Origin of the sequence: Thalassovita autumnalis (assembly GCF_001458255.1) — a bacterium.
In the GTDB taxonomy this organism is placed as follows: domain Bacteria; phylum Pseudomonadota; class Alphaproteobacteria; order Rhodobacterales; family Rhodobacteraceae; genus Thalassobius; species Thalassobius autumnalis.
Window position 1 is genome coordinate 1 of sequence record NZ_CYSB01000047.1, and the last position, 57671, is coordinate 57671.

Genomic DNA, 57671 nt, shown 5'->3' on the forward strand with positions numbered 1-57671 from the left:
GTTTTTCGAACTGTGAATCACGCCCCTACGCGGAAATCAATGGGTCCTGACCCTAATGATTTAGGAGCGTATTGGTTCTCCCTTGTGATTGCCGGGAGAGCGGTCATGGGGTTTCGGACAACATGTAAGCAATGGTCCCAAAACAAATTGCTGCGCCTTTCGGCAATAGGATGACCTGCCCAAGGATTCTTAGGATCGTCTACCGACATCATCCAAGAAGCAACTCCATCAACGCCATCCGTCTCATGGCCAATGTCAAAACCCATCTGCCGCAACAAGCTGGCTGCAAACCCTGTTCCTGTACGAGGATGCCCCACAATGAGAAACTTCCGGTGATAGATGTGGTTTCTATGGTGTCGAATTGACTCCTGGTAATCGTCAGCCTCCTGCCTCAGACCTTGCTCAATAAGGTAATCGACCCGCTTCGCTTTCGGATGAATCAATGATGGCAAGCTGCCAACGGACCAAGACAATTCAGAGGCTATAGGTGGAAAAATTGTCACCGCCTGATGATCCTCGGCTACGTCACGATGCAGGAAAACATCCGCGGTATGAGAAACATCTTCAAACTTCTCTATTACAATGCGAGCAAAGGCAGAGGTCATTGCATGACAGGGGTTCGCCATCCGAATCTCTTGCGAAACTCGCACGTCTTTACTGGCAGCTTCGTGATCAGAACCATAGGCCCAACCGAGACGCAGCAATTTCGGCGTCTTTGCCTCAAATTCCAGCTCTCCCGTATCAACCCAATGCTTCAACTTCGATAGGACAGGTGCAAACTGTTCGTGGATCCTGACGTCATCTTCCAAAATCAGCGCGGTTTCATTTGACGAAGCTATTTGTCGCCACAAACGTAAATACGTCGCAAAAACAGCCACTTGCTGAGGAATCAATATGTTATTACACTCATCGCTACCGCAAGAAAGCTTGCCACAGCGGAAACACGGCGGAAACTGCCGCACTTTCTGTTGCTCAAAAAGTGATTTAACATCAGGATGATCGGGCCCACAGGCATCAAACCACTCAAACTGCCTTATCCCCACACCTTTTAGGTGTTCGGCAACATACGATCGCCGATCTTTGGATTCCGGCAAGCTTACAACATAGATTTTGTCAAATAAGTCGGACCAGAAGTAGTCATTAATGCCCATCATTTTTCCATTCCTATTCAACCTTCATCAGCCGGCTTTTAGGTCTTGCACTACAATGACACCTACGATTTCTTCTTTCGAAAACGCAATGTGAAAAGCCGCCAACCCTTTAACTATGCCCCTCATCGCCCCCACTCACCGTACCCGGTTTTTTCTGTCTCTGCTGATCCTTGTGGTGCTGGCGGGGTTGTTCTGGACCGGCTCGCGCTATCCGTCGCTGAATGAAAAGGCGATGATGTCGGGCGCTTTGCAGCTGGAGGACGCGCTGTCGTTTGAGGCCCGGTTTGAGATCACGGGGGATATGGGGCTGGCGGAGCGGCTGTTTTTCTCCACCCTCAACTGGATCGACACCAATAAGAAAGGCATGACCTTCGGCATCCTCTTTGCCGCCGCCTTTCTGACTGCTGCGGCCAATCTGACCAGCCGCAGTTTTCGCGGCGGCTTCAGCAATGCGCTGCTGGGTCTGGGGCTGGGGGCGCCTTTAGGGGTGTGCGTCAACTGCGCCGCGCCAATTGCCAAGGGGATGTATGCGGCCGGGATGCGGGCTGAGACGACGATGGCGGCGATGATCGCCTCACCCACCCTGAATGTGGTGGTGCTGACCATGGCGTTTTCGCTGCTGCCTACCTATATGGCGCTGACCAAAATTGCCCTGTCGCTGGGGCTGATCCTGATTGTGGTCCCGCTCGTGGCGCGGCTGCTGCCGCAAAAGGAACTGCCGCCAGAGGCACAGCTGAGTGCCGCACCGGTCCCGCAGGCCTGGAGCGCGGCTGAATTAGGCTCTATCCCAGCCGAAACCGAAGCTTTTCTGCCGGCACTAATCGCGGTGGCGCGCGACTATGTCAAAAACCTCTGGTATATCATCAAACTGACCGTGCCGCTGATGTTGCTGGCGGGGTTCCTTGGCACCTTGGTAGCTGTGCTGCTGCCGGGGGAGCTGATCCTGGGGCTGGAGTTTTCCGCCTTGGTTTTGGCGCTGGTGGTGCTGGTTGGGGTCTTCCTGCCGGTGCCGATCGGCTTTGATGTGGTGATGGCGGGCGGGCTGCTGGCGACCGGGCTCAGCCAGGGTTATGTCATGGCGCTATTGTTCACTTTGGGCAGCTTTAGTGTCTATTCCTACTTCATTATGGCCACGTCTCTGGGCCAACGCGCGGCGCTCAGCCTGACCTTTGCGGTGGCTCTGGCAGGCTTTGGTGCCGGGCTGGGCACCGATGCCTATCACCGCTGGCAGAGCGAGAAAGCGCTGGAGCTGCTGTTGCAGGGCGATGCCGGTGACCATGTCCCCGCGCTTTGGGGCGCAGCGATGGCCGACACCCCATCTGTCACCGTGACCGCCACACCACTGAACCCGCCTCAAGGCCACAGCGACGGGCAAAGCACCTTCATCCGCCAGGAGGCGCGGGAGATCGGAATCGACAAGCCGGTTGAATTCACCATGCGTGACATGTGGCCCCCATTCTGGGAAGGCCGCAGCCTGGCCTCGGGCGATATCGACAATGACGGCGATCTGGATCTGGTTGTCGCCTCCACTGAGGTTGGCCTCTACCTCTATGCCAATGACGGCAGCGGCCAGTTCAGCCGGATCAGTGTCGATTTGGGCCCGCTGGCCGAGCGCAAGATCTTCAACGCCGTTCTGGTCGACCTCAACAATGACGGCTGGCGCGACCTGTTTCTGACCAGCTATCTGGAGGGCAATTTCCTCTGGCTCAATCAGGGCGGCCAGTTCACCGGCCCGCCGCAGCCGGTGCAGAACCGTGCCGACACGCCGCTGACGCTCGCGCTCAGCTTTGCCGATGTGGACCGCGATGGTGACCTGGATGTGGCTTTGGGCAACTGGGCCGCAGGTTGGTACCGCCGCATTCCGGGTGAGGAAAGCCGCAACCGGCTGCTGTGGAACCCCGGTGCGGGCCAGGCCTTCACCGGTGCGCAGTACACCGATCTGCCCGGCCTGCCCGGGGAAACCCTCAGCATCCTGTTTTCTGATCTTGATCGCGACGGGGCGGCGGATCTGCTGGTCGGCAATGACTTCGACATCCCCGACTATTTCTACCGCGGCGATGGCGCTGGTGGCTTTGCCATGATCGACCATGCCAGCGGGATGATCCCCTATACCACCACCACCACCATGGCGCTGAAAGTGGCCGATCTAATGAATGACGGCCAGCCCGAGGTCTACATGGCCCAGATCGCCGGTCGCGCCTCGGGCGTGTCGGAACGGCTGAAGATGCAGCCGTTGGAGCAGTATTGCGACGCCATCAAAGACCCCGCGGCCAAGGCCATCTGCGCCAAGAACATGGCGATCAAGGACTGGTATAAATCCGGCAACAACTTTGACCCCACCTATGCGGCACGCTGCCAGCAGCTGACCGGACGATATGCCGAAGAATGCCGCGCCATGCTGGTCAAGGATCTGGCGATCCAGAAACGCGACGCCAAGGTCTGCGCGCTGATCCCGGCCTCACAAGTGATCCCACGCGCCTATTGCGACCTGCATTTCAAACCCACCCGGCAGCCTACCGCCGACGAAATTGCCCTGACCCACCCGCAGCGGCTGCGCGCCAATGTGCTGCTGGAACAGCCGGACGCAGGCGCGCCCTACGCCGACACTGCCGTGGCCCGCGGGCTGGAGGTGGGCGGCTGGAGCTGGGATACCAAAGTGTTTGACGCCGACCTTGATGGCCATCTTGACGTCTATATCGTCAATGGCACTTGGGTCCCGAATGAGGTCTCGCCCTCAAACCTTTTTTTCCACAATCAGGGCGATGGTGGCTTTGCCGAGGCCTCAGGCCCCTTCGGGTTGGAGGATTACCTGATGACCGCCGCCGCCACCCAGGTGGACATCGATGGCGATGGCGATCTGGATCTGGTGGCCCACCCGGTGAACGGACCGTTGGTGGTGTTTCGCAACACCATGGCGGGGCGCGACGGCGCCCATGCGCTGGTGCTGCGGCTGAGCGATCAGCGCGGCAACCGCGACGGCATTGGCGCGGTGGTCACGGCGGTGCTGCCGGATGGCCAGCGCCTCAGCCGCGAAATCCAGCTGGGCGGCGGCTTCATGAGCTTTGACGCCCCCGAGGTGCACTTTGGTCTTGGCCCTGCCGCGGAGGTGAGCGCGTTAGAAATCCATTGGCCCGATGGCAATACAGATCAGCTGCCAGGTCCCTTCCCCGCCGGCCAGCGTTATCTGGTGGAACGCCGCTAACCCGGCGACAGGTCACGGCGACAAGGGCGCGCCGCTAAGGGCCTAAAAAATCCAAGTGTTTTCATTTTTTGCTAACCAGCGTTACAGTAAGACTACGGTAGTGATCTTACTTTGGCCCTGCCTAACACTCAAACCCGCTCGCCCCCACTTGCAATGAAAACCGCCCAACCCAAATCGGAGCGCAATGACCAAAACGCTTTACCTCCATATCGGCGCCCATAAAACGGGCTCAAGCGCGATCCAAATCGCCTGCCACAACAACCTGGACGCCCTGCGCGCACAGGGATGGGATTTTGCTTTTGAACCAGGGCAGCCGTTGAATTGGGGGCAGTGTTTTCAGTACGGACCACAGGGGCCGGACGTACGGTTCAAATTTGATCCAAAATGGATGAAGCAGCTGCGCAACAGGTTAAGCCCCCCTGACGCCCATACAGTTATCCTTTCTATGGAAGACCTGTTCTTCCTTGATGGCGTCGACATTGAAAACTTCTGCGCGATGATTGGGGATCTGTTCGATGAGGTTCATGTGGTCGCCTATCTCAGACGGCAGGATGAGCTGGCCAATTCGCAAAAAGCACAATCAGCAAAAACGGTGCAATCTGCACGTCTGTTTGGGCTTGAAGCTGACCCATTACCTGCGCTCACCCCAGCCGTGCGCCGTTATTTAAGCTTCGCCAGCAAGCTGGCACAGTGGCAACAGGCGCTGCCTGACTCCCAGATTCAACTAAGGCACTACCACCGGCCTGCCCTCCATCAAGGCGATGCCGCCGCTGATTTTTTTGACCTGTTGGGCCTGGATTTGCCCTGGCAGGTTGGTCGGATCAACGAAAGCTTGGGCGCGATGCCCATCCGTCTGCTGCTGAACATCAGGCAAATGGGCGTCAAAAACGTGCGCCTGGCAGATCTGGTCGATAACGGCTGGCCCTCAGACGACCCAACACCGTTTCTACCAACAAGGTCGCAGGCCGCAGCTTTCCTGACCACATTTTCCGCAGAAAATGACAAGCTGGTTGAACTATTTCCAAATTTTGAAGGCTTTCATCAAGGCTTTGACCGCTATCCTCGCAGCGGCAAGGACACTGAAATCAAAGAAGGCACATTCCGCCACTATGTTGAAACAAACCTAACCCCCCTGACGGAGAGCCCGGCAGCGCCCCCTTTGTCACCGGAGGTGCAAAAGGAATTGCGCCCGGCGCTGGATGCTATTCTGGCAGATCTGCCAAAACATGAAAAATCCGTTGCGCATCTACTGCGCGACTGGTTGCCTAACCGTAGAAAACAAACGCTCATCGGACCGATGCGAAGCAATTCGCAGCCGCACAAAGATTGCAAGACCTCCTAGTCTTGTGCCAACAGAAGGCCGATCAATTGCGAAAGAAGGCAAGTTGAATGCTCAAAACCCTGTATATGCATATCGGGAACCAGCGAACCGCCACAACTTCGATTCAGTCGTTTCTGCAGAAGAACGCCGGCCCTTTGGCAAAACAAGGTTATTTTTCAGCCAATGGTCGCCGCCGTCATGATACCTTAATGCATAGGTTGTTCAGCGGCAATTTGTCAATGGGCAAGTTTGTCCAAGATCTGCAGACTCAAGCGACCCAACACAAAGCAAAACATGGCGTCGAACAGCATAGTGTTTTCATCACAGACGAAGCGATCTGCCAACGCAAAGACTTGACCCAGATCGACGCCTTGAAAGAGCACTTTGATGTTAAAATCATCTTTGCATTGCGACGACAGGATCTTTGGCTGGAAAGCTGGTATTTTCAAAACATCAAATGGCAATGGGACCCTAAACTCGCCCATTTGACCTTCGACGAATTCCTGGAGCGCCGCGGCGATTTCCATTGGGCGCATTACGATCAGCATCTCCGGATGATTGAAGGGCATTTTGGCCAGGAAAACATCAGCCTGCTCCCCTTTGAAACCGGTCAGCTACCCGATGGTCCAGTAAATGCGTTCTGTCGCTTGATGGGTCTGAAGGACCTCAGCGCGTTCAGTCAGCCGCAGCACCTCAACGGCTCCCTTTCTGCCACGATGGTTGAGTTTATCCGCAACCTACCGATGGATGCGATCCCTGAACAGCAGCGTGAGTTGGTGCGTTACTGCCTCCAGCGGGTAGATAAAGAAGTGTTTGGCCATTGCGGTCGCCAGAGTGAACGCTTGCTGAAACCGGACCACCGGCGGCAGATCCTTTCGGAATATGCAGAAGGCAACGCAGCCGTTGCACAGCGATATTTCGGTCGGGACGATCTGTTCAGGGATCCACTGCCCGCCGATGACACCCCGCTGGCGGAACTGAAAATCCCGTCAGACAGCAGCGAACTTATGGAACAATTCGTCGTGCCTTTCATCACCCAGCTTGTTTTGGACGATATGTTGAAAGCCCCCGGAGAACCGAAACCAACAGCGCCACCTCAAACGGCCCGTAAGGTCAGCTGATGCATGATGCGCCGCTCCAATCCCTGATCTGGCCGGACCCAACGCTTTGCCCGGACCCGGATCTTTGGTTGCGGCTGCACGGCGATGTGGCGCTGGACGCGGACGGTCGCGGATTGCAGTTTGGTGCGGCGGGGGGCTGGGCAGGTTTTGACACCTACGGCAACCTGTTCAATCTGGCCCGTTGGCGGGAACATTGTGATCTGACCGCTTTGCAGCTTCGTTTGCAGGGATCAGGGCAGCTCACCCTGGAAATCTTTGAAATGGGGCACCCGCCTGAGGTGCCGCCGATTCTAGAACGTCAGATCACGCTTGAACCCGGCCAGCCCCTGACGCTGGACCTGCCGCTTGATCAGCTTGACCCAGATGCGGAGGAGGCCAGCGGTCTTTTGGCCTTTGTGCTGCGCGCCACGGCGCCGGCGCAACTGACCGCCGCCGATTGGATCAGCCCCGATGCCACCCAGCGACAGCCAGACATGCTGCTGGTCATCACCAGTTTCCGACGTCCTGAGGCGCTGCAGGCCAGCCTGTCGCGCTTTGCCACCTATTTGCAGGGCAGCCAGATCGGCGGTCACCTGCAGCTGGCTGTGATCGACAATGATCAAAGCCTGCGCGCCTCGGGGGCACTGCCGCCGGACCTGTTGCAGCACCCGCAGATCAGCGTGATTGAAAACGAAAATCTGGGCGGCGCCGGGGGCTTTGCCCGTGGCGCGATGGAGGCGCAGGCGCGCGGGGTCAGCCATTGCCTCTTCATGGATGACGACGCCGCAATTCCCATGGCCGCGCTGGACCGCACATGGAGTTTTCTGGCCCATGCCCGTGATCCTGCCACCGCTGTCGCCGGGGCCTTGGCCGAATCCAAACGCCCCTGGTGCCTGTGGGAAAACGGCGCGCTGTTTGACCGGATCTGTCGCCCGCAACAAGGTGGCATCGACCTGCGTGATCCTGGCGAATTAACCATGCTTGAACAGATCAGCGCCCAGCCACGGCCTGATAATTTCTACGGCGGCTGGTGGTATTTTGCCTTCCCCATCGCGGAAATGCGGCACCTGCCTTTTCCGTTTTTTGTGCGTGGTGATGATGTCAGTTTCAGCCTGGTGCATGACTTCAACATCGTGACCCTGAACGGCGTCATGGCCCATCAGGATGAGGATTTCACCCGCAAGGAAAGCCCGCTGACCGTCTATCTGGATCTGCGCAGCCATCTGGCCCATCACCTGGCCCTGCCAAACATGCGGCTGCCCGCGTGGAAACTGGGCCAGATCATGCTGCGGTTTCATCTCCGCTCTTTCCTCAATTTCCATTACGAAAGCCTCGAAGCGATTGCGATCGCCCTCGAAGATGTGCTGCGCGGGCCTGAATTTTTTGCCGCCGAGGCGGATCTGCGCCATCGCCGTGCCGATTTCGCCCGCCTGACCGAGGTGGAGCGGTGGCAACCTGCCGCGCCCGGCGTAACCGCTGAGGAGGCACCGAAACCGCCGCCCCGCTGGATGGTTTTGGCGATGAAGCTTACCTTGAACGGCTATTTCCTGCCGGGGTTTGACCGGTTTGGCGCAACCCGGGTGTTGCCCGCCCGGCTGCGGGGAAATCGGCGGCTGGTCTGGGGGTCGGCGCATCTCACCTATGTCACGCAGGACGGTCAGTGTTATCACCTGCACCATGACAAACGCCGCGGCTTTGCCCTGACCCGCCGGATTGCGGCGGCAACCTGGCAATTGCTGCGCCACAAGGCCCGGCATGAGGCCGAATGGCAGTCAGGTTACAAAAAATTCACCACTGGGGAATTTTGGCGCGCCCGATTGGGCCTGGCCCCGGACGCACAGTCGGAGCAGCCGGAACCGGCCAGCAAATCCGCCTAAACTTACCTCGCTCACACCGGCGGCGTCAGAAAGGCCGGGCAGGTGCCGTGCTCCAGGAAATGCGCGGCGGCATCCAGCGCCTCGCGAATGGTCACATCCATATCCAGATAACGATAGGTGCCCAGACGCCCGACAAATGTGACCCCCGCACAGCCCTGCGCCAGTTCCACATAGTCCGACAACAGCGCTTTTTCCTCCAACAGGCGGATCGGATAATAGGGAATGTCGTCCGGGCCGGCCGCCCGGGCGGTTTCACGGTAGAGGACGGATCCCTCATGCTCTTCCCAGGGGGAGAAGTGTTTGTGTTCGGTGATCCGGGTGTGCGGCACATCCTCATCACCGTAGTTCATCACGGCGCAGCCTTGATAATCACCGTCATGGCGGAACTCTTCGAAATCCAGCGTCCGGTAGCCCAGGCGCCCCAGCTGATTGTCAAAGAACCCATCCAGCGGCCCGGCGTAGAACAGGTGGTCAAAGCCCGCCGCCATCCCGCGTTTGAACGGCGTGTTCAGATGCAGGGTGATTCCCTCATGCGCCAGCATCGCCGCGACCATGGCGCTGTAGCCCTCCTCGGGCATGCCTTGAAAGCGATGCGCGAAGTAATTGTCGTCATAGTTGAACCGCAGCGGCAGCCGTTTCAGGATCGAGGCCGGCAATTGCGACGGCTCCATGCCCCATTGTTTGCGCGTGTAGCCGCGGAAAAACGCCTCATAGAGGTCGCGCCCAACAAAGCGCAGCGCCTGATCCTCAAAGCTTTGCGGATCGGTGATTGAGGTGTCGGCTTTTTCATCCTCAATAAAGCGGCGCGCCTCCTCCGGGCGCATCGCCGTGCCGAAGAACTGATTGATGGTGTGCAGGTTGATCGGCAGGCTGTAGACCTGTCCCGCCACCGTGGTTTTCACCCGGTTGCGATAGGGCAGAAAGCGAGCGAATTTGCCCACATAGCCCCAAACCTCGGCATCGTCGGTGTGAAAGATATGCGGTCCGTAACGGTGCACCATCACCCCGGTGTCCGCGTCCCGTTCGGTGTGGCAGTTGCCTGCAATATGATCGCGCGCTTCAAAAATGGTGACCTGGTGCCCGGCCTCTGCCAGCTGCCGCCCGATCACCGCACCTGACAGCCCGGCCCCAACCAAGAGAATGTTCATCGCTGTCCGCCCTGCCCTGTCCTTAGGCCACCCGACCCCTTTGGCCTGACTGTCCCACAGTGAGCCGCCGCCGTCCAGACCACAGCCGCGCCAGCCACATCCCGTATAAGTCGCATCGCTTAACAGGATCTTAAGTTTATCGACGCATTCAAAAGACTGGCCTCTTCATCGCCATAATCCCGTCTTCGTCACGGCCGCGAAATCCAGTAAAATAAGGCCCAAGGACAGAAACAAGGATCCCCCCGCCATGTGCCTGATGTGTTCCGTCACCCAGACTTTTGACCCCGCCCGCCACGTCGACGGCGGCCAAAGTGACAGCCCCTTTGACCCCGCGCTCTGGGGCACAGATGCGGGTGATCTGGCAACAGATGGAACGATTGTCAGCCGCGCCACGATCAGCGAAGGCGATGACGCAAGCGCCAGCACAGCCACCAATTACAGCATGTCGGTTGATGATACCTTCAACGGCAGCATCGACAGCGCCGGGGACCGCGATTGGGTCGCCATCACGCTGGAGGCGGGCGAAACCTACAGTTTCTACCAGACCGGGCTCAGCGGCGGGCTGTCTGATCCCTACCTGCGGCTCTACGATGCCACTGGCAGCCAGCTGGCCTATGATGATGACAGCGGCGGCGGGCTGAACGCGCGGCTGGTCTATACGGCGGAAACCAGCGGCACCTATTACATCGCGGCTGGCAGTTTTGATGACGGCAGCACCGGGGCCTATCAGTTGAAGGTGACCACCTCGCGCGGGGCCGAGCTGGACACGCTGGCGGGCTACCTCACCGATGGCTATTGGCAGGATCAGGGCTATGGTCGCCACGCCTTCAACACCTCGGGCAGCAATGAAATCACCGTCAACCTGACCGGTCTGACCGCCGAAGGGCAGCAATTTGCCCGCTGGGCGCTGGAAGCCTGGGAAATGGTGGCTGACCTCGACTTCCGTGAAGTCTCTAGCGGCGGCCAGATCACCTTTGATGACGAACAAAGCGGCGCCTATGCCTCCTCCTCGACCTCGGGCGGCAACACCATCAGCGCCAATATCAATGTCAGCCGCAACTGGATCGCTGGCGACGGCACCCGCACTGACAGCTATTCCTTTGCCACCTATATCCACGAGATCGGCCATGCGCTGGGTCTGGGCCATCAGGGCAACTACAATGGCAGCGCCAGTTTTGCCAGCGATGCGCTTTTTGCCAATGACAGCTGGCAGCTTTCGGTGATGTCCTACTTCGATCAGACGGAAAACCCGAACACCAACGCCAGCCGCGCCGCTGTCGTATCGGCGATGATGGCGGATATCATCGCGGTGCAGGATCTTTACGGGGCAGCCGGTGCCAGCAGCATCACCGCCGGCAACACCACCTGGGGCGCCAACAGCAATTTGGGCGGCTACTGGGGACAGATGTTCTCGGCCTGGTCCAGCGGCAGCACAAATGCGGCCTATGGCGGCGGCGCGATCACCTTCACCATCTTTGATCAGGGTGGCACCGACCGGCTGGATCTGAACTTCTCCACCACCAACAACGCGATCGACATGCGGGATCAGCATTTCTCGGATGTGGGTGGGCTGACCGGCAACATCGGCATCGCCCGTGGCACCGTGTTGGAGGAGCTGATCAACGGGTCCGGCCATGACACGGTTCTGGGCAACAGCGCTGACAACCGCGTCTGGGGCCGCGCCGGCAATGACCAGATCGATGGCGCTGCGGGCAGTGACGTCCTTTATGGTGAGGCCGGAAATGACACGCTGATCGGCGGGGATGGCAACGATAGCCTCTATGGCGGCTGGAACCATGACAACCTGTCGGGCGGCGACGGCAATGACCGCGTTTGGGGCGGTATGGGCCGGGATACCGTCGATCTTGGCAATGGCAATGACGCCTATTGGGATACCAGCCAGAGCGGCGAAAACGGCATGGACACGATCAGCGGCGGGCAGGGCAATGACTCGATCCGCTCTGGTGGTGGCAATGACGTGCAATATGGCGGCAACGGCTATGACCGCATGTGGGGGGGCAACGGCAATGATACCCTTTCGGGCGACAATGGCCGGGACCGCGCCTATCTGGGCAATGGCAATGACACCTACCTCGACAATGCGCAAACCGGCGTGCATGGCGGCGATCGCATCTGGGCCGGGGGCGGCAATGACACCATCCATCTTGGCGGCGGTGATGACACCGTGAACGGTGGCGCTGGGGCGGATACCTTTATCTTCAACGGCTCGGTTATTGAGGATGACCGTATCGTCGATTACGTCACCGGCACCGACGCACTGGAGTTTGACGATACGCTCTGGGGCGGCAGCACGCTCAGCGCGGCGCAGGTGGTCAGCACCTATGCGTCGGTTGTGGACGGTCAAGTGGTCTTTGACTTCAGCGCCGCGGGCACCATCACGCTGACAAATATCTCCAGCCTCACCGGACTCAGCGACGACCTGTCGATTTTCTAAGCCACAGGGTTTTGAAACCTGCTGCTCAAAATCGCGCTGACCCGGCTGTCACCGTGCGGCCGGATTAGAACCTTTGGGCCGGGTTAGAGACTAAGCTCAGAGAAAGACCAAATCCCCAGCGTCCAAATCCGCAAGCGAGATCCCCTGCAACAGCACCGATCCACCGTCCCAGTTGAGGCGCAGCCCAGCCGCCTCTTCCACCGGTGAGAGCTGCGCCAGGCTGCTGCGCCCAACGTCCAGCTGCAGCCGGTCATTGCCCAGACCAAAATCGCTGATCGTATCGGCGCCACTGCCCTGCTGGAACACAAAGACATCGGCCAACTCCCCACCTTCCAGCAGGTCATTGCCATTGCCGCCGATCAGCGTGTCAAACCCGTTGCCCCCGCGCAGCGTGTCCCAACCGATGCCCCCTTCGATCCAGTCATAGCCTTTCTGGCCCTCCAGCAGATCGGCGCCCCCTTGCCCCAGCAGCGTGTCATTGCCAGCCCCGGCCTGCACCCGATCCTGCCCGGCGGTGCCGCCCTGACCCCGGTCGTAAAAGATATCGTTGCCATCCCCCAGCAGCACATTGTCAGCGCCCTTGCCGCCGTAAACCGTATCATCGCCAGACCCGGCCCAGACCTGATCCGCCTTGTCGCCGCCATAGATCAAATCATTGCCGCTGCCGCCGTAAATATGGTCAAACCCATTGCCGGCATAAATACGATCATCGCCCGCATCACCAAAGAAACGGTCACCGCCATCATCATAGGTCACTGACCAGAGAGTATAACCAGCACCCTCTGCGCCCAGCCTGCCCAACCCACCGTCCGCCATCACCGCATAGAGGACATCGCCATTCTCCATACTGGTCATCACCGCACTATTGGGCATCAAGCTACCGCCACTCACAGGCAGGGAGTTAAGATCACCGATCTGACCGTCTGCCGCCCAGTCATAGGCAACCGACCGCCCGGCCCCATCAACACCAACCACCAGATGCCCCTGCCCCGACCCATCGGTCAGCAGCTGCAGATCCTCTGACAGCGCCGTGCTGAGCCCGCTGCTGTGTGGCAGCGTCTGCAGGACAGATCCATCCGCCCCAAGCCGTATCAGCCCACCGCCACTGGCCCCCACCGCCCCCGTCAGACCCAAAAGCTGCGGCCCGCCGCTGGTCTGCACCACCAATAGATCACGCACATCCAGCGCTAGCCCCGCCAAAGAGGCCGCCCAAAGCGCGCCCGTTCCTTGCACCAAATCCACCATGAAACCCCAACTCCACTTCGTTGGGATCACCCTGCCAGCGCGAACCGGCAAAAGACAGGCCGCTCATGCGGCGCAAAGGCGGCGTTGCGATAAAAATTTAGCGAAATTTTCGGCGGGGCGGCTTGAGTGCGTTACCGGGCCATCTGTTCTTCGTGAAAGGCAATCGCGTCATCGACATTGTCAAAATAGCTCAGCTGGCCATGCTCCAACACCAGCCCAGCATCGCAATATTCACGCAATTCGTTTAAGTTATGGTTCACCATCACCGAACCGCTTTCGGCCATGCGGGCGCGGAACACAGCCTTACTTTTGGCACGAAACGCCGCATCCCCGGTCGAGGTCGCTTCATCCACCAGATAGGTGTCAAACCGGATCCCCATCGACACGCCAAACCCCAGCCGGGACCGCATGCCAGATGAATAGGTGCGCAAAGGGGCGTTGAAATGTGGCCCCAGCTCGGCGAAATCTTCCACGAATTCAACCAGGCTCTGGGTGTCGACACCATAGATCCGCGCCACAAACCGCACATTTTGCGCGCCTGTCAGATCGCGGTGAAAGGCACCGCCCAACCCGACGGGAAATGAGATCACGCCATCGCTGACCACCCGGCCCGAATCGGGCGGCAGGTTGCCGGCAATGATTTCAAGCAATGTGGATTTGCCCGCACCATTGCGCCCCAACAGCGCCAGTGACGCGCCGGTTGGCAGGGTCAGGTTCAGATTGTCGATGACCACCTTGCGCTGGCCATTGACCCAAAAACTCTTGGTGAGGTTTTCTAACCGGATCATCGCCGATGCCTCCCGCCCGGACCTTAGCCGCGATCGCGAATGGAATAGTAGACCAGCACCAGAATACCCCAGCCCAAAATCAACAACAGAAACGCCGTGCCGATGATCATGTTGCGCCGCGGGTATTGCGGGCTTTCGGCCAGGGTGGGCGGAATATAGGTCGCCAGATAACGGCTTTGACGCACCGCATTGGTCTGCGCTGCATCATAGGCCGTCAGCGCCGCCCGGTAGGAGCTTTCTGCAAACTCACGCTGCACCAGCAGGCCCTCAAACTCGGCCATCAGGGTCGGATAGTCTTCACCGGTGCCCAAAACCTCGGTGGCGGCGATGCCGGCCCGCTCTTCTGCAATCCGCGAACGGATCACCTCAATTCGGCGTTGGGCCTGTGTCAGACGGGGATCGGTGGACCGGGTTGATTGCTGCAATTCGTCAAAGGCGATCAACTCCTGCGCAAGGGTCTGCTGCAGGTTCCCCATGACCCCCATCCGGGCCTGTAGGTCCGCCTCAAGATCCACGATCTGGGTACGGGTCCGGAAGGATGTCATCTCCTGGCGCGCCCGCAGAAGACGCGCCAAGGCATCCTCCAGATCGGCCGCCGCATAGCGGATCGCATCCTGCCGCGCGCCTGCGTTCAATTCGTTGACCATGATCTGGCTGGCATCAACAACCGCCTGCGCCACCCGCTGCGCCATTTCCGGGTCGAACGCCAACACCTCCAACTCGGTCAAGCCGCTGGCCTGATCGTAGGACACCCGCACCGCCCGTTCCCAGAACCAGTGCAAATCCTCAATCGTGGCGTCCGGCCACAGCGCAAAGGCCGGGTCACTGCCCCAACGGGTGGCATAGTAAGTGCGCAGATCCAGCTGTTCATCAATCCGGCGCACAATCTGCTGGCTGCGGATAAATTCATAAAGCACATCGCCATCCGGCGACGACGACGTGCCGGTAAGTGCTGCCAGACCACCCATCAATTCGGTGGCGCTGGCGCCTTCTTCCTGCCGCACGGTGAACCCGGTGGTGGAGGCATATTGATCTTCGGCCACCCAATACATGTAGCCGGTGACGGCCCCAAGCGGCGCCAGAACAAACAGCACAAAACTCAGCAAAACACCCCAGTGACGGCGGCGCATCCGCACCGGCGTCGCCACGGGGCGCACCTTCGGTGGACCGTTTTTGCCGCCCGGCCGTCCCTTGCCCGGCGGTGGCCCTGCCTTAGGGCCTGCACCCGCCGCGTTAGACCCTTCGGTGCCACCTGCCTCAGCTTGAACCGGCTGGGCTTCTGCAGCGCGTGGATTATTGTTGTTGTTTTCCAATTTTTTATCCACCTGTTCCTTGGCCTTCTTCGGGCCTCGGGGGATTTGAATCCCACCGCGCACTCATGCATAGTTATTCCGAGAATTCCTGACCGGTGCAAACACTAATGTCGCAAACTGAAACCCTGCCCGATCTGCAAACAGAACCAATGGCCCCGTTGGCGCCAATGTCCTCAGTGAAGTCGTCCCCTCTGATCCTGCGCAGCTGCCGCACGACCTTGGCCCTGATCCTGCGGGAAATGTCGACGCGCTATGGGCGGTCACCGGGGGGTTATCTCTGGGCGCTTCTGGAACCTTTGGGCGGCATGCTGATTATGGCAATCGGGTTTTCGCTGATGGTCCGCAGCCCACCGCTTGGCACCAGCTTTCTAATGTTTTTCGCCACCGGGATCGTGCCGTTTGGCATCTTCCAAAACCTGTCACGGTCCGTGGGGAATGCGCTCAACTACTCCAAGGCGCTGTTGAAGTTCCCGGCCGTGACCTGGGTCGAAGCCCTGCTGGCACGGTTTCTGCTTAACGCTCTGACAAACATTCTGGTGATGGGCATTCTCATCACAGGCACCATCATTTTCGCGGGTCTGCGTGTCCGCCCCGATTTCGAACCTGTTTTGATCGCCACCGCCCTTCTGTGTCTGCAGGGTTTGGGCTGGGGCGCGTTAAACGCTGCCTTGGGTGGGTTGCTGCCGATCTGGAACACAGTTTGGTCCATCGCCACACGCCCCCTCTTCATCGCGTCAGGGGTCTTCTTCCTCTACGGTGACCTGCCGCCTGCCATTCAGGACATCTTGTGGTACAACCCCATACTGCATGTTTTGGACCTGTTCCGGACGGGATTTTACCCGACCTATCACCCCAACCACGTCTCGATCCTCTACATCCTGATCACAGGGTTGGTGCCGCTGTTCTTTGGCGTCCTCCTGCTTGGCCGCTATCACCGCTTCATTCTAAGCCATCGCTGACCCGGCGCGTCAGGGTTCCGGATTAACAAGCCCCTGCACCTCAGCGTGGCTGAGCGAGAAATCCTGACGCACAGCGTCACGCACCGCACGACGATAGAGCTTGTTATAAACCGACCGATCCGCCCCGTAGCGCCGGCCAATCAGAAACCACTTGCTCGCCGCCAGCACCATCAGCGGCCAAAACAACAGGCCAGCCGCGCGGCGATACATCACCAGGCCGTTGCGGTAGCTGTAATAGACCTTCCACAGCGGATCAAAGACCCGCTTCTGATCATTGGCAAAGGTTGAGCAATCATGCTCAAAAACCAGCGACGGTTCAAAATGGATCCGAAAGCCAACACGCCGCAAGCCAAGCGTGTAGATCACATCATCGCCATACAGAAACAGCCGGCGATCAGGCAGACCTGCCTCGGCCAGCATACGGCGCGACAGAAACAGGCCAACAAAGGAGGTCAAATCGATCTCCGTCGGTGCCTCACTTGCATAGGCCTTACGCGGAATGTGATAGCCATCACGCCCTTTGCCCCGTAGCGCCCGCCACAGGGTCCGGCCAAAAGCCGCCGGTCGCCAGAACGGATTGACCGAGGGACGGTTCATCTCACAGATCTGACCATTGGGAAAATAGACCGCCGCCGCCGCCGCCAGATCATCCGGGCGTTCAGCTGCCACAAAGCCCTCCAATGTCCCGGGCTTGGGCCGCGCATCATCATCCATAACCACAACCCAATCCGGATCGATCTCATCCCGGATCAACCGCAGCCCCGCCTCAAACCCGCCAGCCCCGCCTTCGTTGGTCTTGCACCGCAGCACCCGCAGGCGTGGATCCGCCTGCTCAGACAGCCAGCGGGCCGTATCATCTGTTGAGGCATTGTCGACAACCACAAGCGTATCCAACGCGTCAGCCGCACTGTCCAGCAATCTGGCAACGGTGATCTTCAATTGATCCAACCGGTTGTAGGTGACCACAACGGCCGCCAGCCGCAGCGCCGCGCCTGCAGCGGGGTTCTTCAATGGTGCTATCACATCGCTCTCGCTGTTGGTGGCCTTGCTCTCTTCGGCCATATCTCGCGGACAAAGTCAAACCTCATACAAATTCGCCATACCCGCTTGGCAGCATTACCGCAGGCTGGCAGTCTCAACGATAACAAATCGCTTAGAAAGCCGCGTCATGGATTGGAAAACACTGGACAGCAAAACCCTGCTGGATCTGCCACCGTTTTTGCGGGTGCGTCAGGAACGGATCGAAATCCGCCCGGATGAGGTCATCGATGACTTCTATCAGGTCGATTTGCGCCCCTTTGCGCTGGTGGTGGCGGTGCTGGGAAACGGCAATCTGATGCTGATCGATCAATATAAACACGGCCCCCGCCGCAAGGTTCTGGGCTTTCCGGCCGGGTTTATTGAAACAGGCGAAGATCCTGAAACAGCCGCCCGGCGCGAATTGCTGGAAGAAACCGGGCTGGAACCTGCCGCCCTCTATTCCCTCGGCAGCTATGTCGACAACGGCAATCAGGGCGGCTGCACCGGGCACTATTTCCTGGCCACCGGCTGCCACCAAACCACCGCCCCAAACCCCGGCGATCTGGAAGATTTCTCTTATGCGGAGATGACCAAATCTGAGGTCGATACAGCCCTCGCTGAAGGCCGATTTGGGGTCATCCACCATGTCGCGGGCTGGGGTCTGGCAAAGACCAAACTGGCCGAACTGCATAAGGCGTAGGCCCTAAACGGCCTCGACCAAGGCCTCACGCATCCAGCAACCGCTGCAAATATGCGCCGTAGGTGGTCTTCTTGTAGGGCTCAATCAGCTCCGCCAGCTTGGCGGCATCGATCCAGCCTTTTTCAAAGGCAATCTCTTCCGGGCATCCGGCTTGCAGCCCCTGCCGTTCAACCAAGGTCCGCACGAAGTTTCCTGCATCCAGCAGCGACGCATGGGTGCCCGTGTCCAGCCAGGCATAGCCGCGTCCCATGGTTTTCACCGACAGCTGACCTTCAACCAGATAGCTCTCCAGCAAGGTGGCAATCTCCAGCTCCCCCCGGTCCGAGGGTTGCACCTGACGCGCGCGCTGCGGCGCGTCACCATCCAGGAAATAAAGCCCGGTCACCGCGTAGTTTGACGGCGGCACTTCAGGCTTCTCCACAATGCTCTCGGCCCGGCCATCGTTGTCAAACTTCACAACGCCGTAACGCTCAGGGTCCGCCACGTGATAGCCAAAGACCGTCCCACCAGACGGCTGCGCATCCGCCGCGCTCAACAGGTTCGGCAGCCCGTGACCGAAGAAGATATTGTCCCCCAGCACCATCGCCGAAGGCGCGCCATCCAGGAACGCTTCGGCCAGAATATAGGCCTGCGCCAGACCATCGGGGCTGGGTTGTTCAATATAGGTCAGCTGCATGCCCCATTGACTGCCATCCCCCAAAAGCCGCTGGAATTGAGCCTGATCCTGCGGTGTCGTAATCACCGCCACCTCACGAATGTCTGATAGCATCAGCACCGTCAGCGGGTAGTAAATCATGGGCTTGTCATAGAGCGGCATCAGCTGCTTGGAGACCGCCATGGTCAAAGGATAAAGCCGCGTGCCCGAACCGCCGGCCAGAATGATGCCCTTGCGCTTAACCATGTTTCAAATCCTTCAAAACCTCTGCCAGCCCCTGCGTCCAATTCGGGGCCTTTATACCAAAATCAGTCTCTAAATCAGCGCAATCCAGCCGGGAATTCAGTGGCCGCACGGCAGGGGTGGGATAGTCCGAGGCCGGAATATCGCTGACCTCAGTGGCACGGCCCGCCTGGTGAAAGATCTCGCGCGCAAACTCCGCCCAGCTGGTCGCGGGTTGACCGGCAAAGTGGTAGATGCCGCGGCTCGGACGCCCCACCTGCATCTGCCCCGCCAGCGACAGTAGCGCTGCCGCAATGGCGCGCGCCGGGGTTGGGCCGCCGATCTGATCCCCCACCACCGTCAGCTGGTCGCGGGTTTCAGACAGGCGCAGCATGGTTTTGACAAAGTTATTGCCATGAGCAGAAAACACCCAGGAGGTACGCAACACCGCATAGCCTGCGCCGCTTTCGGCCACCGCCACCTCACCCGCCCGTTTTGAACGGCCATAGGCATTGAGCGGCGCCACAGGATCATCAGCGCCGCGCGGCTGATCGCCCTGCCCGTCAAACACATAATCGGTGGAGATATGCAGGAACGGAATGCCCAATTCAGCGCAGGCCCGCGCCATGGCGCCCGGCGCCTCCCCGTTTACCACGGTGGCCCGCGCCTCCTCTTCTTCGGCCTTGTCCACGGCGGTGTAGGCGGCGGTGTTGATCACCACAGCGGGCCGCAGCGCCATGATCTGCGCGGCACAGGCGGCAGGATCGCTCAGATCGGCCTCAGCCCGGCCAAGAAACCGCGCGTCCGGGGCCAGCGCCGCCAGCTCCCGCGCCACTTGACCAGATCTGCCAAAGACCAAAATCACCTGCCCGTGCCCTTTTCAACGATCCCCAAATACTCCTGCCGGAGGCGCAAATTCCCCAACGCTCTCACGCCTTCACCCCCAGCCGTTCGCCCACACCATCACGCCCCTGCAGCGCCTGCCACCAGGCACTGTTGTCCAGATACCAGTCTACGGTACGCTCCAGCCCTTCCTCGACGGTGACCGACGGGCGCCACCCCAACTCATCCCGGATGCGGGTCGGGTCGATGGCGTAGCGGGCATCATGGCCCGGGCGGTCGGTGACAAAGGTGATCTGATCCGCATAGGAACCACTGTTCAGCGGGCGTTTGCGATCCAATATGGCGCAAAGTGTTTCCACCAGCTGCAGGTTGGTGCGCTCATTCTCGCCGCCGATATTGTAGCTGCGCCCGACTGTGCCCTTCTGCAACACCGTCAGCAGCGCATCGGCGTGATCTTCCACATAAAGCCAGTCGCGGATGTTGCTGCCATCGCCATAGATCGGCAGCTCTTTCCCAGCCAGCGCGTTCAGAATGATCACCGGGATCAGCTTCTCGGGGAAGTGATAGGGCCCGTAGTTGTTCGAACAATTGGTCAGCAGCACCGGCAGGCCATAGGTCTCGCCCCAGGCGCGCACCAGATGGTCCGAGGCCGCTTTTGAGGCGGAATAGGGACTGCGCGGATCATAAGCGGTGTCTTCTGTGAACATCACCTCAGGATCGCTGGGCAGGGAGCCATAGACCTCATCGGTGGAGATATGCTGGAAACGAAACCCCTCCGGACGGCCCTGCCCCTCCCACAGGGTGCGCGCCGCCTGCAGCAGGTGAAAAGTGCCCATGACATTGGTTTCCATAAACACCGCCGGCCCGTCGATCGAGCGATCCACATGGCTTTCGGCGGCCAGATGCAGCACCGCCTCAGGCTGGTGTTTCTGGAAACAGGCCGCCACCGCCGCGCCATCACGGATATCGACCTGCTCAAACTGATAAAGTGGGCTGTCTGCTACAGATGCCAGATTGTCCAGACAGGCGGCATAGGTCAGCGCATCCAGGTTCACCACCTCATGGCCCGCCTGCACCGCCTGACGCACCACTGCCGAACCGATAAATCCGGCGCCGCCGGTCACCAGGAGCTTCATGCCTGCGTTCCTTCATAGGTAAAGGGGCTGTCAAAATCGGCGAGTTGGGGTGCAATAGTGTCTTTTTCAGACAGCACCGGATCCACTTTCAGCCCCCAGTCGATACCACAACTGTCCCAACGCACCGCACCGTCACAGTCAGGCGCATAGTGATCGGTGCATTTATAGATGATCTCAGTATCGGGCTCACGGGTGACAAACCCATGCAGGAAGCCCGCCGGGATCCACAACTGGCGACCGTTTTCATAACTCAGCTCTTCGCCGACCCACTGCCCATAAGTGGGGGAGCCTTTGCGGATATCCACAGCAACATCAAACAGCCGGCCCCGCCCACAGCGCACCAGTTTGCCCTGCGCATGGGGCGGCGCCTGAAAATGCAGCCCGCGCAGGGTGCCAACCTCAAGCGACATCGAATGATTGTCCTGCACAAACTCCGGCAAATGCAGCCCCGCCGCCTCCAGCACCCGCCGGTTCCAGCTCTCCGAAAAGAACCCGCGATGATCGCCAAACCGCTGCGGCGTCAGCACCACAACACCAGGGAGGGACGTTTTCCTAAGCTCCAAAACAGGTTCCTTCACATGCCGTCTCAACAGACGTAGTTGATCTGTTGGCAGCCTATACGCCCATCACATGTTTATCAAAACACTCTCAAAACAGGCGCACGGGTATCCGAGCACGCCGGCCAATACTACACTGCAAGTGAGAGCCAGCGCTGTTAGCCCTTGGCACCCTGCCCCCGGGCATAAACATCTTCGTATCGAATGATGTCATCTTCCCCCAGATAGGCCCCGGTCTGCACCTCAATCAGCACCATAGGCACCTTGCCGGGGTTGCGCATCCGGTGCACCGCACCCAGAGGGATAAAGACCGATTGGTTTTCCGAGACCAGCTGCACCTTCTCGTCAATCGTCACCTCCGCAGTGCCCGAAACCACGATCCAATGTTCTGCGCGATGGTGGTGGGATTGCAGCGACAGGGACGCGCCGGGATGCACATGGATCCGCTTCACCTGAAAACGATCGCCGATCACCAGGCTCTCAAACCAGCCCCAGGGACGATGATCTTTTGGGAAAGTTGTCGCCTGCGCCGCCTTATTCGCCTTCAAAGCATCAACCGCTTTCTTGACGTCCTGCGCCCGGTCCATGCTGGCGACCAGCACCGCATCGTTCATCGCAACAGTGATCACATTGTCCAGCCCGATGCCGACCACTTCCACCGCGTCATTTTCAGACCGCAGCATGCTGTTGCTGCAATCGATCGAGGTCGCATCGCCCGAGGTCATCACCCCGCGCGCATCCCGCTCCCCTTCACGCCAGACCGCATCCCAGCCGCCCAAATCAGACCATGCGCCGGTGAAGGGCACAACAGACAGGTTGCTTGCCCGCTCCATAACAGCATAGTCGATCGAAATATCATCCGCCTTGGCCCATGGCTCAGGCGCCAACCGGCAAAAGCCCAGATCGCTCTCCGCGCCATCAACAGCGGCCGCAACCGGCGCCATCAGTTCGGCCGCATAGGCCTCAAATGCCGCCACGATGTCTTTGACCTTAAACAGGAAGATCCCCGCGTTCCACAGGAAATCACCCGCGGCCAGCATCTCCTCGGCCCGAACCGCGTCCGGTTTTTCCACAAACCGCCGCAAGGCCACAGGACCACCGTCAGAGGCCTCAGACAGTTCCAGATATCCGTAACCGGTTTCTGGCCGCGTGGGCGCGATGCCAAAGGTCACCAACTGCCCCTGCTCAACCGCCTCAAGCCCGCGCTCCACCGCGGCCTGAAACGCCGCAACATCTGGCACCACGTGATCGGACGGCGCCACCAGCATGATTGCCTCAGGATCTTCTTTCTGCAGATGCAGTGCGGCCGACAGAACCGCCGGCGCAGTGTTGCGCCCCTCAGGCTCAATCAGGATCGCACCGGGATCAATGCCAACCTCTTGCAGCTGCTCAACAACAATGAAGCGAAAATCTGAATTCGTAATCACCACCGGCGCGGCAAAATCCGCCCCCTGCATCCGCAAAGCGGAACCTTGGAACAGGGTGTTTTCCCCCACCAAAGGCACAAACTGTTTGGGATAAGACTTACGCGACAAGGGCCACAAACGCGTGCCCGACCCACCGCAGAGAATAACTGGCGTAATCATTGGAAAAACCCTTTTGGTACGAACCCTCTAACGGATAGTGCCAGCCCAGTGTCGTTGCAAGTCAGGAGTACCAGCACAGACCATCCCAATCTCACCCGGCACTGCCGATATTGGCGGTCCAAACGCGGAAACGGCTTTGATCGGTCACTTCCGAAATCAACCCACGCTGCTGCAGCGCATCAAGGTTTCGTTGGACCGAAGCACGGCTGACCCCCGTCATCTTTTCAGCCGTCGGGGCAGAGATCATTGGCCAAGCCGCAAAGAGGGTCAACAACCGCCCGTGTGTTTTGCCCGACAGATCCTGCGTTTCAGCGGTCGCGCGCGCGGACCAATCCTCCAGCAGGCGCAGGATCCGAATGGCACGACTGGCGCCGTTGCTGACACCCCTGATCCAATAGCGCAGCTTGCGCTCCGCCGTGCCACTGGCCAACAGCGCCGAGGATCCGCCCATCGCAATCGGTGCAAACCTCAGCGCCGCCCCCTTGGCCTGCGCCGCAATCCGCGCGCCAACAACACTGCATTCCAGCTTGTCACCGGGGCTGCCGATCCCCGCCAAGGGCCAGAGGTGATGGGCAAAACCCCCCAGTGCGATCGGGTGCAGCGCATTGGCCGCCAGAATCGCCGCGCTCCAACCCTCGATCTTGTCATCCAGCAAGGACTGCTCGCCCACCGGGGTTCGGTTCAAAAACGCCTTCATGCCCTCAAGCGGCTGCAAGTTTCCCGCAAGCCGTCGATAGGCCCAGGACCCGCGCTCCAAATCCCGGGCATCATCGCCGGGGTGTGACAAGCGCAATTCGGTCCACAGACCCAGCCGCTCCACCGACAGCCGCGATCCCGTTATCCAGCCAAGCTGCGCCGCTTCGGTCAGGGCAATCCGCTGCGACCACCCTTTGGGCCCGCGCCGCAACATCTCATCCAGCACACCAAGCAGCCGCGCCGCATCGGCTAGCTCAACCACCAGATCTCGCTGCGCCGCCTGCCAATCTGCGATCTGAGACAGCTCATCGTCAGAGGATCGCGGCAAAGGCGACAGGAAATCCGGCTCCTCCTCTGGCGGCGCGGGGACGAACCACAGGTCCGCTTCCTCCTGATCCTCTTCCAAATCGGCATTATATGGGTCTGGGTCGATCATAAACCGGTCCACAGATAGATGTTGGTTTCAAAAACTCTACGAATCTCAATGCTCAAAATAAAGCCATTTTGAGCATTACTTGGACAACACGGATTTTTGCCATCTGTATTGACGCATTGCGGATCTGAGGCGCGGCACGTTCCATCAATGTGCGGAAACCGTCAGCTTCACCTCTCCCTAAGCATCCCCAGGACAGAAGCGAGCATCCAGCCCCCCTCCCCCTCCTCAACCAGACTATAGCCGCTCTCCCAACTGACAGCTCTAAAAATAGTCTCTAATCTGCCAATTCGAGCCTGATGGTCACCTTTCAATGATCCCAAAATACTCACAAGATCCGCCCTCTCGACCCCCAGCCCCGGTTTTCTCTCGCAAAACACAAAACGGTCTGACAATTGCCAGACCGTTTTTCTTCTAACCTATTATAAACAAGTCATAAAACGCGAAATTGCCAATTGGCAACTCCTTCCTCACTCTCGCCAGTGGTTCAGAAACTGCGCCATGGCGGCGCGCAACGCGGGATCGGACAGGCCGGCGTCAAATTCCAACACCACTTTGCGTCCCGCGCGTTTCATTTTTACGCCCTCTTCGTAAGGCTCGCCGCAGAAAATCCGCGCTGGCTTCTTGGCGCCACGCTTCTCAGTGGCCACGGCCTTCAACCGTTTCAGCGTCGTGGCCGCATCAATGCTGCCCCCCGCGGCGCGCTCCCCTGCGATCAAATCCGCCTCTGCCAGAACAGCCTTCTCATGGCTTTTCAACACCGGTTTCAACTGGCGCGCATGCAGCTCTTTCAGATCACGGATAGACGGGAAGGCCTTCACCACCGCCTCGGGCAGCTTCGCCAGATCCAGATAACGTGACAGCCAGCCCGGGGACACCTCCAGCCGTTCGGCCATGACCTTCTGGGTGCCGCCATAGTAAAGCGCAATCGCCTGGGCATAGTCCCGCGCGCGCTCAAAATCCGAGATGTCTTCGCGATCCCGGTTTTCGATATCAGCCAGGCGAAACGCCTCTTCGTCGGTCAGCTCGCGCTCTTCCACCAGATATTTGAACTGCGGGTAATTGTTGGCCCGCAGCCAACTGACGGCATAGTGCCGACGCGCGCCGCAGATCACCTCATAGGTGGCACCCTGCCCCGGCGGCAAACGGCGCACAATCGCCGGAAATTCCTGCTGCCCCTGCGATTTGATCCCATCGATCAGATCCGCGCAGTTTTCCGGCGTCAGCAAATCATAAGCGCGGTTGTGCCGCTCCCACATCCGGCAATCCGCAGGGTCCACCAGCCGCAGCACCTTTTCCTGCCGTTCTCCGCTGGCCTGTTCCGCCATGGTGTTCGATCGTTTCAGGAACCGCGCCGAGGCCCGATCTTCCGCCTTTTTGCTTGCGGGCAGCCCGCTCAGCACATCGTCGAAAACCGCATCATGTCTCTTGCTCATAGGATCCCCTCCTTACGCAGGGCTGCATGGTGGCTGGGCCAGGTCTTGCGGATCAGCACCTCAATCTCACGTCCCACCGCATCCAGATAGGTGCGGCAGCGCTTGTGTGTTTCCGTCCGGGCAGCGGCGCCGGTGATTTCATAAACGCTCTGCAGATTGGCAGCGGCATTGTCGATCTCGGCCGAGTCCTTCAGCACCGCCTGCAGCATGTCCTGCGGGAACACCGCGTCCATCATCCGCTTGATCACCTGATGCGCGCCTTTCTGGTCGTTCATCTTGGTCGCCAAAACCTTAACAAAATGATAGCCCCGCGCCCCGCCATGTTCGGCCAGCTCATGCAGGGTTGCGCTCATCATGCGCAGGAAATGCGCGGTGGAGCCGAAATCGATATTGTTGGGCGGCGCCGGGATCACCAGCGCGTTGGCGGCGCGCAGCACCGACAGGGAAATCATCCCAAGCGCCGGCGGCGGGTCCAGGAGGATCACGTCAAACTGGTCCGAAATAGACTCTATTCCGGCCCGTAGTCTATCCAGCACAAATCCCTCTTCGCGCATGATGCGGGCGGCGAATTCATATTCAGCATCATAAAGCCCAAGGTTCGCCGGAATCAGCGCAACACCGGGCCAATAGGTCGCCCGCAGCGCATAATGCAATGAGGCGGGACCGCCATGCTGGAAGAACGGGTAAAGCGTATCTTCGTTTTCATTCACGTCCACATCCGGGTTCAGCCCAAACATCGACGTGGTGGAGGCCTGGCTGTCACAATCGATGACACAGACGCGATAGCCTTTCAGTGCCAGATATTGCGCCAAATGCACGGTGACGGTGGATTTGCCCACGCCACCTTTGAAGTTTTGAACAGCCAGAACCGTCGCCGGGTCCGAAGCCGCCCGATGCGGCAGCGTGCCAAAGACATCGCGCATGCGATTGATCTCGGCCAGGGAATAGCCCGTGCGGCGACCGGTGGTTGGATCCTTCTCAGGTTCCGGCAGGCGGCCATCGGCCTCCGCATCGCGGATCGCCTTTTCGGTACGCCCCACCATTTCACCGGCCGTGCGGACGTTGAACCGCACATCCAGTCGTTTTTCAGTGCCCGGCGCAAACAGCCGTTCGCGCAACCGGTCGATGACGATATCTGCGCGGCTTGCCAGCGCCTCGATCTCATCCAAAGTGATAGGAAAATCAGTCTCTGCCATGATACCCTCTGAAGGTGCCTCATTTTTCTTTTGCGACTATTGTGTCTGCTGGGGGCATCACGCTCAAGTGCGAATTTTGGGCATCCTTACTGAAAAAACCGCACTTTGCAGATCGGCAACGTCAGGTTCGCACGTTGCTGGGGATATCCTGTGGAAAATCCGGTGCGACTGGCGCTGAAAAGGGTGGTTTTGCGCTGAGACCTGCAAAGTGCGCCGATTCCCATTAATCCAAATTGAAAAAACCGGGGTTCCAGATTCTAGGATTCTATCGTTCAGTCCGGAAGATATGTTTAGAGTCAGACACTAACAACTCTATCGCTTACCTATTGGGTGCTTAGGCTTACGTATCGGGTGGTCAAAGCTTACATTCTGGGACGGTAAGACTTACGGATTGGGGGTCTGAAAGCTTACTTTTCGGGTGGGGAGAATTTGAGCCTATTTAGAGCCTGTTTTGTGCAACAAATAGAGGGGTCTGCGAATCACTGACGAATCGGGGTGAGTCGCTTAAACTTACAAATTGGGTGCCCCCGCTTTTTGATCTTCTTCTTGGAAGCTTACACCGCTTCTGATACATAAGTAAGAAATCAATGTAGGCGACCCCGGAAAACCGGGGCGTGATTCCCGAGGCGCAGCATGGCAAACCCACCAAAACAATACCGCACGCTGGATGCCCGGCCCAGTGCGGAATCGCTGATCAAACCCGGTGAGCTGGTTGATCTGGTTGAGGTCACGCCGCTGACCCTGACCGACCGTCGCATCTATAACCAGCTGCTGGAAAATGCCTGGGACGGGATTGATAAGCCGGTCACCCATGTCATTGCCAAATCTGCGCTGCGCGGGTCGCATAATTCCAATGACCGCGTGGGTGAGTCGATTGAGCGGCTGATGTCGGCGATTGTGAAGGTGCAGGTGGAATGGGACGGTGAGCCGGCGATTGAACGGGTGCAGCTGTTGGGCGGCTCGGTCGAGGGGCTGCGCAAGGATGGGATGCTGGAATATGAGATCCCGGCGCGGCTGCGGCGGATCATTTCCAACTCCACCATCTTTGCCCGGCTGCAGCGTGAGGTGATGTTTGCGCTCAGCTCCAAATATGCGCTGACGCTTTATGAGATGGTGCAGAAGCGCGGCAATCTGCGCTGGAAATCCTCGGAGAAATTTTCGCTGGAGGCGCTGCGCGGAATCTTGGGCGTCCCAAAAGGTAAGCTTACGTCTTGGTCAAACCTGCGGATGCGGGCGATTGAGCCGGCGGTGGCAGAGGTCTCTGAGCTGAGCGACTATGTCGTCGAAGTCTCACCGGTGAAAACCGGGCGGTCGGTGACCCATGTGGAAATCCGCTGGTGGCGCAAGGATGGTGCTGGTCAGGGGGAGGCGGAGCGCGCGTTGCAATATGCCTCCACCGGGCGGCGTGTCAGGGCGCAGGAACGGGCGGAGAAGGTGGTGTCGCCGGACCCGCAGACGGCCGTGCCACAGGCCCCGGGGTTGAAGCCACGACCGGCCCGGATTGCCGGTGATCCACTTCGCACGGAAACCTATGAAACCGCGCGGCTGCGCCATCCCGGCTATGACATTTACTTCGTGGAAAGCGAATGGCGGGCTTGGGCGGCAGGTAAGGGGGAGGCCAAGGATCCCGATCGCGCGTTTCTGGCGTTTTTCAAGAAGTTTGCTGAGGCAAACCCGATCTGACCTTTGGCAATTGCCACTGTGTGATTTTCCCTAAGTCCCTAAAATTGCGTTGAAATACCGGAAATTGCCAATTGGCAATTTTTCGGGGCAGGCCCGGGTTTGGGGCGTTGCCCCCTTGGCCTGTCGGCCAATTCCCCCAGAGTATTTTGGGAACGATGAAAGAGCGGGCAGGGGCGCCGGTTGGATTATCAAAAAAGCCCAAGCAGTGCTTCAGGCGCAGGCTCACGGGAAAGATCTTGGATCGTGGCAGGGGGCGCGGTTCAATGGGGCAACTGTTTTTCAAAGGGTTCCTCCATGACTGACCGCAGCTATTACGCCCCCAAGGGGGGGCTGCCGCCGCAGACGCAACTGCTGACCGACCGGGCAATGTTCACCGATGCCTATGCGGTGATCCCCAAAGGCACCTTCAGCGATATCGTGACCTCTTTCCTGCCGTTCTGGGAGGGTGCACGCTTCTGGGTGATTGCCCGGCCGATGTCTGGATTTGCTGAGACCTTCAGCCAGTATATCGGCGAGCTGCAGCCGGGGGGCGGATCCACCAAGCCAGAGACGGACGCCGGTGTTGAGGCGGTGATCTTCGTTGTTGAGGGGGGGCTGCAGCTGACCATTGAAGGTGCGGCGCATCAGCTGGAGGAGGGCGGCTATGCCTTCCTGCCGCCGGGCTGTGACTGGTCGATCAAGAACACCACTGGGGCCGAGGCGCGGTTCCACTGGATCCGCAAAGCCTATCAGGCGGTGGAGGGCATCGATCTGCCTGAGGCCTTTGTGACCAACGAAAAAGACATCGCCCCCACGCCGATGCCCGACACTGATGGCGCCTGGGCGACGACGCGGTTTGTGGATCCGGCAGATCTGCGCCATGACATGCATGTGACCATTGTGACCTTCCAGCCCGGCGGGGTGATCCCCTTTGCCGAGACCCATGTGATGGAACACGGGCTTTATGTGTTGGAGGGCAAGGCGGTCTATCGTCTGAACAAGGATTGGGTTGAGGTGGAAGCCGGTGATTTCATGTGGCTGCGCGCCTTTTGCCCGCAGGCCTGTTACGCGGGGGGACCGGGGCCTTTCCGCTATCTGCTCTATAAGGATGTGAACCGGCATATGCCTTTGGCGCCGGGGGCGTTTCTTATTGTGTGAGACTGATTGGTCGGGGGCCGCAGCCCCCGTTTCCTTAGTCTTCTTCCGGCAGAACCAGGTTCAGCACGATGGCGCAGAGCGCGGTGGGGGCAACGGCCGAGGTCATCAGCGTTTTCACCACACCGGGCAGATACTGCACCGCAGTGGGCACCAGGTTCAGACCCAGACCTGCCGCCAGCGAGATCGCGATGATCACCATGTTGCGGCGGTTCATCTTGACCTCGGTCAGGACGTTCAGGCCCGCCGAGGCGACCATGCCGAACATCACGATCACACCACCACCCAGAACCGGCAGCGGCATGGAGGCGATGACGGCGCCGATTTTCGGCAGCAGACCACAGATGATCATGATCAGACCTGCGATGGTCACGACGTGGCGGCTCATGATGCCGGTCATGCCGACGATGCCGACGTTCTGGCTGAACGAGGTGTTTGGCAGACCGCCGAAGACACCGGCCACGGCAGTGCCCAGACCGTCCGCATAGGTCGCGCCCTGGATTTCCGCATCGGTGGCGTCACGACCGGCACCGGCTTTGGCGGTGGCCGAGGCGTCGCCGACGGTTTCGATGGCCGAAACGATGGAGACCAGAGTCACCGCGATCACCGCGCCGAGGCTGAACTCAAAGCCGTAGGGCAGGGGTTTGATGCTGGTGATCCAGGAGGCTTTCGACACTGCGCCGAAGTTCACCATGCCCATCATGATGGCTACGATGTAACCGGCGATCAGGCCGATCAGGATGGCGGCGTTGGACAGCATGCCTTTGGTGAAGAATTTGACACCCAGAGCAACGATCACAACGGTCAGAGCCACCGACCAGTGCATCAGCGAGCCGAAGCTTTCTGCCTCCATCTGGAATTTGGCGGCGCCACCGGCGGCGTATTTGATCGCAACGGGGATCAGGTAGAGGCCGATTGCCAGGATCACCAGACCGGTGACCAGCGGCGGGAACAGCCAGCGCAGTTTGCCGATAAACGCACCAAGGGCGAAGTGGATCGCACCGCCGATGATACAGGCGGTCAGCGCCACGCCGAGGCCCTGGGTGGCGGCAACACCGGCCAGAACGCCAACAAAGGCAAAGCTGGTGCCCTGCATGATCGGCAGGCGGGCGCCCACGGGGCCGATGCCGACGGTTTGGAACAGGGTGGCGATGCCGGCAAACAGCATGGCCATCTGGATCAGGTAGATCTGTTCAACGCTGCCAAAGGCCAGACCGGCGGCACCGGCAACGATGATGGAGGGCGTCACGTTGGAGGCAAACATTGCCAGAACGTGCTGCAGCCCCAGGGGCACGGCCTGTGCCAGGGGCGGGGTTACATTCGGATCGCTGAACTGCGTTCCGGTGGTGGTATCAGCCATATTCACTATCTCCCTAGTTGGCTTTTGGCCGCCCCGATCTGCTGCCGGGTTGGGCCGGTGGTTACTGGTCTAAGATGTCATACGGATCCTCGAGCCAGTGTTCTTCAAGGTTTGGCAAATCGCTGATGTGGTCAACAACCACGTAGCGACCGGGCGCCCCGAGGGGTGCCAGTACACCGTGCCAAACATTGCGGTGTATATTGATCGATTGGCCCGGCTGGCTGAGGAAGACCTCAGGCGTGCCGGGTTTGCCATCTGCATCGGGCGCGACGCTGACGATCATCGGCACGTTGTCGAGCGGGATGAAGGCCTGCGAGCCGAGCGGGTGACGCTCCATCAGGTCCAGCCTGTAGGGCAGGGCGCGGGCCTTGGCGTCAAACAGGCTTATGCCGGTGCGGCCTGGGCCTGAATCAACCAGCGCGAGATCATGATGGCGACCACACATTCCTTGATTGATGATCTTGTCAGGCGCGCCGCTGCATTCGATGACATCGCCATAGGGGGCGAAGGCCTCAGCAGTGAGGGGCCGGAGGGTCAGCGTTGTCACGGCAACAGATCCCCCAGACGGAATTCCGCGATGCGTTCGACCTGTTTGCAGGCCTCTTCAAACTCGACCTCAGTGCTGTGGTCGATGCGGCGGTGGAAGTTCGCCATGATCGAGGCCTTATCGTGATCGCGCACGGCGATGATGAAGGGGAACCCGTGTTTGGCAACGTAGGCGTCGTTAAGAGAGGTAAAGGTTGCCCGTTCCTCATCCGTCAACATGTCGAGCCCTGCAGAGGATTGCTCGGATGTGCTTTCGGCGGTCAGACGACCAGCGGCGGCCAGTTTGCCGGCCAGATCGGGGTGGGCGGTCAGCACGTCGTGGCGTTCCTGATAGCTGGCGGTGCGGAAGATGCGGCAGAGCGCATTGTGCACACCGGCGGCGCAGTCATGGGCTTGGCCCAGTTCCAGGCCGTGGGCGCGTTCGGCGATCCAGGGCGAATGTTCGAAGATTGACCCGTAAAGTTCCACGAAACGCTCTTGCGACATTTCAGAGGGGCGTTCAAACCGCTGATGCGGATGGGTTTTCTGCCAGTGCTCGGCAATCTCCAACCGGGTGGGGGTCCAAACGCCGTCAAAGCCGGCGATATAATCCAGGAACCGCTTCAGCCCGGCGATTTTGCCCGGACGGCCGATCAGGCGGCAGTGCAGGCCGATCGACATCATCTTAGGCGCGCCATCACTGCCCTCGGCATAGAGCGTGTCAAAGCTATCTTTCAGATATTGATAGAAATCTTCGCCTGTGACCCAGCCCGGCGCGGTGGCAAAGCGCATGTCGTTGGCTTCCAGCGTGTAGGGGATGATCAGCTGATTCTGCTCGCCCAGCTCCACCCAATGAGGCAGGTCGTCATCATAGGTGTCGCTGATGTAATCAAACTGCCCGGTTTCTGCCACCAGACGCACAGTATTTGAGCTGCAGCGCCCGGTGTACCAGCCGCGGGGGGGCTCACCAACGACCTCAGTGTGCAGGCGAATGGCTTCTGCAATTGCAGCGCGCTCTTCCTCGGCGGGCATGTCTTTGTGTTCGACCCACTTCAACCCGTGCGAGGCAATTTCCCAGCCTGCCGACTTCATCGCGGCCACCTGTTCGGGGTTGCGGGCCAGCGCTGAGGCGACGCCGTAAATGGTGACCGGGATGTTCAGACCGGTAAACAGCTTGTGCAACCGCCAGAAGCCAGCGCGTGCGCCATATTCGTAGATCGACTCTATATTCCAATGGCGTTGACCGGGCCATTGCGCGGCACCTGGGATGTCTGACAGAAACGCCTCAGACGCGGCATCCCCATGCAACAGGCAATTTTCCCCGCCTTCTTCGTAGTTTAGCACGAATTGCACAGCAACTTTGGCGCCGCCGGGCCATTGGGCATCGGGGGCATTGGGGCCATAGCCACGCATGTCGCGGGGGTAGCGGGTCATGAGGGATCTCCTGATTATTTTGGAAACCTTTATAAAACGCCGTTCTGGCAAAGACTTTCTCAAATATTTTGAAACAGTTGTTTGGGCATTTGTTGTGTTGCAGACAGGTCAAAAGCCGCAAAATAGGCGCAACAGGTAAATTTGCCCGAAAAGGAGGCTGACCATGGCTGGCTATCTGACGACTCACGTGCTGGACACCGCACGCGGCTGCCCGGCGGAGGGGCTGAAGATCGATCTCTATCGCATCAACGGTGAGACCCGCACACATATCCGCACCCTGGCCACCAATGATGATGGCCGGACAGACGAACAGATTCTGCCTGCCGCAGAGTTTGAAATTGGCACCTATGAGCTGGTGTTTCATGCCGGCGCTTATCTGGATGCCTGTGGCACCCCGCCGGAAGAGCCGCGGTTCGTGGATGTTGTTCCGATCCGGTTCGGCATGTCGGAACCGGCGCATTACCATGTGCCGCTGCTTTTGAGCCCGTTTGGCTATTCGACCTATCGCGGGTCATAATCGGCCCAAGTCAGGCCGCCCCGGTGATCGTTTGGACTGGAGAAATTCAGGGCTGGTGATTGTCAGGGGAAATTTGAAACTGCTTGGGAATATCAAAAGTACCCAAGGGAATTGGGGTCGGGTAGCCTGATCTCAATCTTTCAGGGAGTAAGACATGCAAGATCTCGCGATCATGTGGGACTGGATCGGCTTTGCGGTGCGTTGGCTTCACGTCATCACCGCCATGGCCTGGATCGGGTCATCCTTCTATTTCATCGCGCTGGACCTCGGTCTGCGCAAACACCCCAACCTGCCCGTTGGCGCCCATGGCGAAGAGTGGCAGGTGCATGGCGGTGGCTTTTACCACATCCAGAAATACTTGGTGGCGCCGGAAAACATGCCGGATCACCTGATCTGGTTCAAATGGGAAAGCTACACCACCTGGCTGAGCGGCGCGGCGCTGTTGATGGTGGTCTATTGGGTCGGCGGTGAGCTGTATCTGATCGATGCCGGCAAGGCGGATCTGGCGCTGTGGCAGGGTATTCTGATTTCGGCCGGGTCGCTGACGCTGGGTTGGCTGATCTATGATTTCCTGTGTAAATCGCCCTTGGGCAACACGCCAACACTGCTGATGTTGCTGTTGTTTTGCATGCTGGTGGTGATGGGCTGGGGCTATAATCAGATTTTCACCGGCCGCGCGACCATGCTGCATCTGGGGGCGTTTACCGCCACCATCATGACGGCCAATGTGTTCTTCATCATCATGCCGAACCAGCGCATCGTGGTGAAAGATCTGCAGGAAGGCCGCACGCCGGATGCCAAATACGGCAAGATCGCCAAGCTGCGGTCGACCCATAACAACTATCTGACGCTGCCGGTTGTTTTCCTGATGCTGTCCAACCACTACCCGCTGGCCTTTGCCACCGAGTATAACTGGATCATCGCATCGCTGATTTTCCTGATGGGCGTCACCATCCGCCACTTCTTCAACACCTCCCATGCGGGGGGCGGGTACAAGTGGTGGACCTGGTTGGTGACGGCCATTCTGTTCATCGGGGTGATGTGGCTGTCGACCGCACCCCTGATGCAGGACACATACGAAGAGTCGGAGGCGCGCGTGCTCAGCGCCTCCGAGCTTAAATTTGCGGAAGCCACCCATTTTGAGGATGTGATGAATGTGGTGCCGGGCCGCTGCGCCATGTGCCACGCCCGCGAACCCTATTATGACGGCATTGCCCGTGCGCCCAAAGGCGTCCTGCTGGAGACCGAAGCCGATGTGGCCGCGGCTGCCAGCCAGATCTACCTGCAGGCCGGCGTGAGCCACGCCATGCCCCCGGCCAATGTGACCTATATGGAGCCGGAAGAACGCAAGCTGATCATTCAATGGTTCCGCGAGGCGACGCAGGGCTGATTTGCCGTTCCAGACTGCGCTGTAGAAAAGGCCGGTTCGCGCGAGCGAGCTGGCTTCTGGTTTTTTGGAACATTGAAAAGGGGGCTGTTGTGGCTCCAACGGGCGGGTTAGAGCCTGTTTCAGCGGCTTTTCATATGTTCTGCGAGGGAGGCTTTGGCGCCTTCGATATGGGCCAGGGTCAGGGCGGCGGCGCGCTCGGCGTCGCCTTTTTCGCAGGCTTCCAGAATGGCCAGGTGTTCGATGTTGGCGCGTTCCATGCCGTCTGACAGCACCAGCTGGGCGCGCAGGTAGCGGTCAATCCGGTCCATGGCATTGTCCACCACCGAGATGTGGTAGGGCAGGGCGCAGGCAGAGTAGAGCGCGCCGTGGAATTTGCGGTTCAGATCGCCCCAGTCCATCGGGTTTGGGGAGGCGGCAAAGTCTTCGCAATAGGCGCGGGCCTCGGCCAGCAGGGTTGGCGACATCTGCGGCACCGCGCGGCGAATGACTTCGCATTCGACCAGGGCGCGGAAATCAAACACCTCGGAGGCCTCTTCCAGGGACAGGCCGGCGACAACGGCGCCTTTGTAGCGCTGGGATTTCACCAGGCCTTGTTCTTCGAGCCGCGAAATCGCTTCGCGGACCGGGATCCGCGAGGTGTTGAACATCCGCGCGATTTCATCCTGACGCAGCGGTTCGCCATCCTGCAGTTCGCCCTCAATGATCGCTTTGCGCAGCGCTTCAAAGACGATGGTAGCCGCAGATGCGGTGCGGGAAATATCGACAGATTTCAGTTTCAAGGCTCACCTCCGTTCTGACGCAACCTAATGGACAACAAGGAAAAATAGAACCGGGCTTTTACCGGATTTTCCGCAGTTGAATTTTTTATATTGAATATTGGATCCAATATCCAGTAGGACTCTCGCCAACGGCTCGCAGGGGAGTGAGTCGGCTCAACAGGAGGAAGACCATGCTGAAGAAATTGGCCGCTGTAGGTGCGGTACTGGTTGCGGGCGCGCTGCCTGCTATGGCGGATACGCTGGATGATGTTGTGGATCGTGGCACGTTGCGCTGTGGCGTGGTGCTGGATTTCCCGCCGATCGGCTATCGCGATGCCAACAACGAACCTGCCGGTTTTGACGTGGAATACTGCAACGATCTGGCGGCGGCGCTGGAAGTTGAAGCCGAAGTTCTGCCGGTGACCTGGGCCGAGCGTCTGCCGGTGATCGTCACCGGTCGTGCCGACGTTGTGTTTGGCGCCACCTCGGACAGCCTGGCGCGGGCGCGGACCGTGGGTTTCACCATTCCCTATGCCATCTACTACGCGCAGGGTGTTGTGAACGCCGAGTCGGGCATCGAGACCTTTGAAGACATGCGCGGCAAGCGTGTGGCGGCTGCGATCGGCACCGTGCCGGAGCAGGAGTGGCTGAAGATCGCCGCCGAATGGGGTGAAGAGCACCTCTATCAGGGCTATCAGTCCGAAAACGAAGTCTTCCTGGCCGTGGCGCAGGGCAAGGCCGACATTGGCATCACCACCAACACCGCCGTGAAGCCGATCACCGATCAGTATGACACCGTGCTGGCAGGTCCGCGGATGCCCTGGACCACCGATTACACCTCGGTTGTGGGCAAACGTCAGGACGTGACCTGGCTGAACTATCTGAACCTGTTTGTGACCCATCAGGTGCGCTCGGGCCGTTATGGCGAGCTGTGGGGCAAATACGTTGGTGGCGAAGCGCCTGAGCTGCGCATCCCCGGCGTGATGTACTGATCTGACCAGATCTGAACCCGTTCCCTGCCCTGCCTGAACAGCGGGGCAGGGGGCGTCCTTCGGTCCAGATGGGATCAAGATATGTTTGACTATAACTTCCATTGGCGGCCGGTGATGAAAAGCCTGCCCGACCTGATCGAGGCAGGTTTCCTGACCTTGCAGGTGGCCGCGCTGGCGATGCTGTTTGGCATCGTGATCGGGCTGGGGCTGGCGCTGATCCGCCTGCACCTGCGCGGGCCGCTTTACTGGTTCGCCACCGCCTGGGTGGAACTGGCGCGCAATACGCCAGCGCTGTTCCAGCTGTTCTTCTTTGGCTTTGGCCTTGGCGCCTTTGGGCTGCATCTGATGCCCTATTCGATTGTGCTGGCGGGTCTGAGCTTTAACTGTGCGGGCTATCTGGCTGAGAACTTTCGCGGCGGGTTTCAGGCGATCCCTGACACCCAGATCCGCGCGGCGCGTAGCCTTGGGATGAGCGCAGTTCAGGCCTATGTGCGCATCGTGATCCCGCAAGTGCTGCGCGTCGTCTACCACCCGATGACCAACCAGATGGTCTGGGCGGTGCTGATGTCTTCGCTGGGGATGTTGGTGGGCTTCCGTGAACTGTCGGGTGAGACCCAGTTCTTTGCCTCGCGCACCTTCCGTATCTTTGAATATTTCGCCGTCACAGCCGTGATTTACTACGTGATCGTCAAGGTCATCCTGGGGGCCTCGCGCCTCTTGGCGACCCGGCTGTTCCGGTACTGAGGAGAGATGACATGAGTGATACCGTTTCTTTCTTCTCAGGCTTTGCGCCGCGCGATCTGCTGTTTCTGGGTGAAGCGGCGCTGCGCACCATGTGGATTTCGGCGCTGTCGATCACCATGGGGTCATTGCTGGGCGCGGTGTTTGGCTGGATGCTTTACGAAGGCAAATGGGTGGCCACGCTGACCCTGGCGCCGGTGCTGGATGTGTTCCGCTCTGTGCCGCTGATCATTCAGCTGGTGTTGTTTTACAACTTCGCCCCCATCGTTGGGCTGAACCTGGATCCCTTTGCCAGTGGTGTGGTGATCCTGACGATCTACACCGCTGCGCTGGTGGCCAATGTGGCCCGCGGTGGCATCGAGGCGGTGGAGCCGCCGATGCGCCGTGCGGCGCGCAGTCTGGGCATGAGCTACTGGCAGGACATGCGCCATGTGGTGCTGCCGATTGGCCTGCGCGCGGTGTTTCCGGCCTGGGTGGGTGTGGCGCTTGGCGTGATGAAGGACAGCGCGCTGGTGTCGGTGCTGGGTTACGTCGAGCTGCTGAAGGCCAGCCAGATCCTGATCACCCGGACACAGGAACCTTTCCTGATCCTGACCATCGCAGGGGCGTTCTACTTCGCCCTGTCTTATCCGATCTCGCGCTATGCCGCGAAACTTGAACAAAGGTGGGCACAATGATCGAAATTCGTGATCTCCACAAATATTTCGGCGCGTTGCACGTGCTGAAGGGCATCGATCTGGATGTCGAAAAAGGGGAGGTGCTGAGTGTGATTGGCGCCTCGGGCTCCGGCAAATCCACGCTGCTCTATACCATCAACGGGTTGGAGCCGGTGCAGCAGGGCCGGGTTGTTGTGGATGGCGTCGATGTGCACGCCAAAGGCACTGACCTCAACAAGCTGCGCCAGCGTCTGGGCATGGTGTTCCAGCAGTGGAACAGCTTCCCGCATCTGACGGCTTTGGAAAACGTGGCTTTGGCCCCGAAGATCGTCAAAGGCAAATCCAAGGCCGAGGCGCGTGAGATTGCCGCCGCGCAGCTGAAACACGTGGGGCTGGGGGACAAGCTGAACGTCTACCCATCCGCCCTGTCGGGTGGCCAGCAGCAGCGTCTAGCGATTGCCCGCGCTTTGGCGATGGAGCCGGAATATATGCTCTTTGACGAGGCGACTTCAGCCCTTGACCCCGAACTGGTGGGCGAGGTGCTGGAGACCATGCGCATGCTGGCCGAAGAGGGCATGACCATGATCTGCGTGACACATGAAATGGGCTTTGCCCGCGATGTGTCGGACCGCGTGGCGTTTTTCCATCAGGGCGTGATGGAAGAGATCGGCCCGCCGTCGCAGATCTTTGGCGATCCGCAATCTGAACACACCCAGAAATTCCTGGCGAATGCGCGTTAAGCGCCGCCTGACCTTTATAGACTTCTCAGAAGGACAAAACTGATGACCTCCAACATTTTCACCGGGACCATTCCCGCCCTGATGACCCCCTGCACCGCCGACCGGAAACCGGATTTTGACGCGCTGGTGAAAACCGGCAAAGAGCTGATCGCGGCAGGCATGTCGGCCGTTGTTTACTGTGGCTCGATGGGCGACTGGCCGCTGCTAACCGATGCCGAGCGGATGGAAGGTGTGCGCCGTCTGGTGGAGGCCGGTGTGCCGACCATCGTGGGCACCGGTGCGATCAACACTGCCTCAGCCGTGGCCCATGCCGCCCATGCGCAAGAGGTTGGCGCCCATGGTCTGATGGTGATCCCGCGGGTTCTGTCGCGTGGGCCTTCGGCCACCGCGCAGAAGAACCACTTCAAGGCCATTCTGGCCGCTGCGCCGGATCTGCCGGCGGTGATCTACAACAGCCCCTATTATGGTTTCGCGACCCGCGCCGATCTGTTCAACGCACTGCGTGCGGAACACCCGAACCTGATCGGTTTCAAGGAATTCGGCGGCAAGGATGACCTGCGCTATGCAGCGGAAAACATCACCTCAGGTTCGGACGATGTGACCTTGATGATTGGTGTCGACACTACTGTGTTCCACGGTTTCGTCAACTGCGGCGCCGGTGGTGCGATCACCGGTATTGGCAACGCGCTGCCGAAAGAGGTTCTGCATCTGGTGGCCCTGTCGCAGCAGGCAGCGGCTGGCAATGCCGCGGCCCGCGCCAAGGCGCAGGAGCTGGACGCGGCGCTGGGGGTTCTTTCGTCCTTTGACGAGGGGCCGGATCTGGTGCTCTATTACAAACATCTGATGGTTCTGAACGGGGATGAGGCTTACGCGCTGCACTTCAACGAAGATGACGCGCTGACCGCAAGCCAGCAGCGTTACGTGGAAGATCAGTACAAGCTGTTCAAGGACTGGTATGCCGATTGGGCAGCGCAGGCCGACGTGCAGGCGCTGGCAGCATAAGCGGGGGCGATGATGGATTATCGGAACCTTATTGGCGGCGAATGGGTCGCCTGCGGTGAAGGCCGCGCCAATGTGAACCCTTCGGATATCACCGACATTCTGGGCCATGCGGCCCAGGCCGGTGAGGGTGAGCTGGAACAGGCGATTTCTGCGGCAGATGCGGCGGCCCCGGGTTGGGCTGCCTCAACACCGCAGCAGCGGTTTGACGTCTTGGATTTCATCGGGACCGAGATTTTGGCCCGCAAGGAAGAGCTGGGCACTCTGCTGAGCCGTGAAGAGGGCAAAACCCTGCCCGAAGGCATTGGTGAAGCGGCCCGTGCCGGTCAGATCTTCAAGTTCTTTGCCGGTGAGTGCCTGCGCCAGACCGGGGATATCCTTGCTTCGGTCCGGCCCGGGGTTGGCGTTGAAGTGACCCGCTCGCCGGTGGGCGTTGTGGGGATGATCACGCCGTGGAACTTCCCCATTGCGATCCCTGCGTGGAAGATTGCGCCGGCGCTGGCCTTTGGCAATGCGGTGGTGCTGAAACCGGCCGATCTGGTGCCGGGCTGTGCCCATGCGCTGGCTGAGATCATTTCACGTTCTGGCCTGCCGAAGGGTGTGTTCAACCTGGTGCTGGGTCGTGGGTCGCTGATCGGGCCGAAGCTGATTGCCGATCCACGGGTTAACGCGATTTCCTTTACCGGATCGGTGCCGACCGGGCGCGGGATTGCCGCTGACTGTGGTGCGCGTCTGAAGAAGGTGCAGCTGGAGATGGGCGGCAAGAACCCGATGGTGGTTCTGGACGACGCGGATCTGGATGTGGCGGTTGATGCCTCGCTCAATGGGGCGTTTTTCTCCACCGGGCAGCGCTGCACGGCATCGTCGCGTCTGATCGTGACCGAAGGCATTCATGACGCCTTTGTGGCCAAGCTGACCGAGCGGATGACTGCGCTGAAGGTGGGCAACGCGCTGGAAGCAGGCATTCAGATGGGTCCGGTTGTGGATGAATCGCAGCTGGCGCAGGATCTGGACTACGTCGAGATCGCAGCCTCCGAAGGCGGCAAGGTCATTGGCGGCGAACGTCTGGAGCTAGCGCAGCAGGGCTTCTACATGGCGCCGGCGCTGGTCACGGAAACCACCAACGACATGCGCATCAACCGCGAAGAGGTCTTTGGCCCCGTTGCGTCAGTGGTGCGGGTGAAAGACTATGATGAGGCGCTGGCGGTGGCGAATGACACCGAATTTGGCCTGTCCTCCGGCATCTGCACCCAGTCGCTGAAACATGCCACCCACTTCAAAGCCAATGCGGCGGCGGGGATGGTCATGGTGAACCTGCCAACGGCGGGCGTGGATTATCACGTGCCCTTTGGTGGCACCAAAGGGTCGTCCTTTGGCTCACGCGAACAGGGGCGCAACGCGGTGGAGTTCTACACCACTGTGAAAACCGCCTACACGGGGGCATAAGGCATGGGCGCGTCAGTTATTGTCATCGGGGCAGGTGTGGTGGGGATCTCCACCGCGCTGGCGTTGCAGTCACGGGGCCATCAGGTCACCGTGCTGGATCGCAGCGGGGTGGCCGCTGAAGCCTCGGCGGGCAATGCGGGCGCGCTGGCCTTTGCCGATATCGAACCGCTGGCGACGCCGGGTATCCTGAAAAAGGCCCCGAAGTGGCTGCTGGACCCATTGGGCCCGCTGTCCTTGCCGATGGGCTATGCGCCACAGATCGCGCCCTGGATGCTACGGTTCTGGCGGGCGTCCTGGCGGGATCGCTACACCACTGGTGTCAGCGCGCAGGCCGCGCTGATGCATCTGTCGAGACAGGCCTTTCTGGATCTGGCACGCGGACAGGGGATGCAGGATCAGCTGCGCCATGAGGGGCAGCTGCAGCTTTATGAAGGTGAGGCGCAGTTTCGCGCCGCGCTGCCCGGTTGGGCACTGCGGGGCAGTCACGGCGTTGACTATCAGCTGCTGGACAGCGCTGGTGCTATTGCCGAGATCCAACCGGGGCTGGACGCGCGGTTCACTCATGCGGGCTATACGCCGGGGTGGATCAACCTGTGGGATCCGAAGGTCTGGGTTGAAGGACTGGCCGCGCGTTTTGTGGCGCAGGGCGGCGTGATTGAGGTGGCTGAGGTCACCGGGCTCAGCGATGGCGGCACCTTGGTTCTTTGCGCCGATGGCAGCCGGCGGACCTGCGATCATTTGGTGATCTGTGCTGGCGCCTGGTCGCATCATCTGGCGCGGATGCTGGGCGATAAGATCCCGCTGGAAACCGAGCGGGGGTATAACACCACGCTGCCGGCAGGCGCCTTTGATCTGAAAACCCATGTGACCTTCCCCAACCACGGTTTTGTGGTGACCAAGATCGGCACCGGCCTGCGGGTGGGTGGCGCGGTGGAGCTGGCGGGGCTGAAACGCGCGCCAAACTACCGCCGATCCGAGATTTTGCTGGAAAAGGCGGCGACCTTCCTGCCCGGTCTGCAGACCACGGGCGGCACGCAATGGATGGGCTACCGGCCCTCCTGCCCGGACAGCCTGCCGGTGATTGGACCGGCACCCAACGCGCGCCATGTGACCTATGCCTTCGGGCATGGCCATCTGGGGCTGACACAATCGGCAGGCACGGCGCAGCTGGTGGCGGATCTGGTGGATCGCAAACCTGCCAACCTGGACCTGACGCCCTATCGGGCGGATCGATTCAAGACGTTTTTCTAAAGGGTAAGACATGAGCCAACACACGTTCCAATGCATTGACGGGCACACCTGCGGTAACCCTGTGCGGGTGGTTTCGGGCGGTGCCCCGATGTTGGAAGGCAACACGATGCTGGAGCGTCGGGCGCATTTTCTGGCGGAATATGACTGGATCCGCACCGGGTTGATGTTTGAACCACGCGGCCATGACCAGATGTCGGGCTCAATCCTCTATCCGCCGACGCGGGAGGATTGCGACGTTGGGGTTCTGTATATCGAGACCTCGGGCTGTCTGCCGATGTGTGGTCACGGTACCATCGGCACCGTCACCACGGCGATCGAACACGGGCTGGTGACGCCGAAAACGCCCGGCGTTCTGCGGCTGGATACGCCTGCGGGGCTGGTGATTGCCGAATACCGTCAGGAGGGTCGTTTTGTCGAAGAGGTGCGGCTGACCAATGTGCCGTCGTTCCTTTACAAAACCGGGCTGACGGCTGAGGTCGACGGGCTTGGCGCGGTTACGGTGGATGTGGCCTATGGCGGCAACTTCTATGCGATTGTGGAACCACAAGCTGCGTTTCGCGATATGGCAGACCACCGCGCGCTGGATCTGGTGGGCAGGTCGCCCAAGCTGCGCGCGGCGCTGAATGAGAAATACGATTTTGTGCATCCCGAAAAGCCCGAGATCACTGGGTTAAGCCACATTCTGTGGACTGGGGCCCCCACTGTCGAGGGCGCTACGGCGCGCAATGCAGTGTTCTATGGCGATAAGGCAATTGATCGATCGCCCTGTGGCACCGGCACCTCCTCGCGCATGGCGCATTGGGCGGCGCGGGGGGACCTGAAGGTGGGCGACAGTTTTGTGCACGAATCGATCATTGGCAGCCTGTTCGAAGGCCGCGTCGAAGGCACCGCCAAAGTGGGTGATTTCGATGCCATCATCCCAAGCATTGGGGGCTGGGCGCGGGTCACCGGTTTCAACACGATCTTTATCGACGACCGTGATCCCTATGCACATGGGTTTGTGGTGACCTGAGAAGGTTCTGGGGAGGCGATGATGGGTGTATTGGCGGTGAAGGCCGAAGCGGCAGGCGCGGTTCTGCTGCTGGACGAGGGTCTGAGTTTCTGGGGTGGGGTGGATCCCGCCACCGGGCAGATCATTGACGCCAATCACCCGCAGCACGGGGCGTCCCTGGCGGGGCGGATTGTGATGATGCCGACCAGCCGCGGCTCCTGCACGGGCAGCGGCGTGTTGCTGGAACTGGCGCTGAACGGCCATGCGCCGGCGGCTTTGGTGTTTCGTGAGGCCGAGGACATCCTGACGCTGGGCGCGCTGATTGCGGGGCGGATGTTTGATCGGCCTCTCGCGGTTGTGCGGCTGGCGGCAGCGGACTACACGGCGCTGGCCGGGGAGGCCACGGCGCGGATTGAGGATCGTGTGTTAGAGGCCGGGGCCTTGCGCCTGGAGCTGGCGGAAGCAAGCGCTGAGGGGCTGGCGCTGTCCGAGACGGATCGCGCTATCCTGAACGGGGCCAAAGGTAAGGCGGCGCAATTGGCGATGGAGGTCACCTGCACCATGGCGGTGGGGCAGGGGGCAGAACGTCTGACCGATGTTAGCCGCGTGCATATCGATGGCTGCATCTACGCCAGCCCCGCCAATCTGCGCTTTGCCGAGGCGATGGCCGAGATGGGCGGGCAGGTGGTGATCCCCACAACGATGAACGCCATTTCGGTGGACCGTGAGAACTGGCAATCCCAAGGCGTGCCGCAGCTGTTTGGCGATCCCGCCAGCCGCTTGGCCGATGCCTATGTGACGATGGGGGCAAAACCCAGTTTCACCTGTGCACCCTATCTGCTGGAGGAGCGTCCGAGTGAGGGCGAAGATGTCGCCTGGGCGGAATCCAATGCGGTGATCTATGCGAACTCGGTCCTCGGGGCGCGGACGGTGAAACATCCCGATTTCCTAGATCTGTTCATTGCGCTGACGGGGCGGGCGCCGCTGTCTGGCGTCTATCTGCGAGGCAACCGCCGTCCGGCGCGGGTGATTGAGGTGACAGTGCCCGGTCAGCCCGATGATGGGGTCTGGCCGATGCTGGGCTGGCTGGTTGGGCAGGCAGCGCCGGATTGCATCCCGCTGATCCGTGGCGTTGATCATTTGCAGCCGAATGAAGATGACCTTAAGGGGCTGTGCGCCGCCTTTGGCACCACGTCGGCTGCGCCGATGCTGCATGTTGCGGGCGTGACGCCTGAGGCGGACTTGTTGCCCTTGGAAGGTGCTGAAGTGGTGACGCTGGATGCTGCCGACTTTGCCCGGGTTTGGGCGCAGTTCAATGCCGGTGGCGGCAAAGTGGATCTGGTGGCGCTTGGCAGCCCGCATTTCTCACTCACCGAATGTCACCGGCTGGTGGCGGCATTGGACGGGCGGCAGTGCGATCCTGCGACAACAACGCTTGTCACTTTGGGCCGCGCGACTTTGGCGGCGGCCAAGGCGGATGGGACATTGGCCGCGTTGGAAGCGGCGGGCGTGAAGGTGGTGCCGGATATCTGCTGGTGTTCGATCTCGGAACCGGTGTTCCCGCCTGAGGCCAAGGTTTTGATGACCAATTCGGGCAAATATGCCCATTATGCGCCGGGGCTTTGTGGCCGGGCGGTGCGTTTTGGCGGGCTACAGGCCTGCGCAGAAACAGCGGTGAGCGGTGTGGCGCCTGAGGGGCTGCCGGACTGGCTTGGATAACGAAAGGGACGCAAGATGCGCTCAAGCAAAACCATCCATGTGATTTCCTGCCATGCAGAGGGCGAGGTGGGCGATGTGATTGTCGGTGGCGTGATGCCGCCGCCCGGGGAGACCCTGTGGGAACAACGCAGCTGGATCGCGCAGGATGAGACCCTGCGCAATTTTGTGCTGAATGAGCCGCGCGGTGGGGTGTTTCGCCATGTGAACCTGCTGGTGCCGCCAAAACATCCCGATGCCGATGCCGCCTTTATCATCATGGAGCCGGAGGACACGCCGCCGATGTCGGGATCAAACTCGATCTGTGTGTCCACCGTGCTGCTGGATGGCGGGTTGATCCCGATGGTCGAGCCGGTGACCGAAATGACGCTGGAAGCGCCCGGCGGGCTGGTCAAAGTGCGGGCCGATTGCCGCAATGGCAAGGCCGAGCGGATCACGGTGCAGAACCTGCCAAGCTTTGCCGATCAGCTGGGCGTGGATCTGGAGGTGCCGGGGCTGGGCACCATCAAGGTGGACACCGCCTATGGCGGCGACAGTTTTGTGATCGTGGATGCCGCTGCATTGGGGATTGAGATCCGCGAAGATGAGGCGGCAGATATCGCCCGTCTGGGGGTGCAGATCACCAATGCCGCCAATGCGCAGCTGGGGTTCAGCCATCCTGAGAATGCGGATTGGGATCACATTTCCTTCTGCCTGTTTGCCGGTCCTGTCGAAGAGGTTGAGGGCGGGTTTGCCGCACGTTCGGCGGTGGCGATCCAGCCGGGCAAGGTGGACCGGTCGCCCACCGGCACGGCGGTGTCGGCGCGGATGGCGGTGCTGGCGGCGCGCGGGCAGATGGCCAAGGGGCAGACATTCACCGCGAAATCGATCATCGATTCCGAATTTCATGGCCGCATTGTTGAGGCCACTGAGGTTGGTGGCAAACCCGCTATCGTGCCGCAGATCAGCGGCCGGGGTTGGGTGACGGGCATTCATCAGCACATGCTGGATCCCAGCGATCCCTGGCCCGAAGGCTACCGTTTGAAAGACACCTGGGGTGCCTCTGGGGGTACATCCGGCGCGATTGCCGCTACGGGTGCTGAGGGCGAAAATTCAGGCGATTGAGCAGGCGAACGGCCACAGCGCGGGGCAATTCCATTTCCAAGGGTGGACTTGCCCCGGCGTCCTGCGTATGGCTTGCCGGGCAATAATGTTTCGTTTTGGCCCGGAAATCTTCTCATGAGTGCAAGCCAGACCCCCATCACGCAGACCACTGGAAAACATTCCTCTGTGAAGCGGCCCCCGAAAGGAGAGCCCACACAATTGGGCGCGTCCATTCGGCAGCGCCGCAAGGCCCTGGGCAAGACGCTGGTGCAGGTGGCGGGGGAAACGGATCTGACCACCGGTTTCATTAGCCAGGTGGAACGCGGGATTTCTTCGCCTTCGCTGAGTTCGCTGATGGCGATTGCGGCGGCGCTGTCGACCACGGTGGAACAATTGCTGAGCGTGCCGGACACCCTGCGGGAGTATACACCTGCGGATGCGCGGCAAAGCTATGCGCTTGGCACCAATGGGCGGTTTTATGAAAAACTGGGACCGGGCTTTTCCGGCGCGTTGATGTATCCGACGATCATCCATCGCCCGCCCGGCCACGAGTCCGAGAAGATGTGCCATCCGGGCGAGGTGTTCTTTCACCTGATGGTGGGCCAGATCGAGTATCATCTGGACGGCACCGTTTTTGTGATGAACCCCGGCGACAGCCTGCATCACGACACCAACAAGCCGCATTTTTCGCGCGTGTTGGGCGATCAGGAAACCACCGAGATGTGGGTCAGTACCACGCCCATGGGGCCCAGTTGATTCGCCATTTTGGGCGGTCCTTCACCTGAATTTGTTGGTTTTCCCCCGGTTTGAGCCATTCAAACCGGTGAATGCTTGCGCAAGCATTGAAAAATTTGTTGAAAAACAGTGCCTTATTAAGATTGTAGATTGGATACAAAATACTTGATTCGATCTGGCGAAGCTTACTAAAATAAATTTTAGTGAAGCTACAATTCCGCCGAGGACGGGATTGAAAAACTGGATCACTAGGGAGGATTCCAACCATGAAACGTTCGATCATGGTGGCGGCTTTGGCCGCTGCTACGGCTCTTTGCAGCCCTGCGATGGCGCAGGAACGCGGCGGCACTTTGAACTTTGCGCGTTATGACGGCTCACGTCTGATTGACCCGATCTATGCCGATCGCAACCCCGATATCTGGATGGTGGGCAGCCTGTTTGACACGCTGCTGCGCCCGTCGGCCGATGGCAACTCGGTTGTCGCCGGTCTGGCCGAAAGCCACAGCGTGTCGGCAGACGGCAAAACCGTCACGCTGACGCTGCAGGACGGTCTGAAGTTTTCTGATGGCTCGGCGCTGACCGGCGACGATGTTGTCTTTTCACTGGACCGCGCGCGCAATGGTGACCTGAGCCCCTGGGCCGGTCTGCTGGGGTCAATCGAAACGGTGGCCGCAGAGGGCAACACGATTACTCTGGGCCTGAAGACCCCCGATCCGACGATCCTGTCGATGCTGTCGACCTTCAACACGGCGATTGTGTCCAAGGCGGCGTTTGACGCAGCGGCGGGGGCCACCGATCAGGAAAAATCGGCAGCGATCTTTGCGGCGACCTCGGCCGGTGTGGGCTCTGGCCCGTTCTACCTCTGTGGGTTTGAGCAGGGTGCGACGATGGATTTCTGCGCCAATGAGCACTACTGGAAAATGGGCGCAGACGGCAAAGCACTGCCTTATCTGGAGAAGGTGCATTTCGAAATCATCCCCGATGATGCGACCCGTATCCTGAAGCTGCAGGCCGGCGAAGTGGATCTGGCCGAGTTCATTCCGTTCAGCCGTGTGGCTGAGCTGGATGCGGACCCGGCGGTCAATATGAACCTCTACCCGTCGACCCGGATCATCTATTCGCCGATCAACACCCGTGACACCCGCGCTGATGGCTCTGCCAACCCGCTGGCGGATGCCAAGGTGCGTCAGGCGATCAACTACGCCACCAACAAGGATGCGCTGATCGGTCTGGTATTGCAGGGCGCGGGCAAGCCGATGACCTCGCCCTTGATGGCGGCGGCAACCCCGCTGGCAACCGGTGAAGCCCCGCTTTATTCCTACGATCTGGACAAGGCCAAAGCGCTGATCGCTGAGGCAGGTGTGCCCGCCGGGACGGAGATCACCCTGACCACGCTGGCGGGTTCGGCTGATGACGCCACCATCTTTGCTGCGCTTCAGCAGATGTGGGCGCCGCTGGGTCTGAACGTGAAGGTCGAGCAGGTCGATGGTGCAACCCGTGGCGCCAAGAACCGTTCGGGTGAGTTTGACATCCACACCTATGGCTGGGTGAACGATGTAAACGACCCAAGCCAGGTTGCCGGTTGGCTGGGCTACCACCCGACCCGCAAGGCTGTAGGCACCGGTTGGAACAACCCCGAGTTCAACACCTTGTTCGAAGCCTCTTCGGTCGAGATTGATCCGGCCAAACGCGCTGAGCAATACGCCAAGATGCAGGACATCTATGCCGAGGCTGCGCCGCTGCTGTTCATGTATGAGACGCCGTTTGCGGTTGCCGTGTCGACCAAGGTTGAAGGCTACGTACAGACCCCGCTGGGCAACAACATCTTCGAGGGGGCTTCGGTCAGCCGTTAGGCTCAGAACACACTGATGTTCTAGCACCGGTTTGGCAGATTTTCGAACTGACTAGGAGCGTGCCTGCAGGAATAGACACCTATTTCAAAGGGATGTGACGCAGCTCAGTTCGAAAAACCGCCAAATCGCAGACGACAAAATCGCTGCATCTCAGTGGCGTGAGGCGCTTGAACATAGATCCACTATGTCCGGCGCACCTCAAACACCTGAGATTTTGCGATTTTGACGCCGGTGCTGAAAATCAGTGGGTCCTGAGCCTAAGACCACCGAAGCAAATAAGGGCGTCGCCGGTCTTACTCCCTTTCCGGCGGCGCTTTATCAAATACCAAGGGAGCGGAGGCCAAGATGGCCAGCATCCAATATATCCTGAAACGACTGGCGCTGATGGTCCCCACCTTTTTTCTGGTGATGGTGATCATCTTTCTGCTGGTGCGTTTCCTGCCGGGGGATCCGGCGACTGCCATTGCAGGGGACCGCGCCAGTGACGCGGATCTGGCGGCCATCCGCGACCGTCTGGGCCTGAATGAACCGATGTGGGTGCAGTTCTGGCTGTTCCTGACCAACACGTTGCAGGGCGATCTGGGCCGCTCGATCCTGATGCGGACTGAGGTGGTCGATGTGATTTTTGACCGGCTGCCGACCACCGCCTTCCTGACGCTTTATGCGGTGGGCCTGTCGATTGCCATTGCCGGGCCGCTGGCCTTTGTGGCTGCGCTGAACCGGGGGCGCTGGCCGGACAACCTGATCCGCACGGTGTTTCAGGTCGGCCTGTCGATGCCGGTGTTTTACATCGGTCTGGTGCTTCTGACCTTTCTGGGGGCGCAGCTGCGCTGGTTCCCGGTGGGCGGTTACGGCGAAGGGTTCTGGTCGCATATGTACCACCTGTTCCTGCCTTCGGTGACTGTGGCGCTTTACACCTCGGCGATCATCATGCGGAACCTGCGGTCCGCCATTATCGAGGTGCTGGATGCTGAATATGTGCAATTTGCCCGCGCCAAGGGCCTGCCGGATCGGTTGATCCTGGGCCGCCATGTGCTGCGCAATGCGTTGATTTCCACCGTGACGCTGCTGGGCCTGTCGATTGGCAACCTGATGAGCGGCACGCTGGTGACCGAAACGGTGTTTGCCGTGCCCGGTCTGGGCCGGTTGATGCTGGAGGCGATCTTTGCCCGCGACTACCCGTTGATCCAGGGGCTGACGCTGACCTTCGCGGTGCTGGTGTCGCTGGTGTTCCTGCTGACCGACCTGTTCCAAAGCTCGCTTGATCCAAGGATGCGTCTGTCATGAGTGAAGTGACTGTAAACACCACCTCCAATGCGCCGAAACGGATGACCCGTGCACGGCTGGCGCTGGCCAAGCCGGGGTTCCTGCTGGGCTGTGCGATCATCGGGATCTCAACGCTGCTGGCGCTGTTCCCGCAGGTTTTTGCGCCTTATGATCCGAACTTCATTGACTATCTGGCGGTGCGCCAACCGCCCAGCTGGGCCCATCCTTTTGGCACTGACAGCCTGGGGCGCGATGCCTTCAGCCGGGTGATCCATGCCTATTCCGTCAACATGCAGATGGCGGTGCTGGCAACGGTTTTTGCCCTGGTGATCGGCGTCGTTGTGGGCGCGTTGGTGGGCTACTATCGCGGCATTGCCGATATGATCTTTGGCCGGGTGGTGGATGCGGTCATCACCTTCCCCTTCCTTGTGCTGGTGATCGCGGTGGTCGCGGTTCTGGGGCCGGGGCTGATCAACATGTATATCGCCATCACCATGGTGGGCTGGGTCTATTACGCCCGTCTAATGCGGGCCGAGGTCATCGCCCAGATGGGCAATGACTATGCGGCGGCCGGGTTGGTGATGGGCTATAGCGACCGGCGGATCATCTTTCGCCACCTGCTGCCCAATGCCATCACCCCGGTGGTGATCTACTGGATGACCGATATGGCGCTGGCGATCCTGCTGGGATCTTCGCTGGGCTATCTGGGCCTTGGCGCGCAGCCGCCGCAGGCCGAATGGGGCGTGTTGATCGCCGAGGGGCGCAACTTCATCACCACCGCCTGGTGGCTGTCGCTGATGCCGGGCATCGCGATTGTGCTGACCGGCCTGGGCTTTTCGCTGATCGGCGATGGTCTGGCTGATCTGTTGCGGCCACGCGGGTGAGGAGAGGACAATGAACAATCCAATTCTTGAGGTGCAGGGGCTCTCAACCACGTTTCACCGTGGCGGCGTGACCCTGCCGGCCCTGCGCGATGTTTCGTTCAACGTCGGCAAGGGGGAAGTGCTGGGCCTGGTGGGCGAAAGCGGATCGGGCAAATCGGTCACCCTGCGCTCGGTTCTGGGTCTGGCGCGCCGCTATGGTGAGGTGACAGGCCAAGTGCGCTGGCAGGGCCAAGACCTGACCGGGCTGAGCGAACGGGAGATGCGCCACATTCGCGGCCGGGAGATCGCGATGATCTTTCAGGAGCCGATGACCTCACTCAATCCGCTGCTGACCGTTGGGCGGCAGCTGACCGAAACGCTGAAAGCACATACCGATCTGAACCGCCGCGCCCGCAAGGACCGGGCGATTGAGATGCTGGATCTGGTGGGCATTCCCGCCGCCGCTTCGCGGCTGAGTGACTATCCGCATCAGTTTTCCGGTGGCATGCGGCAGCGGGTGATGATCGCCATTGCGCTGGCCGTGGGGCCGCAGCTGCTGTTGGCGGATGAGCCGACAACCGCGCTGGATGTGACCATTCAGGCGCAGATCCTCGATCTGATCCTGAAGCTGTCACAGGATATGGATATGGGGGTCATCCTAGTGACCCATGATCTGGGAGTGGTGGCGCAGACCTGTGACCGGGTGGCGGTGATGTATGCTGGCCGGATTGTAGAGCAGGGGGCGGTGCGGCAGGTGCTGAAAGGCCCGCGCCATCCCTATACCGTTGGCTTGATGCAATCGGTGCCCGAAGGCGTGGCCCCGCGCACCCAGCTTTATTCTGTACCGGGCACGCCGCCGTCCCTTGCGGCGTTGCCTCAGGGATGTGCCTTTGCGCCGCGCTGCGCCTTTGTGAGTGGGCCCTGCGCGGCGCAGCGACCGGAGTTGGAAAGCGTTGGGGAAGGTCGCGAACTGGCCTGTTTCCATCCGGTTGAGGCTTTGGATGGGGTCGCGTCCAAAGCCGGGGCACATCCCGCCAGTTCCCCCCATATGACAGAGGAGAGCGCGGCATGAGTGAGACCGTTCTTGAGGTCGACAATGTCACCCTGGCCTTCCCAATCTCACGCAGCCTGATGGATGTGGTGCACCGCCGTCCGGGCAAGGTTGTGCGGGCGCTCAATGGCGTGTCGCTGGCCCTGCAGCGCGGCGAAACACTGGGCGTTGTGGGCGAATCCGGCTGTGGCAAATCCACCTTGGCACGCAGCATCGTGCGGCTGTATCCGCCCACCTCGGGCCATGTGCGCCATCACGGGCAGGATGTCTTTGGCGGCGAGGCCAAGAAAGACCGCGACTACAATCGCCGGGTTCAGATGATGTTTCAGGATCCGTTCTCCTCGCTCAACCCGCGGATGACGACGGGCCAGATCCTGTCCGAGGCCTTGCGGGTGCATGAGATGCGGCCCGAGGCGGAGATCCCGGCGCGGGTGGCGGAGCTGCTGGATCTGGTGCGGCTGCCGCAGGACGCGGCCGAAAAACTGCCGCATGAGTTTTCCGGTGGTCAGCGTCAGCGGATCGCCATTGCCCGTGCCCTGGCGGTGGAGCCTGAGGTGCTGATTGCGGATGAGCTGGTTTCAGCACTGGATGTTTCGGTTCAGGCGCAGGTGGTGAACCTGCTGCTGGAACTGCAGGACCGGCTGGGCCTGACCATCCTGTTTGTCGCCCATGACCTGCGGCTGGTGCGCCATGTCTCCAACAGGGTGGCAGTGATTTATCTGGGCCGGATCGTCGAGATCGGCGACAGTGAAACGCTGTTTTCCAATCCCAGCCATCCCTATTCGCAGGCGCTTCTGTCTGCTGCACCCTCGCTGGATCCCGATGACAAAGGACAGGCGCAGCACCTGAGTGGGGAGTTGCCCTCGCCGCTGAATGTGCCGCCGGGCTGTGCCTTCCACCAGCGCTGCCGTTTTGCCTCAGCGCGCTGCAAATCCGATATCCCGACACTGCGTAGCCTGCCCAACCGGGGTGAGGTTGCCTGTCACCATGCCGAAGAGATTTCTGAGAATGCCTGACACTCATACCCCCCAAACAACCGCAGTCAATCGGGCCACCGTGATTGCCGATCTGCGCGCTGAACTGGCGCGTCAGGGGCTGGATGCCTTTCTGCTGCCGCGGTTTGATGCCTATCAGGGTGAATATATCGCCCCCCATGATGAGCGCTTGGCCCATGTGACCGGGTTCACCGGATCAGCGGGCATGGCCATCGTCACCCGCGATATCGTCGCGGTTTTTGTGGATGGCCGCTACACGGTGCAGCTGGGCAACCAATCGCCCGGGCCGCTGTTTTCGCATCACCATATCTTTGATGAACCGCCCGAGGACTGGCTGGCGCGCCATGCGGGGGAGGGTTGGATTATCGGCTTTGATCCGATGCATTATCCGCCCGCCTGGTTTGATCGTTTCGCGGGGGGCGCCCGTCTGGCCGGGGCGCGGTTGCAGGCCGTGGCGCAGAACCCGGTGGATCAGATCTGGGCCGATCAGCCTGCGCCGCCGATGGGGCGGGTGACCGAGATGCCGCTGCAGTATGCGGGCAAATCAACCTTGGACAAATGCAGCGATCTGACCGGCGCGATGGCGGCTGAGGATCTGGCGCTGCATGTGGAAACCCAGCCTGACAACATTGCCTGGTTCCTGAATGTGCGGGGCGATGATGTGGCGTTTAACCCAATGCCGCAAAGCTTCATGCTGATCGGCGCTGATGGGGCCATTCACTGGTTTGTGGCGGCGGCGAAATTGGCGGGTGAGGTGGCGTTCAACCTGCCGGACAGTGTGCGGGTGCATCCCCCTGAAGCGTTTCTGCCCACCCTGTCTGACATGGTCAGCGCCGGGCAGGGGGTGTCGATCGATCCGGATTTCTCACCCGTTGCGGTGCGTTTGGCGCTGGAGGAGATCGGCGCGCGCATTGTCGAACGGCGTTCCGCCCTGACCCTGACGAAAGCGCAGAAAAACCAGACCGAGCTGGAAGGCCTGCGCGCCTGCCACATTGAAGATGGTGTGGCCTGGGTGGAGTTTTCAGCCTGGCTGGCGGCAGAGGTTCCGGCGCGCGCGGCGGCGGGCAACCCGCTGCATGAACGGGAGGCGGAACAGAAGATGCTGGCGCTGCGGCAGGCGCGGGCGGGGTTCATCAGCGAGTCGTTCAATTCGATCTCAGCCGCATGGGGCAATGCCGCCATGTGCCACTACGCCACCACCGAAGAGATGAGCGCGCCGATCCTGCCGGAAAACCCCTATCTGCTGGACAGCGGCGGCCAGTATGACACCGGCACCACGGATGCCACACGGTCGTTCAGTTTTGGCCAGCCCCGGCCCGAAGGCTATGACGTGGCCTATACGGCGGTGTTCAAAGCTTTCTATGCGCTGTCGACCTTGCGTTTCCCGCGGGGCACCCAGGGCCATCATATCGATGCGATCTGCCGCCGGCCTTTGTGGGATCTGGGGCTGGATTATGACCACGGCACCGGCCACGGGATCGGTCATCGCCTGTCGGTGCATGAACATCCGCAGCGTATTGGCAAACCCTACAACCCGGTTGATCTGGTGCCGGGCATGGTGATGTCGATTGAGCCGGGCCATTACGTGGCAGACCATTACGGCATTCGCATTGAAAACCTCTATGCGATTGTTGAGGCGGCTGATGGGTTCCTTGAGTTTCAGAACATGACCTATGCGCCGATCCAGACCGATATGCTGATCACCGCGCATCTGAGTGAGGAAGAGCTGAGCTGGCTCAACGCCTATCACGCGGAGGTTCTGCGCAGGCTTTCACCCTTGCTGAGCGATCAGGCGCGGGCCTGGGCTGAGGTGGCGATGGCACCGGTCAGCCGGTAACCAGAGGCCCCGTCCGGTCTGGGCGGGGTGTGATCTTGGCAAAGGGGCATCAAAGCGCCGCGATCTGTTTTTCCACTGTGGTGAGGGTCTCGGCCGCGGTGCAGCGCAGGGTGACACTGCGGCCTTGCCAGAACTCGACCGCGATGCCCAGATCAGGGCAGAGGATCACCAAACCGCCGGGGCCGCCGGGCTGGATGGTGATGCCATCCGCCGCCTCCAGCCACAGCAGCGGGGGCAGGTTTGGCCATGTGACCGGCTGCCAGAAAGGGGGCCCATCCGTGCCGCCGCGCAGATCTGTGGTGGGAAATCTTGCGGCGTCAAAGGCCTGTAGCCAGGCCTGCTGATCGCCGCCGATCACAGGGAACAGCGCCAGCAGTTCCGTGCTGCCACGACAGGCCAAGGTCAGCAGGGTCAGCATCCGGTCATGGGCACTGAGGAAATGCTGCAAGGGTTTGGCGTGCCGGTCGCTGCCTTGGTCCAGATCCAGCGTCAGGCTGTGCGGCAGGGCGGTGGCCAGATCACGGTAATTGGTGACGCCAAAGGCGTTTTGCAGATGATCTGACAAGCTGACCATGGGGGACCCTGTTTCCTAGCGTTCGCCGCAGAGTGTCACAGGCTGCGGGCAAGTCAACCGCGCTGTGCCACCATTTCACGGAACTGGGCTAGCTGTGTTTCCAGTGCCTTGGCCCGGGCAATCATTTCATCAGTCAGCTGCGCCTCAGCCGCGACATCGCGGATGAAGTTCACCGATTTCACCACATCGCGCCAACGTGGATTGGCGGGCAGCGTGTCCACCAGCAGGTATTTGTCCAGCGTGCGTGTCTGCAGTGAGGTCTTATCCAGATTGACCCGCCAGATGCCGGAGGTTTCGGCAAATTCGATTTTGCCCTTGCCGGTCAGATCGCTCCAGAGGGTGAGGGTGCCGGACATCAGATCGACAATGCATTGGCGGTAGGCATCATTGCTGGGGGCGGGGGTGGCCTCAGCCCCGGCGGGCGCGATGAGTGAGGGCAGCGAACTGTCCACCACATCGCGCAGTGAATGCACAAAGGCGCCGGGGCGTTTGCCCGCAGGCGACAGCAGGATCGCCTTACCGCCGCCCGCTTCGGGCATCATCGCAAAGACCGAGGCACCGATGGTCTGATCGCCCAGGCTCAGGCTGATCTGTTCCGGGTCATCATCGGCCTCCACCGCCGAAAGCTGCAGATGCGCCTGTGGTGGCAGCAGATCGGACAGCAGGCTCTGATTCACCTGAATAGATCGATCCAGCAACTGTTCGGCCTGCGCATTCACATAGGTGACCACATCGCGGGCGTTCACGCAGATCAGCCCATCGTCGAGGGTATCGAGCAGCTGCGTCATCCGCCGCTGGCTGAGGCGCAGGGCATCCTCAATCTGGACGCGGCGCTCAATCTCCTCGCGCAGTTCCAGGTTCTCCTCGCTGCTGCGATGGGCGCGTGAGGCTTGCAGCAGGGTGCGAATGCGCGACAGCAGTTCATCCTTCACAAAGGGTTTCACCACATAGTCGTTTGCCCCGGCTTCAAAGCCCGCGATCATATCCGACGACCGGCCGCGCGCCGTCAGCAGGATGATCGGCAGCTCATGCAGACCATAGCGGCGGCGCAGCTGTTGCGTGACCTCCAGCCCGTTGATCCCCGGCATCATCACATCCAGCACAATCAGGTCCGGTTTGGCGGTGGCGACCGAGCGCAGCGCCTCTGCCCCGCCAGCGGATTTGATGACCTGATAGCCCTGTGGCAGCAGTACGTTTTGCAGTACCTGCAGGTTGATCGGTTCATCATCCACGGTCAGGATCACCGGTGCATCCTCGACCAGCCCACTTTGTTCCGCACGGGCGGGCAGTGGGGTGTGTTGCGGTGTCGGCAGGGTTTGGGGGGCAAATTCATCCGGGGCCTGCGGCGCGGGCGCATCGCTGACCGGCAGGTGTACCTCAAAGGTGGAGCCGTGCCCCAGTTTTGAGGTGACCTCAATCCGGCCTTCCATCAGCACCGCCAGATTGCGCGCGATGGTCAGGCCCAGACCGGTGCTTTTGGGGCCTTGGGTGCCGGGAGTGAGCTGTTCCAGCGGGTGAAAGATCAGATCAATCGACTCGGCCGCGATGCCCGGGCCCTGATCGGTCACGGCGACCACAATGTCATCACCGTCCTGCCGGGCCGCAATGGTGATGTCACCGCCGCCGCCGTATTTGGCGGCGTTGGAAATCAGGTTGAACAGGATCTGTTCATAACGCACCGGATCGGCCCAGACGGCGGGCAGATCTTCGGGCAGGTCCAATATGACCTCCAACGGTTTTTCCAAGGATCCGCTGGCCATCATCGGTTCCACCAATTGCGCGACATTGCGCAGGGAATGACCCACATTCACCGGCTGCAGGTCCAGCCGCATCCGGCCTTCGCGAATGCGGTAAATGTCTAGGAGGTCATCCACCAGTCGCGACAACCGCCGGGCCGAGGAGGTGATGAGCCGCAGCTGGCTTTTCTGGCCCGGCTTCATCTCGCCCATGGCGCCGGCCTCCAGCGTTTCCAGAATGCCGATGATGCCGTTCAATGGCGTGCGCAGCTCATGGCTGGTGTTGGCCAGAAAACGGTCCTTGAT

The 57671-nt window shown here is 60.2% G+C and carries 48 protein-coding genes (1 of these 48 running past the window's edge); 28 read left to right on the forward strand and 20 right to left on the reverse strand.

Going from position 1 to position 57671, the window contains the following annotated elements:
• Nucleotides 1-17 precede the first annotated feature (17 nt).
• Complete coding sequence (locus TL5118_RS20120) at nt 18-1154, reverse strand: glycosyltransferase family 25 protein (protein WP_058244424.1); 1137 nt, start codon at nt 1152-1154, stop codon at nt 18-20.
• Between the two features lie 112 nt (nt 1155-1266).
• Between TL5118_RS20120 and TL5118_RS20125 the strand changes: the two genes are divergently transcribed.
• The 4 genes from TL5118_RS20125 to TL5118_RS20140 all read left to right on the forward strand — a co-directional run bounded on the left by TL5118_RS20125 (nt 1267) and on the right by TL5118_RS20140 (nt 8651).
• Nucleotides 1267-4353: an FG-GAP-like repeat-containing protein gene (locus TL5118_RS20125; protein WP_058244423.1), complete on the forward strand. Its 3087-nt coding sequence runs from the start codon at nt 1267-1269 to the stop codon at nt 4351-4353.
• 184 nt (nt 4354-4537) lie between these two features.
• Nucleotides 4538-5695: a hypothetical protein gene (locus TL5118_RS20130; RefSeq protein ID WP_058244422.1), complete on the forward strand. Its 1158-nt coding sequence runs from the start codon at nt 4538-4540 to the stop codon at nt 5693-5695.
• Nucleotides 5696-5742: 47 nt separating this feature from the next.
• Nucleotides 5743-6795, forward strand: a complete 1053-nt coding sequence (locus TL5118_RS20135; RefSeq protein ID WP_058244421.1) for a hypothetical protein — start codon at nt 5743-5745, stop codon at nt 6793-6795.
• Nucleotides 6795-8651 carry a hypothetical protein gene (locus TL5118_RS20140; RefSeq protein WP_058244420.1) on the forward strand — a complete coding sequence of 619 codons (1857 nt, stop codon included), beginning with the start codon at nt 6795-6797 and terminating at the stop codon, nt 8649-8651. Before TL5118_RS20135 ends, TL5118_RS20140 begins: the two co-directional genes overlap by 1 nt.
• Nucleotides 8652-8662: 11 nt before the next feature.
• On the opposite strand, the gene TL5118_RS20145 is transcribed toward TL5118_RS20140, so the two are convergent.
• Nucleotides 8663-9799 carry a UDP-galactopyranose/dTDP-fucopyranose mutase family protein gene (locus TL5118_RS20145; RefSeq protein ID WP_058244419.1) on the reverse strand — a complete coding sequence of 379 codons (1137 nt, stop codon included), beginning with the start codon at nt 9797-9799 and terminating at the stop codon, nt 8663-8665.
• Nucleotides 9800-10046: 247 nt separating this feature from the next.
• Between TL5118_RS20145 and TL5118_RS20150 the strand changes: the two genes are divergently transcribed.
• Nucleotides 10047-12254: a M10 family metallopeptidase gene (locus tag TL5118_RS20150; RefSeq protein WP_058244418.1), complete on the forward strand. Its 2208-nt coding sequence runs from the start codon at nt 10047-10049 to the stop codon at nt 12252-12254.
• 96 nt (nt 12255-12350) lie between these two features.
• Here TL5118_RS20150 and TL5118_RS21010 read toward each other — a convergent pair whose 3' ends face one another.
• The 3 genes from TL5118_RS21010 to TL5118_RS20165 form a co-directional block, all read right to left on the reverse strand.
• Nucleotides 12351-13499, reverse strand: a complete 1149-nt coding sequence (locus TL5118_RS21010; protein WP_082626349.1) for a calcium-binding protein — start codon at nt 13497-13499, stop codon at nt 12351-12353.
• A 131-nt stretch (nt 13500-13630) separates the two neighbouring features.
• Nucleotides 13631-14287: an ABC transporter ATP-binding protein gene (locus tag TL5118_RS20160; RefSeq protein ID WP_058244417.1), complete on the reverse strand. Its 657-nt coding sequence runs from the start codon at nt 14285-14287 to the stop codon at nt 13631-13633.
• Nucleotides 14288-14310: 23 nt separating this feature from the next.
• On the reverse strand, nt 14311-15612 hold the full coding sequence (locus tag TL5118_RS20165; protein WP_179945297.1) for a KpsE/RkpR family capsule polysaccharide export protein: 1302 nt from the start codon (nt 15610-15612) through the stop codon (nt 14311-14313).
• Nucleotides 15613-15707: 95 nt separating this feature from the next.
• Here TL5118_RS20165 and TL5118_RS20170 point away from each other — a divergent pair, with 95 nt between their 5' ends.
• Complete coding sequence (locus TL5118_RS20170; RefSeq protein WP_242601831.1) at nt 15708-16559, forward strand: ABC transporter permease; 852 nt, start codon at nt 15708-15710, stop codon at nt 16557-16559.
• Nucleotides 16560-16568: 9 nt separating this feature from the next.
• Here the strand turns inward: TL5118_RS20170 and TL5118_RS20175 are convergent, their stop codons facing one another.
• The gene (locus TL5118_RS20175) at nt 16569-17621 is read right to left on the reverse strand and encodes a glycosyltransferase (RefSeq protein WP_058244416.1); all 1053 of its coding nucleotides are present in this window, start codon (nt 17619-17621) and stop codon (nt 16569-16571) included.
• 106 nt (nt 17622-17727) lie between these two features.
• Here TL5118_RS20175 and TL5118_RS20180 point away from each other — a divergent pair, with 106 nt between their 5' ends.
• A complete protein-coding gene (locus TL5118_RS20180) occupies nt 17728-18279 on the forward strand; it encodes an NUDIX hydrolase (RefSeq protein ID WP_058244415.1) in 552 nt (183 codons plus the stop codon).
• Nucleotides 18280-18304: 25 nt separating this feature from the next.
• Here the strand turns inward: TL5118_RS20180 and rfbA are convergent, their stop codons facing one another.
• The 8 genes from rfbA to TL5118_RS20225 all read right to left on the reverse strand — a co-directional run bounded on the left by rfbA (nt 18305) and on the right by TL5118_RS20225 (nt 27039).
• Nucleotides 18305-19180 (reverse strand): glucose-1-phosphate thymidylyltransferase RfbA, encoded by an 876-nt coding sequence (gene rfbA / locus TL5118_RS20185; RefSeq protein ID WP_058244414.1) that lies wholly within the window; start codon nt 19178-19180, stop codon nt 18305-18307.
• Nucleotides 19173-20021 (reverse strand): dTDP-4-dehydrorhamnose reductase, encoded by an 849-nt coding sequence (gene rfbD / locus TL5118_RS20190; protein WP_058244413.1) that lies wholly within the window; start codon nt 20019-20021, stop codon nt 19173-19175. The genes rfbA and rfbD overlap by 8 nt, the downstream gene beginning before the upstream one ends.
• A gap of 64 nt (nt 20022-20085) precedes the next feature.
• Nucleotides 20086-21135 (reverse strand): dTDP-glucose 4,6-dehydratase, encoded by a 1050-nt coding sequence (gene rfbB / locus TL5118_RS20195; protein WP_058244412.1) that lies wholly within the window; start codon nt 21133-21135, stop codon nt 20086-20088.
• On the reverse strand, nt 21132-21698 hold the full coding sequence (gene rfbC, locus TL5118_RS20200; RefSeq protein WP_058244411.1) for a dTDP-4-dehydrorhamnose 3,5-epimerase: 567 nt from the start codon (nt 21696-21698) through the stop codon (nt 21132-21134). Before rfbC ends, rfbB begins: the two co-directional genes overlap by 4 nt.
• A gap of 152 nt (nt 21699-21850) precedes the next feature.
• Entirely contained in the window at nt 21851-23278 is a 1428-nt protein-coding gene (locus TL5118_RS20205; RefSeq protein ID WP_058244410.1) for a mannose-1-phosphate guanylyltransferase/mannose-6-phosphate isomerase, read from the reverse strand.
• 91 nt (nt 23279-23369) lie between these two features.
• Nucleotides 23370-24410: a hypothetical protein gene (locus TL5118_RS20210; RefSeq protein ID WP_058244409.1), complete on the reverse strand. Its 1041-nt coding sequence runs from the start codon at nt 24408-24410 to the stop codon at nt 23370-23372.
• 467 nt (nt 24411-24877) lie between these two features.
• The gene (locus TL5118_RS20220; protein WP_058244407.1) at nt 24878-25843 is read right to left on the reverse strand and encodes a ParB/RepB/Spo0J family partition protein; all 966 of its coding nucleotides are present in this window, start codon (nt 25841-25843) and stop codon (nt 24878-24880) included.
• Entirely contained in the window at nt 25840-27039 is a 1200-nt protein-coding gene (locus tag TL5118_RS20225; protein ID WP_058244406.1) for an AAA family ATPase, read from the reverse strand. Before TL5118_RS20225 ends, TL5118_RS20220 begins: the two co-directional genes overlap by 4 nt.
• 633 nt (nt 27040-27672) lie before the next feature.
• Here TL5118_RS20225 and TL5118_RS20230 point away from each other — a divergent pair.
• Together TL5118_RS20230 and TL5118_RS20235 are read left to right on the forward strand one after the other, a co-directional pair.
• The gene (locus TL5118_RS20230; protein WP_058244405.1) at nt 27673-28722 is read left to right on the forward strand and encodes a replication initiation protein; all 1050 of its coding nucleotides are present in this window, start codon (nt 27673-27675) and stop codon (nt 28720-28722) included.
• A gap of 294 nt (nt 28723-29016) precedes the next feature.
• Nucleotides 29017-29859, forward strand: coding sequence for a bifunctional allantoicase/(S)-ureidoglycine aminohydrolase (locus tag TL5118_RS20235; protein ID WP_058244404.1), 843 nt, complete (start codon nt 29017-29019; stop codon nt 29857-29859).
• 34 nt (nt 29860-29893) lie between these two features.
• Here the strand turns inward: TL5118_RS20235 and TL5118_RS20240 are convergent, their stop codons facing one another.
• The 3 genes from TL5118_RS20240 to puuE form a co-directional block, all read right to left on the reverse strand.
• Entirely contained in the window at nt 29894-31216 is a 1323-nt protein-coding gene (locus TL5118_RS20240) for a uracil-xanthine permease family protein (protein WP_058244403.1), read from the reverse strand.
• A gap of 61 nt (nt 31217-31277) precedes the next feature.
• Entirely contained in the window at nt 31278-31763 is a 486-nt protein-coding gene (locus tag TL5118_RS20245; protein ID WP_058244402.1) for an ureidoglycolate lyase, read from the reverse strand.
• Complete coding sequence (puuE, locus tag TL5118_RS20250) at nt 31760-33175, reverse strand: allantoinase PuuE (RefSeq protein WP_058244401.1); 1416 nt, start codon at nt 33173-33175, stop codon at nt 31760-31762. The genes TL5118_RS20245 and puuE overlap by 4 nt, the downstream gene beginning before the upstream one ends.
• Before the next feature lie 163 nt (nt 33176-33338).
• Here puuE and uraH point away from each other — a divergent pair, with 163 nt between their 5' ends.
• Both uraH and TL5118_RS20260 read left to right on the forward strand, forming a co-directional pair.
• Nucleotides 33339-33692 (forward strand): hydroxyisourate hydrolase, encoded by a 354-nt coding sequence (uraH, locus tag TL5118_RS20255; protein ID WP_058244400.1) that lies wholly within the window; start codon nt 33339-33341, stop codon nt 33690-33692.
• Nucleotides 33693-33846: 154 nt separating this feature from the next.
• Nucleotides 33847-35082: a urate hydroxylase PuuD gene (locus tag TL5118_RS20260; protein ID WP_058244399.1), complete on the forward strand. Its 1236-nt coding sequence runs from the start codon at nt 33847-33849 to the stop codon at nt 35080-35082.
• Nucleotides 35083-35201: 119 nt separating this feature from the next.
• Here TL5118_RS20260 and TL5118_RS20265 read toward each other — a convergent pair whose 3' ends face one another.
• A complete protein-coding gene (locus tag TL5118_RS20265; RefSeq protein ID WP_058244398.1) occupies nt 35202-35861 on the reverse strand; it encodes a GntR family transcriptional regulator in 660 nt (219 codons plus the stop codon).
• 170 nt (nt 35862-36031) lie between these two features.
• Between TL5118_RS20265 and TL5118_RS20270 the strand changes: the two genes are divergently transcribed.
• The 17 genes from TL5118_RS20270 (at nt 36032) to TL5118_RS20350 (ending at nt 55055) form a co-directional block, all read left to right on the forward strand.
• On the forward strand, nt 36032-36832 hold the full coding sequence (locus TL5118_RS20270) for a transporter substrate-binding domain-containing protein (protein WP_058244397.1): 801 nt from the start codon (nt 36032-36034) through the stop codon (nt 36830-36832).
• A gap of 81 nt (nt 36833-36913) precedes the next feature.
• Nucleotides 36914-37576, forward strand: a complete 663-nt coding sequence (locus TL5118_RS20275) for an amino acid ABC transporter permease (protein WP_058244396.1) — start codon at nt 36914-36916, stop codon at nt 37574-37576.
• Nucleotides 37577-37587: 11 nt separating this feature from the next.
• Nucleotides 37588-38250 carry an amino acid ABC transporter permease gene (locus TL5118_RS20280; RefSeq protein ID WP_058244395.1) on the forward strand — a complete coding sequence of 221 codons (663 nt, stop codon included), beginning with the start codon at nt 37588-37590 and terminating at the stop codon, nt 38248-38250.
• A complete protein-coding gene (locus tag TL5118_RS20285) occupies nt 38247-38969 on the forward strand; it encodes an amino acid ABC transporter ATP-binding protein (protein ID WP_058244394.1) in 723 nt (240 codons plus the stop codon). The genes TL5118_RS20280 and TL5118_RS20285 overlap by 4 nt, the downstream gene beginning before the upstream one ends.
• Before the next feature lie 42 nt (nt 38970-39011).
• Nucleotides 39012-39971, forward strand: coding sequence for a dihydrodipicolinate synthase family protein (locus TL5118_RS20290; RefSeq protein ID WP_058244393.1), 960 nt, complete (start codon nt 39012-39014; stop codon nt 39969-39971).
• Nucleotides 39972-39983: 12 nt separating this feature from the next.
• A complete protein-coding gene (locus TL5118_RS20295; protein ID WP_058244429.1) occupies nt 39984-41414 on the forward strand; it encodes an aldehyde dehydrogenase family protein in 1431 nt (476 codons plus the stop codon).
• Nucleotides 41415-41417: 3 nt separating this feature from the next.
• Complete coding sequence (locus TL5118_RS20300; RefSeq protein ID WP_058244392.1) at nt 41418-42665, forward strand: NAD(P)/FAD-dependent oxidoreductase; 1248 nt, start codon at nt 41418-41420, stop codon at nt 42663-42665.
• A gap of 10 nt (nt 42666-42675) precedes the next feature.
• On the forward strand, nt 42676-43677 hold the full coding sequence (locus TL5118_RS20305; protein ID WP_058244391.1) for a 4-hydroxyproline epimerase: 1002 nt from the start codon (nt 42676-42678) through the stop codon (nt 43675-43677).
• A 21-nt stretch (nt 43678-43698) separates the two neighbouring features.
• Complete coding sequence (gene lhpI, locus TL5118_RS20310; RefSeq protein WP_058244428.1) at nt 43699-45375, forward strand: cis-3-hydroxy-L-proline dehydratase; 1677 nt, start codon at nt 43699-43701, stop codon at nt 45373-45375.
• Nucleotides 45376-45390: 15 nt separating this feature from the next.
• Complete coding sequence (locus TL5118_RS20315) at nt 45391-46476, forward strand: trans-3-hydroxy-L-proline dehydratase (protein ID WP_058244390.1); 1086 nt, start codon at nt 45391-45393, stop codon at nt 46474-46476.
• A 198-nt stretch (nt 46477-46674) separates the two neighbouring features.
• Nucleotides 46675-47211, forward strand: a complete 537-nt coding sequence (locus TL5118_RS20320) for a helix-turn-helix domain-containing protein (protein WP_242601832.1) — start codon at nt 46675-46677, stop codon at nt 47209-47211.
• Between the two features lie 245 nt (nt 47212-47456).
• Complete coding sequence (locus TL5118_RS20325) at nt 47457-49043, forward strand: ABC transporter substrate-binding protein (protein WP_058244388.1); 1587 nt, start codon at nt 47457-47459, stop codon at nt 49041-49043.
• Nucleotides 49044-49388: 345 nt separating this feature from the next.
• Nucleotides 49389-50330, forward strand: a complete 942-nt coding sequence (locus TL5118_RS20330) for an ABC transporter permease (RefSeq protein WP_058244387.1) — start codon at nt 49389-49391, stop codon at nt 50328-50330.
• Nucleotides 50327-51193: an ABC transporter permease gene (locus tag TL5118_RS20335; RefSeq protein WP_058244386.1), complete on the forward strand. Its 867-nt coding sequence runs from the start codon at nt 50327-50329 to the stop codon at nt 51191-51193. The genes TL5118_RS20330 and TL5118_RS20335 overlap by 4 nt, the downstream gene beginning before the upstream one ends.
• A gap of 10 nt (nt 51194-51203) precedes the next feature.
• Entirely contained in the window at nt 51204-52244 is a 1041-nt protein-coding gene (locus tag TL5118_RS20340; RefSeq protein ID WP_106404250.1) for an ABC transporter ATP-binding protein, read from the forward strand.
• Nucleotides 52241-53239 (forward strand): ABC transporter ATP-binding protein, encoded by a 999-nt coding sequence (locus TL5118_RS20345; protein WP_058244384.1) that lies wholly within the window; start codon nt 52241-52243, stop codon nt 53237-53239. The genes TL5118_RS20340 and TL5118_RS20345 overlap by 4 nt, the downstream gene beginning before the upstream one ends.
• Nucleotides 53232-55055, forward strand: coding sequence for an aminopeptidase P family protein (locus tag TL5118_RS20350; protein ID WP_058244383.1), 1824 nt, complete (start codon nt 53232-53234; stop codon nt 55053-55055). The genes TL5118_RS20345 and TL5118_RS20350 overlap by 8 nt, the downstream gene beginning before the upstream one ends.
• A gap of 49 nt (nt 55056-55104) precedes the next feature.
• Here the strand turns inward: TL5118_RS20350 and TL5118_RS20355 are convergent, their stop codons facing one another.
• Entirely contained in the window at nt 55105-55629 is a 525-nt protein-coding gene (locus TL5118_RS20355; protein WP_058244382.1) for a hypothetical protein, read from the reverse strand.
• Nucleotides 55630-55682: 53 nt separating this feature from the next.
• Nucleotides 55683-57671, reverse strand: partial view of a hybrid sensor histidine kinase/response regulator gene (locus TL5118_RS20360; protein ID WP_058244381.1) — the 3' portion only. Its footprint extends 1314 nt past the window's final position; 1989 of the gene's 3303 nt are visible here — the last part of the coding sequence; the start codon falls outside the window, past its right edge — the gene reads right to left on this strand; it ends in the stop codon at nt 55683-55685.

Bases quoted from the DNA above. Each gene is read 5' to 3' on its own strand.
- TL5118_RS20120 (WP_058244424.1), bottom strand. From the start codon at position 1,154: ATGATGGGCATTAATGACTACTTCTGGTCCGACTTATTTGACAAAATC.
- TL5118_RS20125 (WP_058244423.1), top strand. From the start codon at position 1,267: ATGCCCCTCATCGCCCCCACTCACCGTACCCGGTTTTTTCTGTCTCTG.
- TL5118_RS20130 (WP_058244422.1), top strand. From the start codon at position 4,538: ATGACCAAAACGCTTTACCTCCATATCGGCGCCCATAAAACGGGCTCA.
- TL5118_RS20135 (WP_058244421.1), top strand. From the start codon at position 5,743: ATGCTCAAAACCCTGTATATGCATATCGGGAACCAGCGAACCGCCACA.
- TL5118_RS20140 (WP_058244420.1), top strand. From the start codon at position 6,795: ATGCATGATGCGCCGCTCCAATCCCTGATCTGGCCGGACCCAACGCTT.
- TL5118_RS20145 (WP_058244419.1), bottom strand. From the start codon at position 9,799: ATGAACATTCTCTTGGTTGGGGCCGGGCTGTCAGGTGCGGTGATCGGG.
- TL5118_RS20150 (WP_058244418.1), top strand. From the start codon at position 10,047: ATGTGCCTGATGTGTTCCGTCACCCAGACTTTTGACCCCGCCCGCCAC.
- TL5118_RS21010 (WP_082626349.1), bottom strand. From the start codon at position 13,499: ATGGTGGATTTGGTGCAAGGAACGGGCGCGCTTTGGGCGGCCTCTTTG.
- TL5118_RS20160 (WP_058244417.1), bottom strand. From the start codon at position 14,287: ATGATCCGGTTAGAAAACCTCACCAAGAGTTTTTGGGTCAATGGCCAG.
- TL5118_RS20170 (WP_242601831.1), top strand. From the start codon at position 15,708: ATGTCGCAAACTGAAACCCTGCCCGATCTGCAAACAGAACCAATGGCC.
- TL5118_RS20175 (WP_058244416.1), bottom strand. From the start codon at position 17,621: ATGGCCGAAGAGAGCAAGGCCACCAACAGCGAGAGCGATGTGATAGCA.
- TL5118_RS20180 (WP_058244415.1), top strand. From the start codon at position 17,728: ATGGATTGGAAAACACTGGACAGCAAAACCCTGCTGGATCTGCCACCG.
- rfbA (WP_058244414.1), bottom strand. From the start codon at position 19,180: ATGGTTAAGCGCAAGGGCATCATTCTGGCCGGCGGTTCGGGCACGCGG.
- rfbB (WP_058244412.1), bottom strand. From the start codon at position 21,135: ATGAAGCTCCTGGTGACCGGCGGCGCCGGATTTATCGGTTCGGCAGTG.
- TL5118_RS20205 (WP_058244410.1), bottom strand. From the start codon at position 23,278: ATGATTACGCCAGTTATTCTCTGCGGTGGGTCGGGCACGCGTTTGTGG.
- TL5118_RS20210 (WP_058244409.1), bottom strand. From the start codon at position 24,410: ATGATCGACCCAGACCCATATAATGCCGATTTGGAAGAGGATCAGGAG.
- TL5118_RS20220 (WP_058244407.1), bottom strand. From the start codon at position 25,843: ATGAGCAAGAGACATGATGCGGTTTTCGACGATGTGCTGAGCGGGCTG.
- TL5118_RS20225 (WP_058244406.1), bottom strand. From the start codon at position 27,039: ATGGCAGAGACTGATTTTCCTATCACTTTGGATGAGATCGAGGCGCTG.
- TL5118_RS20230 (WP_058244405.1), top strand. From the start codon at position 27,673: ATGGCAAACCCACCAAAACAATACCGCACGCTGGATGCCCGGCCCAGT.
- TL5118_RS20235 (WP_058244404.1), top strand. From the start codon at position 29,017: ATGACTGACCGCAGCTATTACGCCCCCAAGGGGGGGCTGCCGCCGCAG.
- TL5118_RS20240 (WP_058244403.1), bottom strand. From the start codon at position 31,216: ATGGCTGATACCACCACCGGAACGCAGTTCAGCGATCCGAATGTAACC.
- puuE (WP_058244401.1), bottom strand. From the start codon at position 33,175: ATGACCCGCTACCCCCGCGACATGCGTGGCTATGGCCCCAATGCCCCC.
- uraH (WP_058244400.1), top strand. From the start codon at position 33,339: ATGGCTGGCTATCTGACGACTCACGTGCTGGACACCGCACGCGGCTGC.
- TL5118_RS20260 (WP_058244399.1), top strand. From the start codon at position 33,847: ATGCAAGATCTCGCGATCATGTGGGACTGGATCGGCTTTGCGGTGCGT.
- TL5118_RS20270 (WP_058244397.1), top strand. From the start codon at position 36,032: ATGCTGAAGAAATTGGCCGCTGTAGGTGCGGTACTGGTTGCGGGCGCG.
- TL5118_RS20275 (WP_058244396.1), top strand. From the start codon at position 36,914: ATGTTTGACTATAACTTCCATTGGCGGCCGGTGATGAAAAGCCTGCCC.
- TL5118_RS20280 (WP_058244395.1), top strand. From the start codon at position 37,588: ATGAGTGATACCGTTTCTTTCTTCTCAGGCTTTGCGCCGCGCGATCTG.
- TL5118_RS20285 (WP_058244394.1), top strand. From the start codon at position 38,247: ATGATCGAAATTCGTGATCTCCACAAATATTTCGGCGCGTTGCACGTG.
- TL5118_RS20290 (WP_058244393.1), top strand. From the start codon at position 39,012: ATGACCTCCAACATTTTCACCGGGACCATTCCCGCCCTGATGACCCCC.
- TL5118_RS20295 (WP_058244429.1), top strand. From the start codon at position 39,984: ATGGATTATCGGAACCTTATTGGCGGCGAATGGGTCGCCTGCGGTGAA.
- TL5118_RS20300 (WP_058244392.1), top strand. From the start codon at position 41,418: ATGGGCGCGTCAGTTATTGTCATCGGGGCAGGTGTGGTGGGGATCTCC.
- TL5118_RS20305 (WP_058244391.1), top strand. From the start codon at position 42,676: ATGAGCCAACACACGTTCCAATGCATTGACGGGCACACCTGCGGTAAC.
- lhpI (WP_058244428.1), top strand. From the start codon at position 43,699: ATGGGTGTATTGGCGGTGAAGGCCGAAGCGGCAGGCGCGGTTCTGCTG.
- TL5118_RS20315 (WP_058244390.1), top strand. From the start codon at position 45,391: ATGCGCTCAAGCAAAACCATCCATGTGATTTCCTGCCATGCAGAGGGC.
- TL5118_RS20325 (WP_058244388.1), top strand. From the start codon at position 47,457: ATGAAACGTTCGATCATGGTGGCGGCTTTGGCCGCTGCTACGGCTCTT.
- TL5118_RS20330 (WP_058244387.1), top strand. From the start codon at position 49,389: ATGGCCAGCATCCAATATATCCTGAAACGACTGGCGCTGATGGTCCCC.
- TL5118_RS20335 (WP_058244386.1), top strand. From the start codon at position 50,327: ATGAGTGAAGTGACTGTAAACACCACCTCCAATGCGCCGAAACGGATG.
- TL5118_RS20340 (WP_106404250.1), top strand. From the start codon at position 51,204: ATGAACAATCCAATTCTTGAGGTGCAGGGGCTCTCAACCACGTTTCAC.
- TL5118_RS20345 (WP_058244384.1), top strand. From the start codon at position 52,241: ATGAGTGAGACCGTTCTTGAGGTCGACAATGTCACCCTGGCCTTCCCA.
- TL5118_RS20350 (WP_058244383.1), top strand. From the start codon at position 53,232: ATGCCTGACACTCATACCCCCCAAACAACCGCAGTCAATCGGGCCACC.
- TL5118_RS20355 (WP_058244382.1), bottom strand. From the start codon at position 55,629: ATGGTCAGCTTGTCAGATCATCTGCAAAACGCCTTTGGCGTCACCAAT.